The organism is Sphingobium sp. SCG-1 (assembly GCF_002953135.1).
Lineage (GTDB): Bacteria > Pseudomonadota > Alphaproteobacteria > Sphingomonadales > Sphingomonadaceae > Sphingobium.
The window spans coordinates 3456131-3513801 of the sequence record NZ_CP026372.1; the positions used below are offsets into that span (position 1 = coordinate 3456131).

Sequence of the window (57671 nt, forward strand, 5' to 3'; positions counted from 1 at the left end):
CGTCCGCACTGCCACCGGCTTTCGCACCGTCCCGGTCCAGACCGGCGCGGTCAGCGGCGCAGACATATTGATCGTCCGTGGCCTCAAAGGCGGCGAACGCATCGCCGCCGTCGGCAGCTTCACTCTCAAGGCTGAGCTTGGCAAGGGCGAAGCGGAACATGGGCATTGATGATGATTGACGCGATCGTCACATTCTCCGTCGCGCGGCGCTGGCTGGTTCTGCTGCTGACCCTCATCGCCTGCATCATCGGCGGCTGGTCGCTTGGCCGCCTGCCCATCGATGCGGTGCCCGACATCACCAACAATCAGGTGCAGATCAACGTCCGCGCGCCTGCCCTGTCCCCCGAACTGGTCGAAAGCCAAGTCGCGTTTCCCATCGAAACCGCCCTGTCGGGTATCGAGGGGCTGGAATATAGTCGCTCGCTCAGCCGCAACGGATTTGCCCAGATCACGGCGGTCTTCACCGATTCGACCGACATCTATTTCGCCCGGCAACAGGTGAACGAGCGACTGGCCGGGCTGGCCGAAAGCCTGCCCGCCGGCGTATCCCCCGAAATAGGCCCGATCGCCACCGGCCTTGGCGAAGTCTATATGTGGACCGTCCATCTGGCGCATCGCAAGGACGACAGGCACGAGCCGGGCGAACCCGGCCTGCAACCCGATGGCAGCTATATCACGCCCGAAGGGGAACGGCTCACCAGCCAGGCCGATCAGGCGACCTATCTGCGCACCGCGCAGGACTGGATCGTAACGCCCTTGCTCAAAAACACGCCCGGCCTGGCCGGGGTCGATGCCATCGGCGGCTATGTGAAGCAGTTTCAGGTCGTGCCTGATCTCCAACGGCTTGCCGCACTGCGCATCAGCCTGGACGATCTGGCCCGCGCTCTGGAGGATAATAACAGCGCCATTGGCGCAGGGGTTGTCGATCGTAACGGCGAAGGGCTGGCGGTCCGGTCCGATGGCCGGATATCGCGCGCTGCCGATCTGGCGCGCACCGTCATCGCCACCCGTGAAGGCGTGCCGATTTTGCTGGATCAGGTTGCCACGGTCCGTACGGGGCAGGCGATCCGCATGGGGTCCGCATCGGAAAACGGCCGGGAAGTCGTGGTCGGTACGGCAGTGATGCGCGTCGGAGAAAACAGCCGCACTGTCGCGTCCGCCGTCGCGCGACGGTTGGAGGATATCAACGCGTCCCTGCCGACAGACGTCATCGTCCAGCCTGTGCTGGACCGCACGGCGCTGGTCCATTCCACGATCAACACCGTAGCGAAGAACCTGATCGAAGGCGCGCTGCTGGTCATCGTCGTTCTGTTCGCGCTGTTGGGCAATTTCCGTGTTGCGCTGGTCGCCGCGCTAGTCATTCCCATCACCATGTTGATGACCAGTTTCGGCATGGTGCAGGGTGGCGTGTCGGCCAATCTCATGAGCCTTGGGGCGCTCGATTTCGGCCTGATCGTCGATGGCGCGGTCATCATCGTAGAAAACGCATTGCGCCGCATGGCCGATGCGCAGCATCGCGAAGGGCGGCTGCTCACACTGGACGAACGCATGGCGACCATCGCCGGCGCCTCGCGCGAAATGATCCGTCCGTCCGTGTATGGGCAGGCGATCATCATCCTCGTGTACGTCCCGCTGCTCGCTTTGACGGGGGTGGAGGGCAAGACCTTCACGCCCATGGCGCTGACGGTCATTCTGGCGCTCATCTGCGCCTTCATCCTATCGCTGACGTTCGTCCCCGCCATGCTGGCCATCCTGCTTTCTAAGCCGGTGGAGGAAAAGGAAGGGCGCATCATCGGCTGGATCAAGGCGCGCTACGAACCAGGCCTCGTTGGCGCACTGCACCGCCCGAAACGGACAATCGGGGCGGCCGTGGTAGCGTTCGTAGCGGCGATCGGCGTCTTTCTGATGCTGGGGCAGGAGTTTCTGCCACAGCTCGATGAAGGGGACGCGACCGCACAAGTGCTGCGTATTCCCGGCACCTCGGTCGAACAGAGCCAAGCGATGCAGTTCGATGTCGAACGGGCGATCGCCACCCGGCCGCAGGTCCGCTTCGTCTTTTCGAAAACGGGGACGGCCGAACTGGCGTCGGACCCGATGCCGCCAAATATTTCCGACACCTTCATCATCATGAAGCCGCGCGACCAATGGCCCGATCCGTCCCTGCCAAAGGCTGAACTGGTAGCCGCTATCGAAAAGACGCTGGAAAAACTGCCCGGCCATGCATTCGAAATCAGCCAGCCTATCCAGATGCGTTTCAACGAACTGATCGCAGGCGTGCGCGGCGATGTGGCGGTGAAGGTCTTCGGCGACGATGCCGACGCCATGAACCGCGCCGCCAATCAGGTCGCGGCAGTGCTGCGCAAAACAGAAGGGGCTGCGGACGTCCGCGTCGAGCAGACAGAAGGCCTACCGATATTGGACATTCGCCCGCGGCGAGAGGCCTTGGCGCAGTTCGGCCTGTCGATGCGCGCCGTGCAGGATGTCGTGGCTGCCGCGATTGGCGGGCGGGATGCTGGCATGATCTTCGAAGGCGACCGGCGCTTTGCCGTCACCATCAGGCTCGATGACCGGCAAAGGGCGGACATGGCGCAACTAGGTCAGATTCCGGTGCCCACGCCCGGCGGCGCCTATGTGCCGCTGGGCAGCGTGGCGGATATCGGGGTCACTGACGGCCCGAACCAAATCAGCCGCGAAAACGGCAAACGGCGGATCGTGGTGCAGGCCAATATCCGCGGTCGCGACGTCGCAGGCGTGGTTGCGGATGCGCAGGCGGCGATCGCGTCCGATGTCCGCCTGCCCGCAGGCACCTACCTGGAATGGGGCGGGCAGTTCGAGAATCTGGCCTCCGCCCGTGATCGGTTGATGCTGGTGGTGCCAACCTGCTTTGCGGTCATTCTGCTACTCCTCTACGGAGCGCTGGGCAGGGTGCGGGATGCGGTGATCGTGTTCACGGGTGTCCCGCTGGCTCTCATCGGCGGTGTGCTGGCGTTGTTCCTGCGCGGCATGCCATTCTCCGTGTCCGCAGCGGTCGGGTTCATCGCCTTGTCGGGCATCGCCGTGCTCAACGGACTGGTGATGCTCACTTCTATCCAGCAACTGGTGGGCAAGGGTGTGGAGCCGGTCAGAGCCGCATGGGAAGGCGCGATGCAACGCCTGCGACCGGTCGTGATGACGGCTCTGGTGGCCTCGCTCGGCTTCGTACCCATGGCGCTCGCCACGGGATCGGGCGCGGAGGTGCAGAAGCCTTTAGCGACTGTCGTGATCGGCGGGTTGATTTCCGCCACTTTGCTCACCCTGTTCGTCTTGCCTACTCTTTATGCCCGGTTCGGATCATCCAATGGTGCAAAGGTGGGGCGCTATGACCACAATCCTGAGATCGGAAGAACATAATGACCCGGCACATTCTCTGGATCTTGACTGCGATCATCGGCGCGGTGGCGCTTAGCGTCGTCGCAGTGTCCCGTGGTGAAGAGGTCAACGCATTGTGGATCGTGGTCGCCGCAGTCAGCTGCTTCCTCGTCGCCTATCGCTATTACGCCCTATTCATCGCCCGCCATGTGATGCGGCTCGACGCGGCACGGTCCACCCCTGCGATCCGCCGCGCCGACGGCCTCGACTATGTCGCGACCGAAAAGTCCGTCCTGTTCGGCCATCATTTCGCGGCGATCGCAGGCGCCGGGCCGCTGGTCGGGCCAGTGCTGGCGGCGCAGATGGGCTATCTGCCCGGCACGCTGTGGATCATCGTCGGAGTGGTGCTCACGGGGGCAGTGCAGGATTTCATGATCCTGTTCATTTCCATGCGCCGCGACGGCAAGTCGCTGGGCGAACTCATCCGCATGGAAATGGGGCAGGTCGCGGGCACGATCGCGCTGTTCGGCGCGTTCATGATCATGGTCATCATCCTCGCCGTGCTGGCGCTGATCGTCGTCAAGGCGCTGGCCGAAAGCCCGTGGGGCATGTTCACGGTGGCGGCGACGGTGCCGCTCGCCATGGCGATGGGCGCCTATACCCGCTGGATCAGGCCGGGACGGATCGGCGAGGTGTCTCTGCTCGGCCTCATCGGCCTGCTGGCCGCGATCGTCTATGGACAGGCGATCGCGCAAGCGCCCTATTGGGGACCGATCTTCACCTTCAGCCCGCTGACATTGTGCTGGATCTTGATCGGCTATGGCGCGGTCGCTTCCGTCCTGCCGGTTTGGCTGTTGCTCGCGCCACGTGACTATCTGTCGACCTTTCTCAAGATCGGGGCGATTGCCGCACTGGCCATCGGCATCGTCATCATGGCCCCGCCACTCAAAATGCCGGCGCTCACCCAGTTCGCCGACGGCGGCGGACCGGTGTGGTCGGGCGGGCTGTTTCCGTTCCTGTTCATCACCATCGCGTGCGGCGCCGTGTCGGGCTTTCATGCGCTGATCGCCAGCGGCACCACGCCCAAGCTGATCGCCAGCGAAGCCCATGCGACGATGATCGGCTATGGCGCGATGCTGATGGAAGCGATCGTGGCGATCATGGCGCTGGTCGGCGCGTCGATCCTCGACCCCGGCATCTATTTCACGATGAACAGCCCAGCCGCGCTGATAGGCACTGATCCGGCCAGTGCGGCCGCCGCCGTCGCCGCCATGGGCTTTCCCATCTCCCCCGACCTCATCGCCCAGACCGCGAAAGATGTCGGCGAACACAGCATCATCAGCCGCGCGGGCGGCGCACCGACGCTGGCGGTGGCGATGGCCGAAATCTTTAGCCACGTCTTTGGCGGCCCGGCCATGAAGGCCTTCTGGTATCATTTTGCGATCCTGTTCGAAGCGCTATTCATCCTGACCGCCGTCGACGCGGGCACCCGCGCCGGGCGCTTCATGTTGCAGGATCTGATCGCGCTCGCCTTGCCATCCTTCAAGGATACGACCAGCCAGTTACCCGGCTTCATCGCAACCGGTCTGTGCGTCGCGTCTTGGGGCTTCTTCCTCTATCAGGGCGTTACCGACCCGCTGGGCGGGGTCAACACGCTGTGGCCGGTATTCGGTATCTCCAATCAGATGCTTGCCGCCATCGCCCTGATGCTTGCCACCGCCGTCTTGTTCCGCATGAAGCGGGACCGCTATGCCTGGGTGACGGTGCTGCCCACAGTCTGGCTGCTGATCTGCACATTGTCGGCGGGTTGGCTCAAGCTCTTCTCGGCCGACGCCAAAGTCGGGTTCCTCGCCCACGCAGCCAAGTTCAGCGCAGCAGCGGATGCCGATGAAGTGCTCAGCCCCGCAAAGTCGATGGCAGAAATGCAGCGCATCATCTTCAACGACCGAGTCGACGCCGCGCTGGTTGGGCTGTTCCTGGCCGTCGTGCTGGCGCTACTCTTCTTTACGACGAAGACCTCCATCACTGCCCGGCGAGCGGCTCGGCCGACCGCGCGGGAGATCCCAGTTTCGTCATCAAGTGAGGTTGCATTGAGATAGGCGCAGGACTCTGCCTCCGTGCTGATCGCAGTCCAATCAGTCAGGCAAGTTCTACTGCATGTGCCACTATCGAAACGCCAAGGCGTTCGCGCACCGCTCCGAAGATAGCTGCGAGATTGTCCATGCTCGGGTTTCCCTTCTCAGACAACATCCGGTGCAGGCTTTTGCTCGGCCGGTTCGTTTGGGCCGCCAAGGCTTCAAACCCAACCGACGCATTCACCAGATCACGAAGGATCAGGCGTGCAATATGGGGCTCACCGTTAAGGAATGCCGTCGCGGCCTCGTCGAGCATGGCTTTGGCAAAGGCAGGATCGCGCGCGGTGCGCTCCTTCACCGTCTCCTTGAAATCGCGCGTCAGTACCATCTTGCTATCCCTTGGCTTTCTTCGCAGTCGCCTTACGGCTCTTATACTCCGTCAACAGCAGGCTGGCACGATTGATATCGGCCTGCTGTCGCTTCTTCGTTCCACCTACAAACAGGATGATCAGTTCATCTCCATCCTGTCCAAGATAGAGCCGATAGCCCGGCCCCCAATCGATCGGATATTCTCCAACTCCGCCGCCTATCCATTTAACATTCGACAGATTGCCCAACTCCAGTCTGACAATCGCCGTCGCCACCTTTGCCCCCGCTTGGGTGTCGAGATCGTCAAACCATGAACGGAACGGGCTGGAGCCGTCTTCGCGGATATACTCCTGTACGATCAAATCATGGCCCTTCTGGTAACGTATACGTTACCATTTGTCTAGCGTCCTTTGTCGCTCAAGCGACCAGACGGAGGCGGTCCAGCTTCGCAGCCCCCTGAGCGAGCAGCTTGGCAATCTCGTCTGATGTCCGTCGTACGGCCAGCTTGAGGGCTTCATCGACGTGGATTGCCCCTCCTCGCGCCGATAGCCGGTCAGCAGCAATAGCCTAATGACGGCAATACCGGTCGGGCTAACGCCCTGCTGCTCGGCATAGGCAATCGCCTTGCCCAGCGCTTCGATCTCGGCGACGCTGAGGCGTCTTGTCTTTTTATTGCCAGCGAGTTTCTTAGCACCCTTAGTGGGATGCTCGGCAAGCAAGCCCTTGTGCTTCGCGTGGCCCAAGATGGCTTGAAGGGTCGCCAGGCAGCGCGCTGCGACACCGGGACCTCCGGTCGCCTTGCCGCCCCGGCCGTCCGCCCGAGACTTTTTCATCTGTCCGGTCGCCACATCGTTTTGCAAGTGAAGACTCCTTAATCGGCCTGTTTCGTCGACCGAGAATCCTGCCTGCATGAGCTTCCGTCAGATACCAGTTGCACAGTTCGGCAACGTTCATCTCGTTCCTAGCGCGACGAGCGTCATCCGCCGGGTCTTCCCCGGCAGCAACTGTGCCGAGCTTGATCTTTGCAAGATCGCGCGCTGCTCGGCAGTGATCACGCCAAAGCGACCGATATTGACGCGGCGTTTGATGCCCTCGGCTTTCCGGTACTGGATGATGAATGTCTTGAGGCCTGAAGGAAGGACGCGAACGCCGAAACCTCGAATCTCACTGTCCCATAGGACGACCTGCTTTTTCCTCTGGGGGCTTGAGCGCATCCATCGAACGCTTGTTCAGCTTGGCAGTTGGCATCTCCGCCTCCATTTGGAGACAAAGCTTCTAGCGGCAGGCTTTGTCTCCATATTGTCTCCAAAATACGCCGTTTGGTGGCGAATTCCAGGATAGGGCGTAGCAAGCAGAAATCATATCTAATTAAAGTATCTTAGGAAATCGTAATATCGGAAATTGTAGCGTAGCTTTGAAATCAGATTGCCAAGGTTCGGATCGAGGGTTCGAATCCCTTCGCCCGCTCCAGAAATAAGCAATAGATGCAGCAGCTTAAAATTCCCTCAGGGGGCTGCATTGTCTTGCCCCGTTCCGGGATAATGCCCGGGCTTTGGCTGGTTAAGTAAGATCGGCTATACCAGCGCCACAATGCTATGCCGCAAGGTCTTCGAGAAGGGCCTGTATCCGGTCCTCACGCTCCACCTCCGGTATCGCTTCCGTCAGCAAGAGTCGGTCATTTTTTGCCGTCAATTTCTCGGCGGATCGACTCACCGTGAAGTCGGACCGCGGAGTCAAAGCAATGGCTGCTGATCCCGCGTCAATTCTGCTGACGCGCGCAGCCTTCGCAGCATTGCGCAGGCGAGCATGTCTTAGCAACGTCTCGGCCTCTTCCGGCAGAGGACCGAAGCGGTCGACCAGTTCCTCTTCGAACGCATCCAAATCCGCCTGACCGGATATCCTCGCAAGCCGGACGTAAAGCGACAACCGAACGTCCGTTTCGGGTATCCAGCTTTCGGGAAGCGAGCCTTGCGTTCCCAGATTGAGCTCCGGACTCCAGTGTTCGACCGTCTCGCCGCGTGCTTGACGAAGTGCAGCACTCAGGAGGTGCTGGTACAGATCGACACCGATCAACTTCATATGCCCTGCCTGGCTTTCTCCCAGTAAGTCGCCCCCACCCCGCATGTCGAGATCACGCGCGCTAATCTCGAACCCCGCCCCGAGCTGGTCAAATGCCGCCAACGTCCGCAGCCGCTTCAACGTCGCGCTGCCAAGTTCCTTTTCGCTGGCGGTCAGCAGGATGACCTGGCCGCGCCGATTGCCACGCCCTACCCGACCGCGAAGCTGGTGAAGTTGCGCAAGGCCGAAGCGGTCTGCATTCCACACGATCATCATATTGGCGCGGGGCACGTCCAGGCCAGCCTCAATGATGTTGGTCGCCAGCAGTATGTCGCCTTCACCTCGCGCGAAACCCACCATCACCCTGTCAATGTCGGCCGGCGCCATCTTGCCGTGCGCCTCCATTAGAACGAGATCGGGAACCGCCCGACGCAGGCGAGCGGACAGTGCCGCCATGTCTTCGATGCGCGGGACGACGACGAAACTTTGGCCACCCCGTCCCTTTTCCCGCATCAGCGCGGTGCGGATACGGGCATCATCATATTGGTCCAGGCTGGTCCGGATTGGCTGGCGGCGCGCAGGAGGCGTGGCAATCACCGATATTTGTTGAAGCCCGGCAAGCGCCATCTGCAAGGTTCTTGGGATTGGCGTAGCGCTCAGAGAGAGCAGATGATGATCGCCTGCACCTCGCAACTTCTTCTTGTCAGCGGCGCCGAAGCGCTGCTCCTCATCGATTATGACAAGGCCCAGTTTAGCGTAACTGACGCCTTTTGCCATTACAGCGGCGGTGCCGATAACGACCTTGATCGAACCATCAGCGAGTCCTGCCTTGACCTCCTTCTTTTCCGTCGGAGAAGACAGACGCGATAAGCCTGCGACCGCAATCCCGGATGACTCGAAGCGTTTTTGGAAGCCCTCAAGATGCTGGCGGACAAGGACCGTCGTGGGCGCGGCCACTATCACTTGATAGCCCGCCAACGCCGCTAGCGCTGCGGCCCGCAAAGCCACTTCGGTCTTTCCATATCCGACGTCGCCGACGATCAGGCGATCCATAGGTTTGCCGCGTGCAAGGTCATCTCTCACCGCAGCAATTGCACGGAACTGGTCGGCAGTTTCGTTGAACGGGAACCCGCCTGCGAAGCGTTCATAAGCGGCGGGATCAGGTTCGATGATAGGTGCCTGAAGTTGGTCGCGAGCCTCCGCCAGAGCTTGCAGTCCCTTTGCCGTTTCCGCGATCGCGGCCTCTATTGCTCCGCGCCGGTTGGCCCAGGACGATCCTTGGAGAGTATCGAGTTTCACGGCATCTGCATCTGCCCCATAACGCCAGATGCGATTGGCTTCGTCAGTGCCGATCAGCCTGCGTGCGCCACCTGCATATTCAAGCGCGATCATTTCGCCCTTCATTCCATCGGTAACGGGTGCAGGCTCCAGGCCCGTAACTATAGCTACACCATGATCTTCGTGAACGACGACATCGCCAATCCGGATTTCAGGATCGGCAGACCAGGGACTATGCCCCGCGGCAGGCCGTTCTCCGATAAGCGCTCGGGTTCCCAGCAGGTCAGCCGCTGCCACGACCACATGGCGCTCGTCCACAAAGCCCTGATCGGCCGCGACCTCCATGCAGCATCCGGAGCCGGATTCGAGAGTTTCGATCTGGCTCCAATCCGATAGCATCGGCAAATCTCGTGAAAGACGCTTGGAGACCCGGCCACGCAGAAAGCGCAAATCCCTCTGACTTCCCATCAAAATGAAAACGCGTTGCCTTTCCTCCAGAAGCGGCTTAGCGAAGCGCGCCAGACTCGCAAGCGGGGAATGGGATTCAACAAAGCGCGGCAAAGCGTCGCACTTTCCCTCCAGAACGATATTTCGCCATGGGGCAGTAGCAGCGCTCCAGATATTCTCGTTTATCGCGTCTATTCCACCGTTAGGTTTACGCGCAGCATCTGCGGCAAGCTCAAGGAACCGGCGTCTGCGCTTATCGGCTTTCGGGGAAAGGATCAGCGCGCCTGGGCGAAAATGCTCCAGAACGGGAATGGTGCCTTCGGGTAGCGGTTCAGACGCGCGACCGATCTCCAGTCCCTCGAGTTCGTCAACGCTGCGCTGGGAAACAGGATCATACCACCGGATAGCGCTGATTTTTCCGTCCGTAACTTCGATGCGGGCTGGCATTCCCGCGTCAGAGGGAAAGATATCGATCACATCGCCGCGCACCGCCATTTCGCCTGGCTCGTCAACCCGGTCATCGGCAAAGTAGCCGATATCCTCCAGTTCAGCACGAAGCTCCTCAAACACAATGGCGTCACCCACGGCCAGCCGCGGTGGCGCGTCGCCAAAAGCTTCTGGAGGAGGATATCGTCTGGCCGCAGCTTCTCCGCTCATGAAGCAGGCAAAATGCCCGTCATCGATTTGCTGTCGCGTGATATGCAACGCGCGAAGAACCGAGATTCTCGCGCCGACATTGGCTGGCGATGCAGGTGAGCTGTCGCCCGGCAATGCATCACTGGATGGAAGGTAAAACACGGGGTAGCCGGGGCAAAGTCCCCGAACTGCTGATGCTAAAGCTTCGGCCTGTTGATCGTCATCAGCGAGATAGACGACGTCCTGCTCATCCAGCAGCGCAGCAATCCGGGTTGCGGTCCACATCAACATCACGCGAACGGCCCTGCGGCGATGACTTTGAGCGTGAGCAAAGTAAGCCCACGACGGACGGGCGACAAACGCAAGCGATCAATCATTGCCGATTTCGCCCTGGTCAGCCGCCTGCTGTTCGGCGCATTGTGCCGCCGAAATCAAACTCTGGCCGGTGAGCCTGGCCGCGTTAGGAGTCATCGTAACTGCCACGCCGTCAGGACCGTCGAGAACAACGAGACCGTTTTCCGCGCTGGCAGTTCCAGCATCGGCGCGGGGTTGAGGCACGGCGGAAACGTCAGTCATGATTGGGCCTCTGATCGGGGGCGGGAAGATTAGCGATGTAAAGGTAGGCAGGATCGAACTGGCCCCGCGCAGCGAGGCGCTCGGCATCCAGGATTTCGACAAGCGAGGCTCGAAACAGGCATAGCCCCTCTTCGCGCAGGTGGCGCAGCACTCTGTTGATGTGGATGCTGGTCAATCCGCATATTTCAGCAAGATCGGTCTGCGTAACGTCGAGAGAGAAGCGATGTCCGTCGCTCAGTCCGGCCGAAACCAGTCTTGCGTTGGTTTCGCACAGGAAATGCGCGACGCGCCCGACTGCGTCGAGACGGCCAAGGCGGAAAAGCCACCCGCGATGAATGGCAGCGTCGATCAGCGTCGCGAACCAGAGCTTACGGGCGAGCATCGGCCGTGTTTCGGTGATCGCGTCCAGCTTCTTGTGCGGCACGATGGCCACGGTGACTGTCGTCATCGTCGCTACATCGTGATCGAGCACCTTAAGTGGATAGGCATGCAGATCGACAAAATCACCGGGTACATGGACAGCGACGAGCTGACGCAAACCGTTCCGATCGTCGATGTACCGCGACATGAAGCCTTCGACCAGCAAAGTGCTGTGATTTACACGGTCTCCTGCCCATACAAGCGTCGCGCGTGGGCCGAACGTCCGAACCTCACTTATGGCACTTTCCAGCAAATCGCGCTCTTCGGCGTCAAGCGCTGCCCCGCGCTTGTCTTTTAGAAAACGTTCTGTGAGCAACGCAGAAATCTCCGGGGCGCGCGGATGGGATGACGATAACCCTCCCGGTGCCTCCACAACGGACGAAGCCTCGACCCGTTGCCACTGCATCGATAAAATCGTCTTGCCTCAGATTAATCTGTCAGTCTGGCCCGCCCGACGCGAAGTTCGTTCGCGACCCGCCCCGCGTGACCCCAAAGGTTTGCGCGGGCATGGAGTTCATCGATGTGCTGGCTCAAGGACCGTGCGAAAGCCCAGATGCGAAGCCCCCAGCGTCTCGTCCTGCCCATGGCGGGCCGAGGGCCGATAGCGTGCGCAATAATTAGGCGCACACAGGAACGATCCACCCTTTATGACGCGTGCGCGGGCGTCGGGTTGCCGTGGATCGAAGCTGGGGTTCTGCGCAATCTTATCGGTGGCGGTGACAGCGCCATGATCCGGACGATACCAGCTTCCTGTCCACTCCCAAACGTTGCCGATCATGTCGTTAAGGCCGTAAGCGTTCGCCGTTTAGCAGCCGACCGGAGCGAGACGCGTGTAACCGTCCTTGCCATCATTGCTGACAGGGAAGTCACCCTGCCAGCTATTAGCGATGTCGGGTGCCGGCTGATCGAGGCTTTCAGCCTGGCCGGCTCGGGCTGCATATTCGAATTGCTCTTCGCTCGGCAAGGTCCGCCCGGCCCAGCGCGCATAAGCCTGTGCATCGGCATGAGCGATGTGGACGACCGGCAGTCGATTGCGCCCGATCAGGTTACTTTGCGGACCTTCGGGGTGCCGCCAGTCCGCTCCCTTAACGTAATGCCACCACTGATCCGGCGCTACCGGACGTTCGTCGGCACCGGGTGGGTCGAACACGAATGACCTCCCTTCCGTCTCGGCACGCGTCACATGACCTGTGGCACGGACGAAAGCGGCATATTGTATGTTGGTGACTTCGTGCCGGTCGATCCAGAAACCCTTTATCGTTGCGGTGTACTTAGGGCCTTCCTCCGCATAGGCGACGTTGCTCCCAAACTGGCCCTGACCTCCCGGAACCCATATCTGGTCATCGGCTATGGCAGGGCACCCTTGCCTGGGCGCCTGCGCCTTGACCGACCAACCGAGTGAGGCAGGCCCTGCTGCCAGCAGCAAAGCCACGGCAAGAACCCGCCGGATCATGGTTTATAAACTCGCTCGTCCGGCATAACCACGCCCACGCCTTGCGCATAGATGTCCCATTGCGCCACCAGTTGCGCCAGCCGTTCGGGCTGCTCCTTGCTAAGGTCGTGAGTTTCGCCCGGATCTTCCGCGATGTTGAACAGGCGCCATTGGCGATCGCCGATGTCCGTGATCTTCCAATCCCCTTGCCGGATCGCGCGCGATCCGAACAATTCGGTTCCTACGGCATCAGTTGGGAAATAGACGCGATCCGACTTGCCCGACAGATAAGCTGCCCAACTCTTGCCCCGGATTTGTTCCACAGATCGCCCTGAGAACTGGCCCTTGGGGTCGGCTATGCCGGCGAGGTCTAGAAATGTGGGCGTTACATCCATCACCGATCCGAAAATCGGCGCAATTGCCGCCTTCCGCTTGGCTCCGGCATAATGGATGAACGCGGCAGCCCGCGTTCCGCCCTCCGTCGCATAGGCTTTGTAAAGCCATGAGGGTGCGGTCGCTGCCTGTGCCCAATTGGGGCCATATGCCACATAGGACGTAGCGTTGCCGCGGTTGGGCAGGCTGTTGTCGGAGGAAGCAATTCGCTCCTTCATCCCTTTGATCTGTGTGGTTTCAAGGTCCAAACCTTCCGCACCATTGTCCGCCGTAAACAGGACTATCGTGTTTTCATAAACGCCCTGGCGCTTTAATTCGGCAATTACGCGGCCGACATTCTGGTCCAGCCGGTCCACCATGGCGGCATAGATTTCCATGTTGCGCGCCGCGCCTTGCTTCTGTTCTGCAGTCAGGCTGGACCATTTCGCCTGATTGACTGGTTCATGCGCTGGACGAGTAGGATCAATCAACCCCAGTTCCGCCTGCCGCTTCAGCCTGGCTGCACGGAGAACTTCAAAACCGGCATCGTATCTACCCTTGTATTTGGCGATGTCCTCCTTAGGCGCTTGCAATGGCCAATGCGGCGCGGTGAAGGTCAGATAAGCGAAGAAAGGCTTCTTGCCTTCGGCACCTTTGCTCGTGTTACGTAGCTGTTCGATCAGCTTGCCTGCGAACGTATCGGAGGAATAGAAGTTGGCTGGCAAGGCATTCTGGGTCTTGCCGTCTGCGCGATACGTCGCGCCGGGCTTCGCGGGATCGGTTGTCAGGTCTGCACCGAAATGATTGTGAGCGCCCTGTAGCATGACGAAACTGTGCTGAAAGCCGCGCGCGGTCGGATCTTGTGCGGGCGTCAGGCCAAGGTGCCACTTGCCCGACTGCAATGTGCGATAACCGTTCGCTGAGAGCAATTCCGCCAGCGAGGCGACATTGGGGCTTAGATATCCTTCATGCCCTGGCTTGCCCTTCTGATTGGGCGCGATCAGTTCGGCCATCGTGCCGAGCCCGGCACGATGATTGTCCGTGCCGGACAGCAGCATGGAGCGTGTCGGTGAACACGTCGGCGCCGTGTGCCAACCGGTAAGGCGAAGACCCGCCAACGCAAGTGCGTCCAGATTGGGCGTCGCGATCTCGCCGCCAAACGCGCCAAGGTCGGAAAAACCCAGGTCATCGGCCACGATCACCAGGAAGTTGGGTCGTTTGTCCGGTGCTGCCTGCGCAGGCAGAGCCACAATGCTGGCGGCCAGTGAAACGCCGAGCGCCAGCAGGCGCGTAAAGGTCGGCATCAGCAAAATCCTTCAGATAGAGGGAGCCGCGCCGCATGTGACGGCGCGGCTCAGTGTTAGCCGGGATGGGTTCGGGGGAGCCCCAGCTGTTACTCGGCAGGTTCCAGAACAGGCTGGACTTCCTGCTTGATCGTCCGGCTGCGACGGCCATCAATTGCCACAGGCACTTCGCCCGCAATGGTCGCCCGACGCAATGTCCGGCGCTGCAACCCGAAATCGGCGACAGCGCGATGCTGCGTGGCGCGGTTGTCCCAGATCGCCACGTCGCCCGCGCGCCAGCGCCAACGAACCGTGTTCTCCGGCAGCGTAATGTGATCCTGCAATATCCCGAACAACCGCTGCGAATCCGCCGAGTTGAGGCCAACGAAGTTCTTAACGAAATGGCCGACCAGCAACGACCGCTCACCGGTTTCAGGGTGAATGCGCACGACTGGATGTTCGGTTTCGTAAACGGTGGAGGCAAAGATCTTGCTATATTCCTCCGCACGCTTGGCATCTTTCGTTCCAAGTGCTGCCGCATAATCATATTTGTTGCTGTGAACCGCCCACAGGCCATCGACGAGCGTCTTGAGAGCCTCCGGCAATCCTTCATAGGCACTGGCGCCATTCGCCCAAAGCGTGTCGCCGCCTGCCGCCGGGATGGTGATCGCGCGCAGGATCGACGCCTCTGGATAGGCATCGACGAAAGTGACATCCGTGTGCCAGCTCGACGCCGCATAGCCTTCCTTCGAGTCCAGTTCGAGCAAGTAACGCGACCCATCGGCTACCGGCACCGTTGGATGCGCCACCGGCTTCCCGAGCAATCCCGCAAAAGCTTCGTGGTGTGCGTCATCCAGTTCGGTCTGATCGCGGAAGAACAGCACCTTGTGACGAGCAAGCGCCGTGCGGATGGCGGCAATGGTGTTGCTGTCCAGTTCGCCTGACAGGGCCACGCCACGTACCTCCGCGCCGATCCGTCCGGCTACGGGCGCTATGTCGAGGGGGCTGGATGGATCGGCGGCATTGATGAACGTTTCAATAGCAGTCATGTGTAATCTCCTTAAGTTATCAGTCGTCTTTAGCGTGGAGGCGTCGCGGCGGATCGGTCTGATGAGCCATTTGCGAGCGGCTTATTCGGCTGGAGCAAGCGCGGAATCGCGCGCTGCCAGAGTTTGTCGGACCTTCTCGTGGCTCGCCTGGTCGAGTGGGAAGCCATAGACCAATGCGGCAGAGACGGCGTGCGCCAGCGCCGGCCCCAGGGCAAAGACCAGCAGCAGGCCATGCAACGCTTCCGGGCTGTTTGCTGTCTTCGGATCAAAGCCGAGCCATGCCACCAGCGGCAACGCTACACCCACCGCAATTGCCATTCCCGCCTTTATCGACAGGCTGAAGGCAGAGAAGAACAATGCGGTGCGGTCATGCCCCGTCTCAAGCCTGTGCCGGTCGGCAACGTCCGCGACCATCGAACGCAGCATCAGATTGCCCGAACCCTGTGCAAAACCCTGTGCGATAGTGAGGGCCAGCAGGAGCGGGAGATTACCGGGAACCACCAGCAGCAGGCCCAGATTGATCGCAACCTGGATCACTTCCCCGGTGAACGCAGCGCGATGCTTGCCGATACGATAGCCGATTTGCGCCCAGATCGGGCCGGCGGCGATGCCGAATACGAATTGCAGCAGGAACAAGCCGCTGGCCCACTGCGGTAGCCCCATATAGAAAGTGACGAAGAATACGATGAGGGCGCTGCGAATCCCCTGCCCGGTCGTCACAGCCAAGTCCGACGCCAGCACCCGGAGCAGTAACTTGTCGTTGAACACCAGGGCGACGGCGCGGGGCGTAGACAGTCGAACAACGGGTTGATCGGGCGCCGACGCTTTGGGAAAGGCACTCAAGGCAATCGGCAATGCCACGATGAGGCTGACGAGCACGACCGAACCCATTGCGGCAAGCTTGAGCGCACCATCTTGAGGCCGGACCTGATCGATGATGGTCGGGAGCACCAGAACCAGCAGCAGAGCGGCGGACCCGGCGACAGTCTGATAGGTAACGATCCGCGTACGTTCGTGGTATCTGCCCGATATTTCCCCCGACCAGGCGAGGTACGGGATCTGGAGCATCGACCAACCAAGGTACATCGCGAACAGGGATGCCGCGAGGTAGAGCGGCGTGACGCCCAGCATCGGAAAGAACAGCGCCGTAGCCGCTAGTCCGAAAACGATGCCCCCGGCAACGATCCATGGTCGTCGCCTTCCGAAACGGCTGCGCGTACGGTCGCTGAAGGTGCCGATAAGCGGATCTGCTACAGCCCCCCAGACACGCTCGGCTAAGAATATCGCCCCGATCGTTGCAAGGGAAAGTCCAAAATGCTGCGCGTAGATGGCGGGCAAATAGACCGCTAACGGCATCTGCGCGGCGTAGATCGGCACCGCCAAAGAAGCGAAGCCTGCGAGCCGCCATCCGTTCAGCCCCTGCGGTTTGTCTTTTCGTACGGCAACGCGCGAGTGGATCGGTTGCAGCAGAATATGTCGGGGGTAATGCGTTGCCATGTCCAGAACCTCACAATTGGGTGCGAAGAGTGACGCCGATCGTGCGCGGATCGCCGATCTGCCCGGTGATTAGGCCGGTGTTGGCGGGACTGAGGGTGACGAAATAGTTTTCATCCGTCAGGTTGCGCGCCCAAACCGACACGTCCCAAAGACGGTCCTCAGACCGCAGGCCGATCCGGGCATTCAACAGACCATATCCGGGTGCGAGCGAGTAACGGCTGTTGCTGACAGCCGTGTAGATCGAGGAGCGATGCGAGAAATCCGCATGCGCATAGACTTCGATTCCGCGACTATCCCATTGGCCCAATGGCTGTGCAACGTCGGCGCCGAGCGTCCATGTGAATTTCGGCACGCCGGAAAGCCGCTCCCCACTCAGGTCCTGAAGCGACCCGAGGTTTAGGTTCTCGACACCCTGTTGTGCGTTGCGGTAGTCGCGGTAAGTCGCGTCGACATACGCGCCGGACGCGGAGAAGCTGATGAGTTCCGTCGGCGCATAAGAGAGATCCGCTTCAACACCACGGGAACGCACTTTCCCGGCATTGGCGATATACTGGCGATACGAAACGGTGTTGGCGACCTGCTCTGTAATGGCAGTCTGGTAATCGGTAACCTCGGTCCAATAGCCTGCGACGTTGAACGTCGCCTTCTTGTCCAGGAACTGGGTTTTCGCACCCAATTCGAAGTGGTTGACCGTCTCGGGCTTTACGTTGGGATTGACGCCGACCGGTATGACCGAAAGATTGAGCCCGCCTGATTTCCCGCCACGCGAGTATGTCGCATAGACCAGCGCATCGGGCGTCACCTTGTAGGAAAGGTTGATCAGCCCCGACACATTTGCGTCGTCGAACGCGGTGGTGAATGAGGTCACGGGGCCAAACTGGTTTCGCAGTGCCTGCGCCGTGGCCTGTTCGGCAGGCGAAAGCGTCGACAGATCCGCGCCGGACGCGACGTGTTGTTCGAACACGCCCTTTTTCTTTTCATAGGTATAGCGCAGGCCCGCAGTTACTTTCAGCGCATCGCTGGCATTCCACGTCAGTTGGCCGAAGGCGGCGTAACTTTTCGTTGTCGGCTCCGAATAGCTTTCGACGCCATAGCCCGCGATCGCGGCATTGCGGACGTTTGCTGCCACGGCGGGCACGTTGTACAGCGGCGCATCCGCCCCGAACTCTGTCGCGCCATATCCGCGTATCGTCTGCCAGAAATAATAAAGCCCCGCGACATAGTCGATCGCCCGCTCGCCTGTAGAGGCGACACGCAGTTCCTGGCTGAACTGACGCTGGCGATTAGCCTGCTGCGCCTTGGTGAGGACAGAAAGCCCCAGGGCATCGCTGTCGTTCGCCGGATCCCAATCCCACCAGCGATAAGCCGTGATAGAGGTAAGCGCGGCACTGCCCAGATCCCAGTCGACTTGCCCGGACGCGCCATAACCGCGCATGTTCGCCTGATAGTGAGAGTTGGCGTCCGTCTTGCGCGCGAATGAATCGAACGGCAGCGGCGTGTAACCTGCGCGCGCAACCCGCTGTTCGAACGTGTTCGGCAAGGCCGCCCCATTGTCATACTGGCTGTAGCTGCCGACCAGCAAATTCACGCAGCAATTGAGTGTTTGTTTGGAAAAATCGCCGATCAGCTTGACGGATAACGTGTCGGTCGGCTTCGCCAGAAGCTGGCCTCTGACACTGAAGTTGTCATAATCGGACGCTTTTTTCCCCGTCCTAACATTGTCGATGAAGCCGTCGCGGTGCGTGTCCGCTATGCTGATCCGGGCAGCAAGCTTGTCGGCGATGATAGGCCCCGAGAGTGACCCTCGCACTTGATGATAGCCGTAATCGCCAACAGACGCCTCGCCCGAAAATTCGGTTTCGAAGCTGGGCGCGCGGCTGGTTATATTGATGGCGCCAGCGGTCGTGTTCTTGCCGAACAACGTGCCCTGCGGCCCTCGCAATATTTCGATCTGCTGAAGATCGACGAGATCGAACTGCGACTGTCCAACCCGACCGTAATGGACATTGTCGACATAGACGCCGACGCCATTCTCCAGACCGTCATTGGTCAAGGAGACATTGCTGCCCAGTCCGCGGATGTTGATATTGGTGTTGCGCGGATTGTAGCTGAATATTTGTAGGCTCGGCACAAGCTGCTGCGTCTGACCAAGCGAGAAATTTCCGGTCGCCGCGAGTTGCTCCGCCCCGACGACGCTCAATGCGATCGGCACGTCCTGCGCGCTTTCGTCGCGACGGCGCGCCGTTACGATGATTTCCGCACCCGCATCATCGGCCGCTATTTCGGCTGAAGCGTCTACTGGTGCGAGAGGTTGCGCAAGCGTTGTTTGAGGAAAGTTAATTGCTGTCAAAGCTACGCCCGCCAGCAGTGCACGACGCACCCCAAAATGCTGGAGGCGGCTGGAATTGAAGATCATATTTTGTCCCTGTTATGTAGGATTATTGTGGTGAGCCGCGCGGTGGCAAAGGCGGCGACGGCGACCGAAACCGGCGGTCGTTATTGATGATGGCGCTGCCGAAAATGGCGGCGGCTGCCTGAAGCGTAGAGGCAGACGGCGTGCGATTTGACACAGTTGGCCGACGAAATTGGGCGGGCATGGGATATCCTTTCCCGCGCAATGAAGCGCGGTGGCACGGACACGACATCATCCTCATCAGCGCATGGGCGAGGAGAACGGCCGCTATGTTGGAAGTGCTATGCGTCGCGTCCGGGCGTCAGCCGCAGGGCGTCGCAATCCCGCAACGATCAGGATGAAGAGTGGTAAGAGCGCATCGTTTCAACCCCATAACTTAGAGGGGGGAACACGATCCCTGGCGTGGACGCCCTGGCACCGTGCGCTTTAGCCGTTGGTAACGCGGAGCAAGCTGCATCCCGATCAAAAGCCGCGGGTCTGATGCCGACGGTAACGTCGAAGGGAACGACCAATCCCTTCAGAAGGCATTCTCTATTTAGTGAATAGAGATATCAGTGTCACACAAGCTTTGCTTGTATCGTGACAATCTGAACTGTTGCTCCCTGACGCCGGATGGAATGTACCTGATGAACAGCAGATCCTTTTGAGCGGGATAGACCGCGTTCTATCCCGTCACCCTTAGCGCCAGCCATTTGCTCGCGCCGCATTTTCACCTGTTGCGTTCATAGGCTCTCCCGCCATGAGCGCCTCGACAGTTTCCGACAAGCGAGCGTCAGCGGAAGAAGCCTGACGATAGGGAGTGGTTTGCGAAGCTCCAGGTATCGCTTGCTCTATCCGCCAATCCTCGTCCGCACGACAGGCGACACCAGATACCGCCGCACTATCGAAACTGCGGCACCAGCTGCCGTCTTTGGCGCGAAAAGTAAGGCCGATCCGCACGACCGCAGTTGCATCCTGGGCGGAAGCAAGCTGGGTGTCGAGAGCATGGGCGAGACCGCCCCGCGCTACCATCATATCCTTCTTGATCGCCAGAGGACCAGCCTCATCCGCCCATTGTCGCCCGGCCATCAGCCCCAGCAGCAAGCCGGCTGCAACTGCCGCAATGCTCGTCCAGCTCCGCCATACCGGGCGTCGCTCCTTCACTTCCCGCGCTTGCGCAATGTCGCTGACGCCGCTCTGCAATAGGATGGCGAAGCGATCCGGAACAATCTCATTTGCGAGAGGGGCGTAATGCGCCGCCAACGTTGTCCGCAGCTTCTGGTGGGCCGCAAGTTGCTTCGCCAGCGCGGGATCTTCGGCCAGCGCGCGCTCGACCCGGCGGCGGTTGATGTCGTCCAGTTCGCCATCGGCATAGGCGACCAGCATTTCCTCGGTGACACCCGTCATGCCGCTTCCTCCATCATGCCGATCAATGCGCTGCGCCCCCGTACCAACCGTGACGTCAATGTACCTATCGGAACGTCCAGAGCCTCCGCTGCTTCCTTGTAGGAAAGCCCCTCGACCAGCACCAGCGACACGGCTTCGCGCTGTTCTGGCGGAAGCTGATCCATCGCACGCGCAACGTCAGACAGTTCAACGGCCACCTCAATGTCCCGGTCGCCCGCATGGCCGATCTGCGCGCCCGCTTCTTCAGGCGCAAAGGTCTTGGCCGCACGCTGGCGTGAACGGGCTTCGTCTATCCACAGGTTTCGCATGATCCGATACATCCAGCTATCTAGCCTCGTCCCATCCTGCCATTGGCCGCGCGAACGCAGCGCGCGCTCTATTGCTGCCTGGCACAGATCGTCGCCATCCGCCGCATTACGCGACAGGCTGGCAGCGAAGCGGCGTAAGCGCGGCACCAGAGCCAGCAATTCGCTTTCAAACGCCATCGGGAACTCCGGCTATTGTTGTCGTGGATGAAACGGTCGAGCGCGTACGTTTAATCCCTGAACTCCTGAAATTTGCTATGCCTGATGATCGGCGCTCAAGGATACATGCAATATGCCCCGTCTTCTTCTCACCATGTTTGCCGTAGCGGGGCTGATTCCGGCATATGCCGCAGCGCAAATTCTTTCGGGCGGCGGGCTGCCCGACGTCATCGGCGGGGTAGCTGGTCCTTTGGCAATCGATCGGCTGGAGCAGCTTTCGCCTGCACGCCTCGCCGATCAGTTGCTTACCTTGCGGGCGGAGAGGCTGACGGGGCTGGTGCAAAACAGCGGCGGGCGCGTAGCTCTGGATGACCGGGGTCAGCCCGCAGTAAGCGACGTGGTGCTGGTCACAGGCGCGAATGCTGCGACGCAAGCAGCGCTAAAGGCCGCCGGATTTGAATGGGAGAGCGAGACGGTCGAGGGGCTGGACCTGTTGCTGTTGCGCATCACCGTGCCGGAAGGCCGTGGCCTCGCATCGACACTTCGGCGGGTCCGCAAGATTGCGCCGGAGGCGGACGTCAGCGCCGATACGCTCTATACCGCAAGTGGAGCCTTGGAGAGCGGCGCAGCAACCCCGCGCGCATCGGGCGTCGTCCCGGGCCGGGCCGTCGGCATGATTGACGGCGGCGTGGCCGTGCATCCGACCTTGACCGGACGTATTGAGCAGCGCGGGTTTGCGCGGGGAGCGCCCCTCGGGAGTGCGCATGGAACTGCCGTGGCTTCGTTGATTGCGGGAACGGGGCGGATCAAAGGTGCGGCTCCAGGGGCGTCGCTATTGGCTGCCGATGTGTATGGGCGCGACCCGGCAGGCGGCGGGGCGTTGTCGATCGCGCGAGCGCTCGGCTGGATGGCGTCGCGCGGCGTCGGCATCGTCACGATCAGTCTCGTCGGGCCGGACAATCCATTGCTGGGAAGCGCCGTCCGCCTTGCCCAGAAGCGCGGGATAGTCATCGTGGCAGCCGTAGGAAATGACGGACCCGCCGCGCCGCCCGCCTTTCCCGCGTCCTATCCGGGCGTGCTGGCAGTCACCGGAGTGGACGGGCGCGACCGCGCGCTGATCGAGGCAGGGCGGGCCAAGCATCTGGACTTCGCCGCACCCGGCGCGGACATGCTCGCTGCGAGTACCAACGGCGGCGTCACGAAGGTGCGGGGCACCTCCTTTGCCACGCCGCTGGTCGCCGGACGACTGCTTGCGGTTCAAGGCCTGGCAGCGCTGGCGGCCGAGGCGGTGGACCTTGGCAAGAAGGGGCCGGACGCAGTCTACGGGCGGGGACTCATTTGCCGCGCTTGCAGAAATAAGAGCTAAATCGCAGTACCTTATAAGAAAATCTGATCAGTTTGGGATTAAACCGCTGCCGACTCCCGTTTCCCTTGCATCACATCGCAAGGAGACGGAAAATGAACCGCAAGTCACTTACTATCGCGACGTTCCTGTTTACCATCGCAGCCACGCCTGCTTCCGCGCAACTGCTGGGCGGTGGCGGTGGTGGCCTGATGGGAGGCGGCGGCTTGGGCGGCGCGCTGGGCGGTGTGACCGGATCAGCGACTGGGACGCTGGACGGTCGTGGCGACCTTGGCATTGATCGCAGCGTAGACGCCCGCGAAGGCCGTGCGAGTGGCAGAGCTTCAGGTTCCGGCAGCGCCACTGGTGCGCTGTCCGGATCGGCTAATCGCGGCGGCCGCAACACCAGTGGATCGGCGGGCGGCAGCGCTTCAGGCTCGGGCAGCGTGGGCGGCGCTCTGGACACGGTCGGCACCAATGACGTGCACAATGCGGTGGGATCGGCCCGTGACGCCACGACCGGCATGGTAGGAACGGCAGGCAATCGTGTCGGCACTGCCGTGGGCAACACCCGCGATCGGGCCGCGAGCGCCGTCGGCACCGCCGCCAATGGCGCAGCCAGCGGCTCTGGCAATCTTGGCGGCATGGCGTCGGGCGGCGCGAGACAGCTTGCCCTTGCCGGATCGGGCGCCGCCAATGGCGCGGGCATGTTCGCGGTCAGTCCTGGCATGGTCGTACAAGATGCGCATGGCCGGGCCATCGGCACCGTCCGAGCGGTCCGCACTCGCGCCAACGGCATCGTCGACACGGTATTGGTCGAGAGCGGCAACCGCGTGGCCGCTCTGCCTGCCACCAACTTCAGTGGATCAGGCGAAGTCCTGACCTCCGCCATGACGAAGGGCGAAGTGAAGAAGCAGGCGGCGTCCGAGACCAAGCAGCCGTCTGCGGAATAGGCGGTCGTCTCGTCCACGGATCGATGTGCTGACGTAATTAATCAGCAATCACAGGATCGGATCGACAAGTTAAGACCATGCAAGTCCGCTTCCGGCCCTCGCCGGAAGCGGACTTAGGTTACGGAAACTTCAAGGCGTCATAGCCGTCCCGGCCAAGACGCAGAGCTTCTCGTCATACCAGGAGAAAATCTGCCGCCGAAAAGCTGTGCGCATTCAGCGTCGCAGTCGGGTCAGCAACTTCGATCATGAACTTGCTGCCGGAAGATGTGACTACATCGAGAGCCACGTTGCCGTTGGCCAGATCATGCGCGAAGATCGTGCCCAATGCACCGCTGGAACTGTAGCTGCTGACGCCCAGCTTCTCGATGATGATCCGGTCGCTGCCGTCCTGAAAATCCTCGATCACGTCGCCGCCATCCAGAGCGCCCGCACCTTTGAAGCAGAACCAGTCCGCTCCAGCGCCGCCCCAAAGATGATCGCTGCCCAATTCGCCGATCAGCTTGTCGAAGCCGCTATCACCACGAATTTGGTCATTGCCGCCGCCGCCGAGCAGCAGGTCGTCGCCGCTTCCTCCGCTCATGCTATCATCGCCGTCTTCACCGTTCATGGAGTCTGCGTCGTTGCCGCCCGAAAGGCTGTCATTCCCCGCACCGGCCTGAAGGTTGTCGTTGCCATCGCCGCCGATGAGAATGTCGACGCCATATTCCGAGGAGAGCACGTCATTCCCCGTGCCGCCGTCGAGATAATTGTTGCCGTCGCCACCGTCCACGAAGTCGTTGCCAATGCCCCCATAGACATGATCGTCACCTGACTGGCCCTTCAGCCGGTCGTTGCCGCCCTCGCCGTAGATGGTGTCGTTGCCCGCGCCGCCGCCCACGGCCTGCGTGGTCAGCTTGCCCGTCGCGGGATTGATCTCATTGTAGAAGCCGTCGTCGCCATCCCCCGCGTAGATGAGATCGTCGCCATAGCCGCCGTCCAGATAATCCCGGCCTGCGCCTGCGGTGATGGTGTCGTTCCCCGCATCGCCAAGGATCTGGTCATGACCATCCCCGCCATCGATCCGATCGCTGCCGTCGCCACCCGAGAAGATGTCGTTGCCGATTCCCCCGATCAGCCGGTCGTCGCCAATGCCTCCGTCAAGCTTGTCGTTGCCATCCCCACCTTCCAGGACATCCGCGCCAGCGCCCCCCTTCAGGAAGTCATTTCCCAGTTCGCCGTACAGGGTGTCATTGCCATCCCCGCCCTCAACATAGTCGTCGCCCGCACCCGCGCGGACAATATCATCGCCGCCCAGGCTCCTGATGTCGTCGACCACCGATGTGCCGACAAGCGTTTCCGCCCAAATATTTCCGACGAATTTCGCCATGTGATTTTCTCCCGCAGAATCCCCGTGCTGATGGCCACTGCCGCGCTCCGGCCGGCAGTTCCCTCATGCACAGTTCGGCATGGCACAGCTTTCAAAGTGCAAAAGCCCCGTGAGGCAACATGCCTCTATGGCAAGATTGGCTGTGCACGATGGTTCGTTCACCCTCGGCAATGGAGCATTCACCGTACGATACGATTAGCGAAACGATATTAACAATTGCTCCTTCCGTAATAAAGCATATGTTGAAGGCATGGAGCCAATCATCCCGGCACGTGCTGCCCGCCCATCCGTCGCTCTGCGCCACTCCATTGGACTGCTCGGCGCAGCACTTTTCCTCGGTGCGGCCGCTCCGCCGCTAAAGTCGCCGAGCTTCGCGCCCTGGATCGACGGAACAACGACAAGCGAACCGGAGATGCAGGTCCAAGCGATCGATGCCGACACATTCGTGATCCGCCAATCCGTCCGCACCAATTTCGAAGCGCCCTTCCTCTACTTGCTGTTCGGCAGGGAACGCGCCCTGTTGATCGACAGCGGGGCGGGAGGATTGAAGATACGGCCGACCATTGATCGGCTCGTAAGCGAATGGCGCGCAAAGCACGGTGGCCGTCCGATGCACTTGGTAGTCGCGCATTCGCACGGCCATGGCGACCATCATGCCGGCGATGATGAATTTCGTGATCGGCCGGATACCAATGTGGTGGGTCTCGCCCCCGACGACGTATCGGCGTTCTTTCACATTCGGGATTGGCCCCGCAATATCGGCCGCTTCGATCTTGGCGGGCGCATTCTTAACATCATCCCGACGCCCGGCCATCAGCCGGCGCACATCATGGTCTACGATGCGCGCACGCGACTGCTGTTTTCCGGCGACATGCTCTATCCCGGAAGGCTCTACTTCCCGCTGGACAAGTTCGGCGATTTCCGTGCGAGTGCCGACCGGCTTGCCGCCTTCGCAAAGACGCATCCGATCCGCGCGCTGCTCGGTGCGCATATCGAGATGACCACCACGCCGGCCCAGGACTATCCTGTGGAGGCCGCCACGCATCCATCGGAACATCCGCTGCCGCTCGCGCCTGCCGTCATCGAAGAACTTCAGCAGGCGGTGACAAAAGCAGGCTCCACGCCAACGATCGACGCGCACCCTGATTTTATCCTCCACCCGGTGCCTCCCAGACCCGCGTCCTAGCGTCAGCCTACGACTATCCCCTGCTCTTCCAGCCAATTACGTACCGGCGTCAGCGCGACGGCATACGCCTTCCATCGTGCCACGGCGTCGGCATTGAGCGGACGGCGCACCTGCGCAGCGCTGGGGGTCGCGACAGCCGCCTTGTTCTCGTGGAAGGACAGGCAGGCGTCCTGCCAATCAAGGCCGCAATAACTCAACAACCGCCGCGTCTCCCGTTCCTGATCCGCCACCAGGGCCTCATAGGATAGCTGTAGCACCCGGCCGGGGAATACTCGCTCCCACAGTGCCATCAACCGGTCGAAACGCGCATAATATTGCGCGGTATCCATTAGGTCGTAGGAATAGGCGTAATAGGCCGACTGGCTGGCAAACAGGTTCTTGTAATTGCTCCAGATCGTATCCATCGGATTGCGGCGCAGGCAGACAATGCGCGCCTGCGGCAACGAACGGAGGATGTGACCGACATAGAGGAAATTGGCGGGAAGCTTATCGATAAAGCGCGCCTTGGCGTGCGGACGGTGATGTTGCGCGCGTGCGAGGTACGCGTCGCCTATCGCAGTCGCATCGACATATGCGCTCGCCGCTATCGTCTCGGAATCTATGACGAGGCGCGAACGCGTGCCGCTCAACTGTTTGACCGCCAGCGGCATCGCCTGAAGCTCGCCGGCCGATCCTACATCGGAATGTGAAGAAAGGATGCGGTCTACAAGGGTCGTACCCGTGCGCGGCATACCGACGACGAAGATGGGCGTAGGATCGGGATTGCCGTTGCCCTGCAGAATGCCGTCGTGCCGCCCGAACAGTTGCTCGATCGCATCGAAGATCGCGGCATCCTGCGCGAAGTCATAGCCGATGACCTGCTTGTGCGCGCGATTGGCGTCCGAGAGATAGCGGAACGTCTCGTCGGCATGGCCAAGATCCTCATGCTCCTTGGCCAGGGCATAACGGATGCGCAATGCGTCGGCCGGATCACAGGCCTTGGAAAGGGCCACTTCAAGCCGTGGAATATGGTTCACTCCGGCGGTCTGGCGCGTAAGAATGGCGAGCGCATAGTGGACACGCGCGTTGCCCGGATCAGCGGCGAGGATTGCCTCGTAATGCCTGTGCGCTTCTGCGATCCGACCGGTGAAGCCGCAGGCGGCGGCGAGATTATAGCGATAGTCGAGATTGTCGGGCTGAGCGGCGACGGCAGCTTCGAATGGCGCCACGGAGGTTTCATGATCCCCAAGCCGCGCCAGCACGCAGCCTACGGTGTCAAGCGTCAACGCATCCGTGACACCCAGGGTCAGCGCTCGCCGAGCCGCCTCCCCTGCCTCGCCGTCACGGCGCACGAGGATGAGAAGCTTCGCGTGTTGCGCAAGATGTTCCGGCTCCGGTCCGCGCGCTACGGCGGCTTCCAGCATCGGCAGTGCCTTGGCAATCTGCCCCGCTTCTGCGGCCGCCATAGCTAGCAGGAAATAACCGGCAGGTTGATCCGGCTCCGCATGCACCAGTGCCTGTGCCGCCTGCGCGGCCAAAGCAAGATCGCCCCGGCTAAGCGCAGCCCGCGCCTGCGCCTCAAGGTTCATGCCGCCAAACTGGGCACGATCGGCCGTCTTCATACCAAGGAGATCAACATATGTGGGCCAGTTCAGCATAACGGCTGGGTGGTTCACCGCCGACCAACCGCCTTTGTTTATTCGCCGTAAAGCCGACTGCCATCTGCCTGTTCCCCTTTCGCGCGATCGACAGTCACTCAGCCCATTTCGCCTGTCCAGCATGAATCGACATTAATCTCCCCGATGACAATTATATGTCGGGAGTGAAACGACATCTCGACTTTTTAAAGCATTCACAGCGTGTTTGTATCGTCCTACAGCCAACAGCCGCACTAACGCGACCACCTGCCCAAGCAGAGTTCCGACCTGCGGCATCTGACGGATCGTTACGCATCGGCACCAAAATATTGATCGAAGTTGAACCAAAGTACGATCTTGACGTTTTAATTCGGCTTCTCAACTTATCTGAGTAGCTCATTCTGAAAGACTGCCATGGCCCCTAATAACGACGATCCGTTCAAGCTCTTGATACACAAGCTTGAACGGCTGGCTAAACTTGACGAAAAAGATGAAGCGGCCATTCGCACATTGCCCTTTCGTATTGTAAGGTACACCGCAGGACAACATCTGGTGCATGAGGGCGATCGTCCGACCGACTGTTGTCTTCTGCTTGAAGGCTTTGCCTGCCGTTATAAGCTTACCAATTCTGGCGCTCGTCAGATCGTCTCCTTCCACATGGCGGGAGACATCCTGGATTTGCAGCATCTCATGCTTGCGCGCGCCGACCATAGTGTTTCGACTATTACCGACGCCGTGGTCGCTTGGCTGCCGGCCGCGAACATTCGTGAGATGCTGACCCGTCATCCAGTCATCAACGAAGCATTGTGGCGCGACTCGTTGATCGACGCGTCGATCTTCCGCGAATGGGTGCTCAATGTCGGGCGCCGGGACGCGAAGGCCCGCGTCGCCCATATGCTGTGCGAATTTGCCGCGCGTCGCGAGGCCGCTGGCCTGGGCAGTGCCGAACGGTTCGAACTGCCGATGACTCAGGAACAGATAGCGGACGCCACCGGCATGACTCCCATCCACGTCAATCGTATGCTGCATGCGCTGGCCGAAGACGGCGTGATCGCGCGCGACAAACGGTCCGTCCAAATTCTCGATTGGGAAGGAATGCAACGCGCCGGTGATTTCCGTCCAGCCTATCTTCATGCGGCAGCCTAGTACATGACGATGACCATTGAATTTAAAGCAGTAACTTTGGACAGCGGCGCGCATGACAACAAGGGTATGCTCGTGTTCCGTGATGGACGCCTGATGGCCGTGCTCTCCTGCCTCAGCGATATTCATGGGGCCAAGGAAGGGCAGTGGTTCGTGGAGATGACCTTCACAACCGAATGTGAGCTGACAGGCCGGACCTTCGATACCCTTGGCGAGGCGGAGGTGTGGGCGAGTAGTTGAATGGTGGGCTTCCCGGCGTGCTCTACCGGGACGGGAACGCCGCGAAGGCCACAGTGCCCCTTGAAAAGCAAAGGCCACCGGTCCATTTCACCGCCGTTTCAACCTTAGCCTTTGAGAAGCGGACGATGACAGACACTGCCGTAGCGCCCGAGACCCACGCCTTCGAAGCGGACGTCTCGAAACTCCTGCACATGATGGTGCATTCGGTCTATTCGGACAAAGACGTCTTCCTGCGCGAGTTGATCTCCAATGCGGCCGATGCGTGCGAGAAGCTGCGATACGAGGCGATCAGCCATCCCGAAATCCTGAGCGAAGACAGCGCGCCGCGCATCACGATCACGCTCGACCCGGACAACCGCCGCCTCACGCTGGAGGACAATGGCATTGGCATGACCGCCGCCGACATGGGCGAGACGCTCGGCACCATTGCCCGATCCGGTACGAAGGCGTTCATGGACCGGATCGCAGCCGACAAGGGCGGCGAAGGATCGCAATTGATCGGCCAGTTCGGCGTCGGTTTCTATTCGGCGTTCATGGTGGCCGATCGCGTCGAAGTCATCTCCCGTCGGGCAGGATCGGACGAAGCGGCACGCTGGTCGTCCGATGGTCAGGGCACTTACACGATCGAGCCGGTCGCCCCCGAGGAAGCCCCGCAGCGCGGCACTCGCGTGGTCTTGCATCTGCTGGAGGATGCCAAATCCTATGCCGAGCAGTTCACTGTCGAGCGGATCGTAAAGGCGCAGTCGGGCCACGTGCCCGTGCCGATCTTCCTGCTGGAAAAGCCCGATGCCGAAGCGAAGGAAATCACAGATGGCGCGGCGCTGTGGACCAAATCCAGGTCCGACATCAGCGAAGAGGATTATGCCGACTTCTATCGCAGCGTCGCGGGGCAGTTCGACCAGCCTGCGCTGACCATCCACTATCGCGCGGAAGGGCGTACCGAATATTCGGTGCTTACCTTCATTCCGGAGAGCAAGCCGTTCGACCTGTTCGATCCCGACCGCAAGGGCCGGATCAAGCTGTACGTCCGCCGCGTCTTCATCACCGACGAGGCGGAGATCCTGCCGCGCTACCTGCGCTTCGTGCGGGGCCTTGTGGATTCGGCCGACCTGCCGCTTAATATGTCGCGCGAGATGATCCAGGACAGTCCTATCCTCTCCGCGATCCAGAAGGGCGTGACGGGGCGCGTGCTGTCCGAACTGGAGAAGCTCTCGAACAACGATGCCGAGGCGTATGGCAAGGTCTGGGACAATTTCGGCGCGGTGCTGAAAGAAGGGCTGTACGAGGATTTCGAGCGGCGCGAGGCGCTGCTCAATCTCGCGCGGTTCAAGACGACGTCTTCCATGGAGAACTGGCGGTCGCTCAAGGATTATGTCGCCGACATCAAGGAGAACCAGACGGCGATCTACTATGCGGTCGGCAACGATCTCGCCCGTCTCGCCACGTCGCCGCAGATCGAGGGCTTCCGCGCACGCGGCATCGAAGTCCTGCTGCTCCCCGATCAGGTCGACAGCTTCTGGACCACCATCGGCGTCGATTATGAAGGCAAGCCCTTCAAGTCGGTGACGCAGGGTGCGGCGGACCTCAGCCTTATCCCGCCCGCCGACACGGGGGACGCTCCGAAGGCCGAAGGGGGCGAGACCATCGACGCGCTCGTCGCATTCGCCAAGCAGACGTTGGAGGATGTGGTGTCCGATGTCCGCATATCGGATCGCCTCACCACCAGCGCAGTGTGCCTGGTCGCGCCGGAGAGCGGGATGGATCGCCAGCTTGAGAAACTGCTTGCCAGCGCCGGGCAACTGCCCGCTGCCGCCAAGCCTGTGCTGGAGATCAATGCGGGGCATGGCCTGATCGCCAAGCTCGCGAACGCCGCCGACGGGAGCGACGACATGAAAGCGGATATCGCCCATCTGCTGCTGGATGAAGCACGGATTGCCGATGGCGAACCCCCTGCCGATCCGCGCGCTTTTGCGGAGCGGCTGGAACGGTTGATGACAAGGGCCTTAGGTTAAGCGACCCTCCGAAGGCCACGTCTGGGATAGGCGTGGCCCCATGCCGACTTTAGATTGGCAGGTCGCTATCGGCATAGTATCGGCAACCGTAGCGCAACGGTATCGGAACCCTCCATGGCCCAGGACAACGAAGCAATCTCCACTCAGATGCGGGCGGGGCTGCGTCGCTTGGCCAAGGCCGTGGTGGTCATCACGACCAAGAAGGATGGGCAGCGTCACGCGATGGCGGCGACCGCCGTCAGCGAACTGAGCATGGACCCGCCGAGCATGTTGATCTGCGTCAACAAGACGGCGTCAATGCACCCGGTGCTGGCCTCCGGCGCGGATTTCTGCATCAACATCCTCGACGCGGACCATATGCATATCTCCGCAGCGTGCAGCGGCAAGGTGAAAGGCGAGGCGCGTTTCGAGATTGGAAGCTGGGCGGACACGTCGATCGACATTCCCCGCCTCGACGATGCGCAGGCGAGCTTCGTGTGCCGTCAGACGCAGCAGATCACATACGGATCGCATTCGATCTTCATCGGCGATGTCGTGGAGGCATTCAGCAGCCCGGTTGTCGATCCGCTGGTTTATGTCGACGGGCGCTATACGCGAGTCGGCCCGGACATCGTAGCAGACGCAGCCTAAAGCTCTCGCAACGCTCGCGCAGGCCGTGCGGCCAGCGCGGGCAGCGATCCGAGAAGCCCCAGCGCGAGCGTGAGCAACGCGCCTGCCGCCAATGTGCCCAGCACCACCGCCCAATCCGGCGTCCATTGCAGGCCAAGCGTCTTCGTCGCGAGATACCACCCTGCCCCGGCCGAGACGGCAAAGGCGATGCCCGACACCAGCAGCGCCAGCAGTGCATATTCCATCGCCTGCACCGCCAGCACTTGCCGGCGGGTTGCGCCCAACAGCTTGAGCAGCACCGCGTCATAGGTGCGGGTACGGCGCGCCGCGGCTATTGCGCCGACCAGCACGGCGATGCCTGCGGCTATCGCAATCGAGGCGGCAACCCGCACGGCGGCGGAGAGTTGCCCCAAGAGGTTGCCCAGCGATGTGATGACTTCCTTCACCCGGATCAGCGAGGCGGACGGAAAGGCGCGGATGATGTCGCGGTTGATCGCCTTTTCCTGCGCGGCCCCTGCCCCACCGGGCAAGGCTATCGTCGCAAGATAGCTATGCGGCGCGTCCTTCAGGGCATTGGGCGAAAAGATCATCCCGAAGTTGAGGCCCATCGTATCCCAGTCGATCTCGCGGAAGTTGGCGATGCGCGCGGGCACTTCGACCCCGAGGACCGACACCGTCAGCATGTCGCCCACTTTCAGGTTCAGCGCCTTCGCTGCGCGGATATCGACCGAGACAAGCGGTTCGCCACTGTAGTTCCTAGGCCACCATTTGCCATCGACGACCGTATTGCCAGTCGGGAGCATCTCTAAATAGGTAAGTCCGCGGTCGCCTCGCAGTATCCACGCGTCCTCGGGGATCTCCTTCATATCGGCGACGCGTTGATTGCGCACTGCTACTACCGGGCCACGCAACGAAGGCACCGTCACCACATCTGCACCCGGCGACTGGCGCGCAATGATGGTACGGAACTGATCGACGCCTTCGGACGGGATATCGAGGGCAAAGAAGCTGGGCGACTTGGCCGGGATGCTGCTCGCCATTTGGCCTGAGAGGTTGGTCTCCACGACCGCCAGCGTCGTGAACAGCGACAGGCCAAGGCCCAGCGCGACAATCAGCCTTCCGGTCTGCGCACCCGGACGGTGAAGATTGGCGAGCGCAAGGCGGGCCAAAGGGTGGCGTGGGCGCGGCAACCGCGCGGCTACACGTTGGATCAGGACGCCGAAAAGCGAAAGCACCACCAGCAAGGCCAGCGCCGCAGCGAGGAATATCGCGGCAAGCCCCGGCTCGCGCGCGGTCGATATGGCGAGCGCCGCAATCAGCGCTGCAATGAAGATGACGGCAAACCAGACGCCTGATCCGCTTTTTCCGCTCTCCCCAAGTCCGCCTCTAAACAGCGCCGCCGCCGCGACATGGCGGGCGCGCACGAGTGGCACCAGCGCGAACAGCAGTGCGGTCAACAGGCCGTAGGCCGCGCTGATCGCGAGCGCAGAGGGATAGACGCCAAGGCTCGGCGGGACCGGCAGCATGTCGCCCGCGAATAGGGTGACGAGCCATGGCAGCAACCCGCCGACTATCAGTCCGAGCGCTATGCCAACGGCGGATACGATGATGATTTGAAGTAGATATGTCAGGAATATCGTGCGGCTGGATGCCCCAAGAGCCTTGAGAGTCGCAATGCCGGGGCGCTTACCGTCGAGGTAGCTGGCCACACCATTGCCGACGCCGATGCCCGCCACGACCAATGCGGTCAGGCCAACCAGAGACAGAAATTGACCCATGCGATCGATGAAGCGCCGCGTGCTGGGCGAGCCATTCGTGCGGTCGCGCGTCTCCCAGCCTGCGCCGGGTGTCGCGGCGCTGACGGCGGCAATGGCGGCGGTGGGGTCGACATTGGCGGGCGTGCGCACGCGATATTGCGTTTCGTAGATGCTGCCGGGCTGCAGCAGGCCCGTCGCATCAAGGCTCTCCGCCGCAACGATGGCGGTCGGGCCGAAGGTGAAGCCGGAGCCGACGCGATCGGGCTCCTGCGCGATGATGCCGGAAATGCGGAACAGCTTGTCGCCGATGCGCACCTGCTCGCCTGCCTTGACGCCGAGGCGGTCGGCAAGCGCATCGGCGATGGCGACTTCGCCGAACCCGGGGCGGTCGCCGCCGCGCGCCAGCGTGAAGCTGCCATAGAGCGGCCAAGCGGCATCCACGGATTTCAATTCGCTGAGTACAGCGTCCGCGCCATCGGGCCGGGCGATCATCGCGCGCAGGCGCGTGACTTGCGAGACGCGACCCTGCTTCTCCATCGCGGCCCATTCGTCAGGGGTGGCGATGCGCTGGTTGAGGTCGAATGCTAAATCGCCGCCGAGGATCGTCTGGCCCTGTTCGGAGAGCGCGGCGTTGATCGAGGCAGTGAGACTGCCGATGCCCGCCAGCGATGCGACGCCCAGGAACAGGCAGATGACGAGCAGCCGCAGGCCAGTCAGGCCACCGCGCAAGTCCCGCAATGCGAACCGCAGCGCAAGGCTCATACAGCGTCATCCACGATGCGGCCGTCGCGCATGGTGATGATCCGGTCGCACCGGCGGCTGAGCGCCACGTCATGCGTGATCATCACCAGCGTCGCGCCGGTCTCCTTCTGGCGCGCGAATAGGAGGTCCATGATCGCCTCGCCCGTGGCGGCGTCCAGATTGCCGGTCGGCTCGTCGGCGAAGAGCAGTGCAGGACGCGGCGCAATGGCGCGGGCTATGGCAACGCGCTGCTGCTCCCCGCCCGACATTTGCGCTGGATAGTGCGTGACGCGATGACCGAGACCTACTGACGCAAGCTCCGCCTGCGCCCGGGAAAATGCCTCAGGTTCACCTTCCAGTTCGAGGGGGACGGCGACATTCTCCTGCGCCGTCATCGTCGGCAGCAAGTGAAACGCCTGCAACACGATGCCGATGCGGCCACGCCGGGCGAGCGCCAGGCCGTCCTCGTCCAGTGCGCCGAAATCCGCGCCCGCGACATGGATCGCGCCGCTGGTTGCACGCTCAAGTCCGGAGAGCACTGCCATCAGCGAGGACTTGCCCGATCCGGACGGCCCCAGCAACGCGACGCTCTCGCCCGCCGCCACCGAAAGGCTGACGCCGCGTAATATATCCACCCGCGCGGCATCCTTGCCCAGCGAAAGGGTGACATCGCGGGCGTCGATCACGATATGGGATGCTGTCATGGGCGATGGAGACTTTCAGATGCAGGCGAACGCGCGCGGAAGCGACGTGAAAAAGCTATATGGTGCGGCGCGGCATCTTGTCCAACTCGCGGCGGCAATTGGATTGCTGACGGCCATTCCGGCGCAGGCGGCGGAGAAGCTGATCCTTGCGTTCGGGGACAGCCTGACGGCGGGATATGGCCTCAAACCCAATGAGAGTTTCCCGGCGCAGTTGCAGGCGGCACTTCGCAAGGACGGGTTGCAGGTGCGGGTTCATAACGCGGGCGTGTCGGGCGACACGACGGCGCAGGGCAAGGCGCGGCTGAATTGGGTGCTGCGGTCCTTCCCGCGCGCGCCGGACCTTGCGATCGTGGAGTTGGGCGGGAACGATATGCTGCGTGGCATAGATCCGGCGCAGACGCGGGCGAATCTCAACGCGATATTGGCGGAGTTCAAGCGGCGGAAGATCAAGGTGCTGCTGGCGGGTATGCTCGCCGCGCCGAATATGGGCAGCGCCTATCGGGCGAAGTTCGATCCCATCTATCCGATGCTGGCAAAGCACTATGGCGTGCCGCTCTATCCGTTCTTCATGAAGGGCGTGACGGGGAACCGGAGCCTGCTGTTGCAGGATAACATGCATCCAACAGGGCAAGGTGTCGGCATCGTTGTGCGGAACATCAAGCCTCTGGTGAAACCGCTGCTCAACTAACCGGCGCGCGCCTGCGGTAGCTGAGCGCTTCGGCGATATGGACGCGGGTTAGGCCTTCGCTGGCGGAGAGGTCTGCGATCGTTCGCGCGACGCGCAGGACGCGCGTGTACCCTCGTGCGGACATGCGCATCGAGGAGGCCGCCTGCGCAAGGAGTTGGCGGCCCGGCTCGTCGGGCGTCGCAACCTCCTCCAGCAAGTCGCCATCCACTTCGGCATTGGTGCGGATCGCGTGATCGGCATAGCGCGCCGTCTGGATCGCGCGTGCGGCGGCGACACGGGCGGCGACCTGCTCGGACCCTTCGGCTGGCGGCGGCAGGACAAGATCGGCGGCGGTGACGGCATTGACGTCGATGTGCAAATCGATGCGGTCGAGAAGCGGGCCGGAAACCTTCGCCTGATAATCCGAAGCGCAACGCGGCGCGCGGGCGCAGGCGAGCGCGGGATCGCCCAGATGCCCGCAACGGCACGGGTTCATAGCCGCGATCAACTGCACGCGCGCCGGGAAGGTGACGTGGGCATTGGCGCGGGCGACGCTGACCGTGCCGGTTTCGAGTGGCTGGCGGAGGGAGTCGAGGACGGCGCGCTGAAACTCGGGGAGTTCGTCGAGGAACAGGACGCCGAGATGCGCGAGGCTGACTTCGCCGGGTTTGACCCTCAGGCCCCCACCCACCAGCGCCGCCATCGACGCGCTGTGATGCGGCGCGCGGAACGGGCGTGCGCGGCTGAGGCGGCCATTCTCCAATGTGCCCGCGACGCTCGCCACCATGGAGACTTCCAGCGCCTCGGCAGGGCTGAGTTCGGGGAGGATGCCGGGAAGGCAACTTGCCATCAGCGACTTGCCGGCACCGGGTGGACCAGCCATCAGCATGTTGTGACCGCCTGCCGCCGCGATCTCCAGCGCGCGCTTGGCGGTTTCCTGCCCTTTCACTTGCCGCAGGTCGGCGGTGCGGACAGGTGTCTCGACTTCGCCCGGTTGTGGGGCGGAGAGCATTGCGGTGCCCTTGAAGTGATTGAGCAACGGCAGCAGTCCCGGCGCGGCGACGACTTCGACATGACCCGCCCATGCGGCTTCGCTTCCTTGCGCAGCGGGACAGATGAGGCCCAGCCCCTGTTCCCCGGCATGGAGCGCCGCCAGTAGCACGCCAGGCGAAGGCGCGACGCGGCCATCCAGCCCGAGTTCTCCGACGACGACATAACCACTCAGCGTCTCGGCATCGATGACTCCCATTGCGCAGAGCAACGCCATCGCTATGGGAAGATCGTAATGCGACCCTTCCTTCGGCAAATCGGCGGGCGAGAGGTTCACGGTGATCCGCTTGGGCGGCAGCGACAAGCCGATGGCGGCGATCGCGTTGCGCACGCGCTCCTTGCTCTCGGTGACGGCCTTGTCGCCCAATCCCACGACGATGAAGTTGGGAAGACCGGGCACAAGCTGGCACTGCACTTCCACACGGCGCGCCTCCAGCCCGAGGTAGGCGACCGTCGATACTGTTGCGACCAAGCCGAACCCCCAAAGTTGTGCCGCTTTTGTTCGCGCCCTTCTGGAGGGGAGTTGCCCAAGAGTCGAGCGGTTTTAGTCCGAAATGGATGGACGTAGATCAGGGACGACCGACGGTAACGGAAAGAGGGTCAGGAATTTGTCCGCCAAAGCGCGATCGCCGGTAACCTGAAGCCGGTCCGCTAAAGCATCGAGAGGCACGCCGCCGTAGAGGCTCTCGATCAACGCGTTCTGATCTCCATCGAAGAGGACAGCGACATCGGCAACATCGCCCCGGCCTGCGGAAATCTCTCCCTTGTTGATGTCGGCGCGGAATGTTTCCGGACCGAAGCGAAAGCCGATGGCCGCCTTCATGGCCCCTGCTCGTTCGGGTGAGAACATCGTGCGCATCGACATGATGAGCGAAACCGGACTCATCGGACCCGGCTCCTTATAAGGCGAGCGCGCCGCCCAGCGGCCCAGCACCTTGAAAAGTTCTTCCGATTCCAGCCCCCACTGCGTCAACTCATACACCTGCACCGAGGCTGGCGGCGGCAGCTTGCGGCGCTGCACGATGCTGACGGCCTCCAGCTCCTCCAGCCGCTGCGTCAGCACATTGGCGCTAAGGCCCGGCAGCGCGGCGCGGATGTCCGAAAAGCGGCGTGGACCCAGCAGCATTTCGCGCATTACCGGCATCGCCCAGCGATCTCCGATAAGATCGAGCGCGTGCGCCGCCGCACAGCCATCGGAATAAGCTCTTTTCCTCAACATTGCGTCCTTGGTTACTTTTTATAACTTTGTAGTTGTATTAGATAATCATTGAAGGCAGGCTGTGCAACAGGACGACTCGCAGGCTGGAGCACAATATGAGCAAGATGATCTTCGTGAATCTTCCCGTCACCGATCTGGCGCGATCAATCACCTTCTACGAAGCGGCAGGTGCTGTTCGCGACGACCGTTTCGCTGACGAAACGGCGCAATGCATGACCTTCTCCGACAGCATCCATGTCATGCTGCTGACGCATGAGAAGTTCAGTACGTTCACCAATCGATCGATCGTCGACGCCAGAACGTCCGCCGAAGTGCTGCTGGCGTTGTCGCAGGATAGCCGTGCCGCCGTGAACGCGATGGTGGATGCGGCGCTTGCAGCTGGCGGCAGCGAAGTGCACGAACCGCAGGACCACGGTTTCATGTTCGAGCGCGCGGTCGCCGATCCGGATGGCCACGGATGGGGCGTGATGTGGATGGACATGGCGGCGTTCGAGAAGATGAACGCAGGCCAAAAAGCAGAAGCAGACGCCTGACGGCGCGAAAAGGAGAGAGACGATGCCAATCGATCCACAATCCGAAATCGAAGTGACGGGCTTTTCCTGGGTGCCGCCCTTTGCGCAGGGGCATGTGCGCGACCTGCGCGTCAGGTGGGCGTTGGAGGAAGCCGGGATGTCCTATCGCACCCGCCTATTTCACGCCATGGAGCAACGTCCGGATTATTACTTCACTGAACAGCCGTTCGGTCAGGTGCCGGCTTACGATGACGGCACAGTGCAACTGTTCGAAAGCGGCGCGATCGTGCTGCATATCGGGCGAGATTGCGAAACCCTGCTGCCCACCGATACCGCATCAAGAGCGCGCGCCACTGCATGGCTGATAGCTGCGCTCAACAGCGTTGAGCCGATGATAGGCGAACTGAACACGATCGACATCTTCGCCTCGGGGGAAGAGTGGGCGCGGCTGCGTCGCCCAAGCCTGGAAGAGCGAGTGCGCGGCAGGCTCACGCGTCTGTCCGACTGGCTTGGAGAGAAGGATTATCTCGAAGGCCAATTCACCGCGGGCGACCTGATGATGGCCAGCGTCCTGCGCGGCTTGGAGAGGAGCGGCTTGATGAACGAACAGCCTCGGGTAGCGCAATATTACGAACGCTGCCTCGCGCGGCCCGCTTTTAGCAGGGCGCTGGCGGCTCAGATGGCGGACTTCACGCAGGATGCAAAGGAAGGAGTGGCAGCATGAGCTACATTGATGGGTTCGTGATTCCGGTGCCGACCGGCAACAAGGAAGCATATCGTGCCATGGCGGCCAAAGCTGCGCCGGTGCTGCTGGAACATGGCGCGTTGCGCGTTGTGGAGGCTTGGGGAGACGATATCCAGCCGGGCAAGACCAACGACTTCCGTACTGCGGTCATCGCAGAAGACGGCGAAAGCGTGGCGTTCTCCTGGATTGAGTGGCCGTCCAAAGAGGTACGTGATGCAGGTATGGCGAAGGTTATGGATGATGAGCGGATGAAGCCCGACGGCGACCTTCCGTTCAGCGGCGCGCGCATGATCTATGGCGGCTTCGCACCCCTGATCGACGAAAAAGCCTGAAGGGAGAAGTGGTTATGACAGGAACATCATACCCCGCAGGAAATCCGTTCGTCTGGTACGAATTGATGACCAGCGACGTGACCGCCGCCAAGCAGTTCTACGGCACGCTCATGGGCTGGTCGATGTCCGAGGTGGAGGCGGGCGGTGAGCCTTATACGATCCTGTCCGCTGACGGTCAGGGCATTGGCGGCATCATGCGCATCCCGGCCGTAGCGGCAGGGTCCGCCAGGCCCGGCTGGTTCGGCTATGTCGGCGTACCCGATGCAAGCGCGGCCGTGGAGGCGATGGCAGCGGATGGCGCGAGCGTGCACATGCCGGTGACTCATATTCCCGAAGTAGGGCACATCGCCATGCTTGCCGATCCGCAGGGCGCGACCTTCTACGTCATCCAGCCGGAAGGCGAAGGTCCGGCCACGTCTTTTTCCGCCATGCCGAGCGCGGGCAAATTCGGCTGGAACGAACTGCACGCGGGAGAGCTGGCAGGTGCCCTCGCCTTCTACACACGTCACATGGGCTGGAAGGCGTTCGACGGCATGGATATGGGTCCGATGGGCACCTATCAATTCTACGGCCTCGAAGGCACGACGCTCGGCGGAATGATGACGAAAACGCCCGACACGCCCCGGCCCGAGTGGAAGCATTACGCTTGGGTCGACGACATCGACGCCGCCGCCAGCCGCGTTACCGAGGGGGGAGGGCAGATCGTGCATGGCCCCTCCCCCGTCCCCGGCGACCTGTTCATGGTCCAGATCACCGACCCGCAAGGCGCGGCATTCGCCATGGTGGGGCATCGCAAGAACTGAAGCCGGGAGAGATCGCATGAATGACGACACGCGCGAACTGAAGGTGGAAAAGCACATTGCCGCGCCGACCGCCAAGGTATGGGAAATTATGACGGAGCGTCTCACCGAATGGTGGTGCCCCAAGCCGTGGACGACCGAGATCGTCGAGATGGACCGGCGTCCTGGCGGGCGGGCCGCAATGGTGATGCACGGCCCCAATGGCGAAGCACATCCAAGCGACGGCATCTATCTTGCCTACGAACCGGGCGTGCGGTTCGCCTTCACCGATGCACTCAATGCCGATCTGACACCACAAACGCCCTTCATGATCGGCATATTCTCGATCGCGGCGGATGGCGATGGCACACTGTACACCGCTTGCGCGCGCCACTGGACCGACGAGGCCATGCAGCAGCACAAGGACATGGGTTTCGAGCAAGGCTGGGGCGCGGTCGCCGATCAGCTCAAGGCGCTTTGCGAAGCCGACTAGGGCCGATTGCAGCGCATCCCCGGTTGACTTGGCGGCGGGTCTTCTCTATCGGACCCGCTCGACATGCGGCTGCCGGTTTTGGCGGCCCTTTTTTGTCTTGCCGATTTTTAGAACTAGTACCTGAGGAATGAGCGATGAAGCGCACCTTTCAACCGAGCAATCTCGTCCGCAAGCGTCGTCACGGCTTCCGTGCGCGCATGGCGACGGTGGGCGGCCGCAACATCCTGCGCGCCCGTCGCAGCCGCGGCCGGAAGAGCCTGAGCGCCTGATCGAAGCGTCCGGGAACGACGGCGCCATCGCGATCCTCGCGAAGCGCGCCGACTTTCTGGCGGCGAATCGGGGACGCAGGCAGCCGATGCCCGGATTCGTCCTGTTGGTCCGCGACCGGCAGGATGGTGATCCGACCAAGCGAATCGGCTTTACCGTTACCAAGAAGATTGGCGGCGCTGTCGTCCGGAACCGGATGAAGCGCCGTTTTCGCGTTCTGGCGCGAGAGCTTCTCCCGACCCTGGGCATTGCGGGCGCGGATCATGTGCTGATCGGGCGCGAGGGCGGAGTCGAACGGGACTTCGCGCTGTTGCGGGGCGAGATGGAAAAGGCGCTGCGCAAGCTAGCGAGTGGCGGCGGTCAGGCCCCTCGCCCGCCGCGCGCAAAACCCGGTAAGCAACGGGGATGATCGCCCGCCTCCTTCAGGCGATTGCCCGCGGATGGCAGCTTGGCCCGTCGCGCATATTGCCTCCCTCCTGCCGCTACGCCCCCAGCTGTTCCGAATACGCCATAGAGGCGCTCGGCAAATATGGTGCGATCAAGGGTAGCTGGCTGGCGACGAAGCGGCTAATGCGATGCCACCCATGGGGTGGGTCGGGGTACGATCCGGTTCCCTGACATTCGGGTAGCGGCCTTTCAACACAGACTTTATCGGCGGGAGCCAATCTGACGTGGACGACAAGCGGAACATCATTCTCGCGGTAGTGCTGAGCGCACTGATCCTGTTCGGATGGCCTTACATCGCGCAGCGGTTCTTCCCCGCCGCAAATCCCCCTGCCACCCAGATACAGGGCGGCAAGACAACGCCGGTGGCGAGCCCCAATGCCGACCCGGCAGCGGACAGCCCTACCGCGATCCGCGACCGGGGCGCCGTGCTGAAAGGCAGCCCGCGCGTCGCCATCGAAACCCCGAAGTTGCAGGGTTCGATCAACCTGAAAGGCGCGCGGATAGATGATATCGTGCTGCCGACCTATCGCGAAACCATCGCCAAGACCTCCCCTGCGATCCGGCTCTATTCGCCGGGCGGCACGCGCGATGCTTATTTCGCGGGGTTTGGCTGGTCAGGCGCGGGGCTGAAAGGGCCGGATGCGAACACCGTCTGGACTGCCTCGGGCAGCAAGCTGACGCCGACGACGCCTGTCACGCTGTCGTGGAATAACGGTGCGGGACAGTTGTTCGAGATCGGCCTCTCGGTGGACAAGGACTTCATGTTCACCGTGAATCAGAAGGTCATTAACAGCAGCAGCGGACCCGTGGCCGTGCAGCCCTATGGCTACATCAGCCGCGACGGGCATTCGAAAGACCCGAGCAGCTGGACGATCCACACCGGGCCGATTGGCGTCTTCAACAACAAAGCCAATTATGACGTCAACTTCCAGGATCTGGATGAGGATGGCAATCAGTCGTTCCCGAGCACCGGTGGCTGGATCGGCTTTACCGACAAATACTGGTTGTCGGCTCTCGTTCCCGATCAGAAAACGGCATTCACCGGCCAGTTCCGTAAAGGCGCGGGGTCGCAATATCAGGCGGATTACAGCCTGACGCCCGTCCTCCTCGGCGCCGGCAAGGCAGTGTCGCAGACGTCTCGCCTGTTCGTGGGCGCGAAGGAAGTGCGCACGCTCGAAGCCTATCAGGATGCCCCCGCACCGCTCGGCATATCGCTGTTCGACCGCGCGATCGACTGGGGCTGGTTCTACTGGTTCGAAAAGCCGATCTTCTCGCTGCTGCACTGGCTGTTCACGCAGATCGGCAATTTCGGCGTGGCGATCATCTGCCTGACGCTAATCGTGCGCGGCATAATGTTCCCGGTCGCCCAGCGCCAGTTCGCCAGCATGGCGGCGATGCGCGCCGTGCAGCCCAAGCTGAAGGCGCTGCAGGAGAAATATAAGGACGACAAGCCCAAGCTCCAGCAGGAGATGATGGAGCTATACAAGCGCGAGAAGGTCAATCCGCTCGCGGGTTGCCTGCCGATCTTCCTCCAAATTCCCATCTTCTTCGCACTTTACAAAGTGCTACAGCTAACAATTGAGATGCGACATCAGCCGTTCGTGCTGTGGATAAAGGACTTGTCCGCACCCGATCCGCTGCATGTCCTCAATCTGTTTGGGCTGCTCGACTTCCAGCCGCCCGCCTTCCTCGCCATCGGCGTGTTGGCGATCCTGCTTGGAATATCCATGTGGCTCCAGTTCAAGCTGAACCCGGCACAGATGGACCCGATGCAACAGCAGATCTTCTCCCTGATGCCGTGGATGATGATGTTCGTGATGGCGCCTTTCGCCGCCGGTCTGCTGGTCTACTGGATCACCAACAACCTGCTGTCGATGGCGCAGCAATGGTGGCTGTATAAGCGGCACCCCGTGCTAAGCACGCCGGCGACCGCGAAGTGACGCCTGAAGACGCACAGGCCGAGGAGGAACGGCAGGCGCTGATCGAAACCGCGCGCAAGATCTTTGCGGGGCCGATCGCGTTCCTGAAATCCGCGCCGGACCTTAAATTCCTGCCCGATGCGTCGGTCAACGAAGTGGCCTTTGCCGGACGGTCAAATGTGGGCAAGTCGTCGCTCTTGAATGCGCTGACGAACCGCAACGGCCTTGCCCGTACATCGAACACGCCGGGACGGACGCAGGAGCTGAACTTCTTCGATGTAGGCACACCCCCGGCGTTCCGGCTCGTCGACATGCCCGGCTATGGCTATGCGAAGGCGCCCAAGGATGTCGTGCGGAAATGGCGGTTTCTGGTGAACGACTATCTGCGTGGGCGGCCGGTGCTGAAGCGGACGCTGGTGCTGATCGACAGCCGCCATGGCATCAAGGATGTCGACCGCGACATCATGAAGATGCTGGACGATGCCGCCGTCAGCTATCGCATCGTGATGACCAAGGCGGACAAGGTGAAGGCGACCGAACTGGACGCCGTAACCGCCCGGACAGCCGAGGAAATCAGGAAGCGACCGGCGGCGCATCCCGACATCATCGCGACGTCCAGCGAAGGTGGAATGGGCATTGCGGAATTGCGCGGGGCGGTGCTGGAAGCCATTGGCTGAGCAATCCGCGACCAATAGGAGAAAGCCCATGTTGAAGCTTATCATCGGCAACAAGGCCTATTCGAGCTGGTCGCTGCGGGGATGGCTTGCCGCCAAGCAATCGGGATTGCCGTTCGAGGAAGTCGTGGTCCCGCTCTATGACGAGGCCTGGACTGCCCGGAAGGCGGAGAACGACCTGCTTCCCTCCGCCGGTAAAGTGCCGACGCTCTGGAATGGCGATGCGGTCGTTTGGGACAGCCTGGCGATCATCGATTACCTCAATGACCTGACCGGAGGCACCCGCTTCTGGCCGCAGGATTTGGCGGCGCGAGGGCTGGCGCGCTCGATCGCGGCGGAGATGCATGCAGGCTTCGTGCCGCTGCGGCAGGCCTGTCCGATGAATACGCGGCGGCTGTTCGATCCCGTCGCGCCGAGCGAAGCCGTGGCCGCCGATCTCGCGCGTATCCAGACGTTATGGGCGCAGGCACGCGCCTGCCATGGCGGCAGCGGAGACTATCTGTTTGGAGCCTTTGGCGCGGCGGACATCATGTATGCACCGGTGGTAAGCCGCATCGTCAGCTATCAGTTGCCAATCGCACCCTTCGCGCGCGCCTATGCCGACGCCGTGATAGCGCACCCGTGGATGCAGGACTGGATCGCGGCAGCCCAAGAGGAAGACTGGGTGCTTGACCAATATGAGCAACAGCCGACTGGAAAGTCCTGATCGCTACTCTGGAATCATGCCTCTACTTCAGCGGCAAGATAGACGCGATTACGGCCATGTTCCTTCGCTAGGTACAAGGCGCGGTCGGCCGCTTTGAGCGCGGCGCGCGGGTCATCATAGGCAAGGACATTGGCGACGCCCGCCGAGAAGGTGATGCGGTCCATGCGCTCGCCGGTCGCACGATTGACAAGGCTGCGCTGCGACAAATCGGCGCGCGCGGCATCCACCATCTCGCACGCTTCCGCCGCTGTCTTTCCGCGAAAGAGCATGACGAATTCCTCGCCGCCATGTCTTGCCACATGGCACTTGTCGCCGGAGATTTTGGCAAGCAATCCACTGACGAATTTTAGAACACGGTCGCCTGTCTCATGGCCGTGGCTATCGTTGACCAGCTTGAAGTGATCGATGTCGCAGAACGCGACGCTTAAGGGTTCACGGCAGTTCTGCGCCTTTAGCGTCTCCGCCGTCAGCGTCGCTTCGAAAGCGCGCCGATTAGGCAATCCCGTCAGATGATCCTGCTCAGCGGCGCGGCGCGCACTTTCCAGGCTCTGCTGGAGCGCCTTCGTCTGCTTCGCGCTTTCCCGCATCTGGCTTTCTACCTGGCGGGTCTTTTCCACCATGTTGCGCGTAAGGGTTATCAACCGGCCCAGCACCGGCTCTGCCTTCGCCTCATCGGAAAGGTCACGCACCTGCTCCTGTAGGGCAGCGCCATAATCTTTCGCTGAGTTACGAGAGTCGTCGACCAACCCAGTGAATTGGTTGAGGTTGTCCTCAACCTTGCTCAACATGTCATGCAACGTGTCGGCCGTTACATCCTTGTTCGGCGCGCTGGCGACAACAGACTCGACCCAGCTATTGGTGATCTTGCCACGTTCCGAAAGCACCGCAGCCACGGCTTTTTCGATGCCATGGTCGTTGCCCGTCAAATAGTCGTGCGCCACACCGAAGTTGAGCGGCGTAAGATCAAGGTCATGCGCGAACAGGAATGCGCCGATATCCTGATAAAGCTGCCGCCGGCGGTCGACTTCCCGATTAAAGGTTTTGCCCGGAGGCGTGCGGGCGGACACAGATTCCTCGGCAGCTTCATCAGCCTTCCCGCCGAAGCGCGTGGCCCACCGGGCAAGCCGCTCGGTAAGGCCTGAATGCGAATCGTTCGCCTGTGACTGTGTAGCTGCATTCCTCATGAGCGCCATAACGACACTATTGCAGTGAAGTTTAGGTTAAGGACCGCAAAAGATCAGATATCTACGCCGATCAGCCAGTCGTGAAAAATGCGCACGGCCCGGTTCTGAAGTGCTCGCGGACGGCAAACGAAGAAATAACGGTAAGGGCTTTCAACATGTTGGTTGAAGAGGCGCATCAGCCGGGGGTCACGTGCGTCATTATAATGGCTGGCATGCATGACTGCGACACCGAGCCCTTGTGCAGCAGCTTCCAGCATGAGCGGCCCCGAATCATAATTGTCGATCGCAGCGGGCTGGATGTTGGGCAGCCCGATCGCTTCCTTCCAGGCATCGAAGCTTGCCGACATTTCGCGATGGAGCAAAACGGTGTGCTGCGATAACTGCTGCGGATCGGTAATGGCCTTCGGACCCTCGACCAGCCCTCGGCTAGCGATCAGATACACCTCGTCGCGGTCAAGCTCATGCGCGTACAAAGAAGGGTCGATATCTTTCGCCAGTACAATGGCGGCATCAAGCCCCTCGCCCAACCGCGCAACCGCATGCGGTGTCGTTTCGACATCCAGATGCAGCGTAGGATGCAGCGTCCGCAGTTCGCCAAGCCGGGGGAACAGCCGCTGGCTGGCGAACAGTGGCAGAACCGCTAGACGGAAACGCAATTGATTACCGCCGCTTTGAATGTTCTCCATCGCCGTGGACATAGCGTCGAGCGCGGGAGCAATATCGTCCAGCAATCGCTGCCCCAGTCCATTGATCTCCATGGACTGATGCTTTCGGTCGAATAGCGATTTGCCGATGAACCGCTCCAGCGCCTGCACGCGTCGGCTAAGGGCCGGTGTCGAAAGAGCCAACTCCTCAGCAGCGGCTTTCACGGACCCCAAACGCGCAACCTGCACGAAAGCCTCGAGGGCTGTGAGGGGCGGCAAACGGCGCATCAGCTTTTATCTGTACCGATATTTTTGCGCTGCACCATAATCATTTCTCCACTTTCATGCCCGACGTTCTGGGGGATGGCCTTGGAAAGAAGCAACGGTCAGGGATATGCGCAAGATGCAGAATTTGCAACCGTGGTAACATTCTTCGCAGTTGCGGAATTTTTGGAGTCGCTGCAAAAGGGCTGTGCCTTTCAGGCATCCTCTCCTAAAACTCGGCGGGCTGGTCTTCGGACCGGCCCCTTTTTTTGTATCTTAGGTTCATCACCCCCCGTTGAACCAGCTTCACTTACAGGCGTTGTTCCGATCGACAGCGTAGCGACTTGCCAAATTGCTACAATTTTGCGACGCGCTGTTGATAAGAATAACGGCAGGATTTGAATGGCGACCGTACACCTCAAGAAACTTCGCAAGGCCCACGGCCCGGTGGCCCGGTTGCTGAACAAGACACGGCCCTTGGCCACGTTCTTCGGCCAATTTGTGAAGCATCCCGCGATGATCGGGTCGATCATCCCCTCCTCGCCTTCCCTCGTCGCTTCGATGTTGAAAACCGTTGACTGGTCCAGCACCAGACTGTTTGTCGAATATGGTCCTGGCGTCGGCACCTTCACTCGCACGATACTGGAGAAGATGCGCTCCGATGCGCTTCTGATAGCGATCGACATCAACACTGATTTCGTCCGGTATCTAAGCGCTGACATCGCGGATCACCGTTTCCGAGCCGTCCATGGATCAGCCGTCGACGTGCGCCGGATCATTTCTGAGCATGGGTTTTCCGAAGCCGATTACATCTTGTCTGGCCTGCCATTTTCCACTCTCCCCGCTGGCGTCGGAGACGCCATTACGACGGAGACTCATGCAGCGTTGCGACCCGGTGGGTCATTTTTGGTCTATCAATATTCAGGGTTCGTGCAGAGGTTTCTTGTGCCCAATTTCGCGGACGTCGAAACGGACGTGGAATGGTTCAACATTCCCCCTTGTCGGTTGTTCCGGGCAAAAAAGGCGGAGTCTCTCGCGCAAGCAGCATGAGTTGCTCCAGGTAATTTGAATTTTAGTAGATAAAGTATTTGGCGCGAACGGCGGCGGGGCCATGCATCGCAGCCTAAATCAATATAGTATCATTTGACACCATTGTTGGGCTGAAGGATAAGCAGGAAACATTTCTGCCGGAGAGCCCCATCGATGACTGATGCGCATGACAATCCCTTGGGACTGGATGGCTTCGAATTTGTGGAATTCACAAGCCCTGAGCCGCAGGCATTAGCCGACCTGTTCGTCGCCATGGGTTTTACGCATCTTGCCAATCACCGGTCGAAAAATGTTCGTCGCTATGCGCAAGGTGACATCAACTTCATACTCAACATGGAAACTGTGGGTCAGGCGGCGGAGTTCCGCAACGCCCATGGACCATCCGCCAACGCAATGGCGTTCCGCGTACACGATGCCCGCGCCGCCTTTGAGGAGGCGGTCAAGCGCGGCGCAACGCCGGTCACGGGACCGGTGGGACCAATGGAACTCAACATCCCGGCTATAGAAGGCATCGGCGGGTCCAATCTCTATCTGGTGGATCGCTACGGCGCGCAGGAAATCTATGATGTCGATTTCGTCCTGCTGCCGGGCGCTGAGCGCAACGGGCATGACGCCGGGCTACACACGCTGGATCACCTCACGCACAACGTCAACCGCGGCCGCATGAACCACTGGGCGCAATTTTACGAACGGATCTTCAGCTTCCGCGAGATTCGGTATTTCGACATCGAAGGACAAGCCACGGCTCTCCTCAGCCGCGCTATGACAGCCCCGGATGACAAAATCCGCATTCCGCTCAACGAAAGCCAGGATGAGCATAGCCAGATCGAAGAATTTTTGCGCGAGTATAAAGGCGAAGGCATTCAGCATCTCGCTCTCGCTACGGACGATATCTTCGCGACGGTGGACAAACTGCGCGCTAAGGGCGTGCGGTTTCAGGACAGTCCCGACAGTTATTTCGACATGATCGACGCACGCCTGCCGGGGCACGGACATGACATCGAAGAAATGCGCAGGCGCCGTATCTTGATTGATGGCGCGCCGGAAACCGGGGGCGGACTGCTGTTGCAGATATTCACCGAGAATATGGTGGGGCCGATCTTCTTCGAGATTATTCAGCGCAAGGGCAATGATGGCTTTGGCGAAGGCAACTTCAAGGCTCTGTTCGAATCCATCGAGTTGGACCAGATTCGCCGCGGAGTAGTCAACGTTGGAGCGTAAGGGGGTGCGCATCGGGATCGACGAGACTCACGATCCTGCAAGAACAAGTTGGGTCGTCAGCGCGAACGGCCACGGCGACTTCCCGATCCAGAACCTGCCCCTTGGCGTATTCAGCCCAGACGAAGGGGAACCCCGGATCGGCGCAGCAATTGGAGACGACATCCTGGACTTGCGCGCGCTTGCCGATGAGGGGTTAATGCCGGAAGCCACGAAGAAAGCGCTATACAGCCGGACGCTGAATGCACTTTTCGCCTTGCCGGGGGACGCGCGTAATGATCTTCGGAAGCAACTGAGCGCATTGTTGTCCGACGAAGCCCACCGCCGTGCTGTAACGCCGATGCTTTATCGTGCTGAGGCATGCGTGATGTACCTGCCTGCCGTTATCGGTGACTACACTGATTTCTACGTCGGCATCCATCATGCGAACAATGTGGGCAGGCTATTCCGCCCGGACAATCCATTACTGCCTAATTACAAGCATGTGCCTATTGGCTATCATGGACGCGCATCGTCGGTTCGCCCTTCTGGCGTGCCGGTGATAAGGCCGAGGGGGCAGCGCAAACCTCCGGACGCAGAGAACCCCGTCTATGCCGCCACAGAACGCCTGGATTATGAGCTGGAACTCGGCATCTGGATTGGCGCGGGGAACGAGCTGGGTGATCCCATCGCAATATCGGAAGCGGGTCGCCACATCGCTGGTTTCTGTTTGCTCAACGATTGGTCGGCACGTGATTTTCAAGCATGGGAATATCAGCCGCTTGGGCCGTTTCTCGCCAAGAATTTTCACTCCACCGTTTCGCCTTGGGTGATTACAGCAGAAGCTCTGGCGCCTTTCCGGACTGCACAACCTCAGCGAACGAACGGTGATCCTGTGCCACTGCCTTATCTTTGGAATGACAAAGATCAGGCGTCGGGGGGGCTGGGAATCGAGTTGTCGGTCTCGCTATCTTCAGCCGCGATGCGCAAAGCCGACCTGCCCGCCTTCCTTCTGGGGAAAGGGCCAGCCTCCAATATGTACTGGACTGCGGCGCAGATTGTAACTCATCACGCGTCCAACGGATGCAATCTCCAGCCCGGTGACCTATTAGGCACGGGAACCATCTCTACACCTGATGATAGCGGCTTGGGCAGTCTTTTGGAGCTTAGCCGCGGTGGTAGCCAGCCAGTCGAGCTGCCCAATGGAGAGACACGAACATTCCTGGTGGACGGCGACCATGTAATCATGAAAGCCAACGCCAAGGCTGAGGGGTTTGTCTCCATCGGCTTCGGCTCATGCCATGCAGAGGTCTTGCCCGCGCACACGTGAGTGCCGGGAGGCCCTTACTTACTATGAGGGTGTCCTGCCTAAAGCGGCTTCAGGCCCAGCGCGTCTGTCGTGATCTTCACGATATGATCGAAGATGGCGGGATGCAGGGGGCGCTCGAAATTGCACCCCGCTTCATGGTCACGCACCCACATGACTTCGGCACGGCGGCCTTCGAAACCCGGCAACATGATCCAGATGTCCATGCCGGGCTTCAACTTGACAAAGGTCTGCACGCGAAACCCCGTCGCCGACAGATCAGAAATGCGGCTCGAAAACCAGCTTTCTCCGGGTCGGCGCAACTTGACGCCAATCTGCACATGGTGACGGGTGTCCGTCCGCTCATATCCCGACTTGATGTTTTGCCTGGCGCTCATGGTCCGTCACGTGATGCACTGGAATGATGAACAACGGCTACACAGGAAGGATGACCAGCCCGTTAATTGCGCTTCTCAATCAATAAAAAAGGGCCGCCGCAGCAGCCCTTTTTCATGAACATCGATGTTATTTCAGACGCTTGGGTCAGAACGATCCGTATTGTTCGTTACCGACAAAACCGAGCTTCGTCACGTTCGCGCGCTTGATCTCGGCCAGAACCTGATCGACCACGACATAGCGGGTCTGTGCGTCCGGCTGAAACTGCAACTCAGGCTCTACCGGCAAAGCTAGCGACTGCTTGAGGTAGAGGCGCAGGGTCAGCAGATCGATCGGTGCACCGTTCCAGGTGATCGTTCCGGCGGCATCGATAGCCACCTTGTTCTTGACCGGGTCAACGACGCTGTCCGTCGGCGGCGCGTTCTGCGGCAGATCGATCTTCACCGCGTGGGTTTGGATCGGGATGGTGATGATGAACATGATGAGGAGCACGAGCATGACGTCGATCAACGGCGTCGTGTTCATCTCCATCATCGGCTCGCCATCTTCAGAGGCAGCAGCCATTGCCATTGTCTAAACTCCTGTCTGGTCTCGATCAGAGACGCTGGATGTTGAGCGAAGCCGGATCGGGTTCGGAGATGAAGCCGACCTTCGGAAAGCCAGCACGCTGCATGGTGTAGATCGTGCCGCCGATGCACCGGTAAGGCGTATTGATGTCGCCGCGGATATGCACTTCGGGCAAATCCTCTGGCGTCATGTTCTCGATGCCGCCAACCTTTTTGATATCGGCTTCAAGCTTCGCAACTGCGCGATTCAGCAGGTCCGTCGAATCAACCTTGGTCATGTTCCAGTACACTTCGCATGCCCCGTCGGCAGCGGTCGTGATGGACAGCGACACATTCTCCGGCTTCGTCGTCGTCGGCTCGAACGCCACCTTGGGCAGTTCAAGATCGACGGTCTGAATGACGACAGGAACGGCGATCAAGAAGATGATGAGCAGCACGAGCATGACGTCAACGAGCGGCGTCGTGTTGATCGTGTTAATCGGCTGGTCTTCGCCGCCGGGTCCAACACTCATTGCCATTTATCAGTATCCTAACATGTCTGTCTTTTTTGACTCCGGCCTGGAAGGCGGGGCCAGGGCCCGGACGCGGCGCAGCCCGCCGCTCCGGGTCACCTTGTGCAATCAGGCCTTGGTGGGCGTTGCAGCAACCGGCTTCGTAACCGGAGCAGCGGCACCAGTCGTAACCACCGGCTTCACGGCGCCGTTCGACACCATGTAGCCGAGCAGGTCGGTCGAGAAGGAGCTGAGATCCTCCGCGATCGCCTTGTTACGGCGCTGCAGGAAGTTGTATGCAAGCACGGCGGGAACCGCGACGACCAGACCAAGGGCGGTCATGATGAGCGCTTCACCGACTGGACCGGCAACGGCGTCGATCGATGCCTGACCCGAAGCACCGATCTTGATCAGAGCGCGGTAGATACCAATAACCGTACCGAACAGACCGACGAACGGCGAGGTCGAACCAACGGTCGCGAGGAACGCAAGGCCGCTGCCCAGCTTCCAGTTGATGGCGTTTTCCGAACGGGCGAGCGAACCGTGCAGCCAGTCATGCGCTTCGACCGGATCGGTCAGTTTGCCATGCTGTTCCTGAGCGGCAATGCCGTCGTCGACGAGCTGCTTGTAAGCCGAGTTCTTCTCCAGCTTGGCGGAGCCTTCACGCAGGTTGGCCGAACGCCAGAACACCTGACGGACCTTCTTGTACTGGTTGATCACCTTCTGCTGTTCGATCAGCTTGGTGAACAGGATGAAGAACGTGCCGACAGACATGCCGACCAGAATGATGAAAACGGTCCAGGCGATGACACCGCCCTGCTCGAGCGCTTCCATCAGGCCATATGGGTTTGCCGCCTTGGGGGCTGCGGCGGCTGCGATAGACATCAACATGTTCGTGACTTCCCTCTCATTGGGTTCAGTAAGAGTGGCGGCCCCGCGCTAAGGGGGCCGGACCGCCACAGAATATTCAGATCACCGACTTCACTGCGGCAGTTTCCACACGATGCGGCTGCTGAAGCTGTCCGCCATCGGCTGACCATCCGCACCGACCGCAGGCTTGAAGCGTGCGCGGCGAGGCAAAAGACGGCACGTTTCCGCGTCGAGATCGGGGCTACCGCTCGATGAGGTCACCGTGCAGTTGGTCACCCGGCCATCGGGGCCGATGTCCAGCTTGAACCCGGTCGTACCCGAACGCTCTTCGCGCTGTGCACGGCTGGGATAGTCAGCGTCGGTGACCCAGCTGCCCGGAGATCCGCGTGGCGCGGCCCGACTTGCCGCTACCTTTGGAGCTGGCGGCGGAGGCGGCGGAGGCGCCGCAACCGGAACGGGATTGAACACCGGCGGAGGCGTGCGAACCGTCTGGATCGGCGGCGCAGGCGCAGGCGTTTGGACGATCGGCGGCGGCGAGACTACCGGCGGCGGCTCGATCGGCTGATCTGGCGGCGGTGGCGGCGGTTCCTCATCTGGTGGCGGTGGCTCTTCCTTGACGTCTATGACGTTCAGCTGCTCCGCCGCCTTTTTGACATATTGCATGCCAAGACCAGAGACGAATGCATAACCGAGAACAGCATGAATCAGGGCAACGATGACGATCGATATCGTGCGACTCGAACCCTCTGAGTGGTCAGCATAAGCCATTCAGCAACGACACTCCTTAACTCGGCTTCTTGAAAAATGACGACCTATGGACAACATGGACCATAAGATGATCGGTGATGCCCCGCCCATCTTTATGGCCCTAGTCCGCTTTTTTGCTATCACTGCAACTCCTATCGCGGCCAAACGCGTGACGCAAACGCTTTATCAAAGGCACCTCTTGCTTTCGCAAGTTATTAACGAAATTACTTGCCTGTGGCGTGGATGCCACGGGTTCAGCAAGGTCGAACGAATATGAAGATGATATCCTCCATTGCCATCACCCGAACCTGCGCTGTAGCTTGCCTTGTTTTAGCCGCAAATGCCGGTTTTTCAAAGTTTTCCGCACCCGCCACCGCGCAAGCAATAAACAATAAGGCAGTTAACTCAAAGATAGTTTTGCCTCCGTCCTCCTATGCTGATCTTGCTGATCTTAGCGCAGTTGCGCCGGTTGTGCTCATTGGTGAAATTTCATCAGTGATTCCCCTTAAGCCCGTACAGGCACCAGGTGTAGCGGCAGGGTATCGAAGGGCTTTTATCACCACTAAAGCAGCCGGATTGATTCGCGGCGAAGGCGGAGTGGCCCCAACTTTGTCGTATTTATACGACATTCCTCTCGATGCGCGGGGCAAGCTCCCCAAGCTTAAGAAACGGCGTGTCCTGCTGTTTGCTCGGCCCGGAGCTAGACCGGGTGAAATCCAGCTTGTAGCTCCCGATGCACAAATTGACTGGTCGCCGGAGCGGGAAGCGACCGTAAGAAGCATCGTTTCCGAACTGCTTTCGGCAAAGGCTCCACCCAAGATCATAGGGTTGGGAGATGCCTTTCACGTTGCAGGGACGGTCCAGGGTGAAGGCGAGACGCAGATGTTCCTGCGGACCGACAGCGGCGAGCCGGTGTCGCTTTCAATTGTCAGGCGGCCGGGAGAAGAACCGAAATGGGCAGTCGCCTTGGGCGAAATCGTGGATGAGGCAGCGGCGACCCCTAAGCCAGGGACGCTGCTGTGGTATCGGCTGGCCTGCGGCTTGCCCTCTGCCCTGCCTCCCGCTGCAGTGAGGACATTAGCGGTCCCTGACGCGGAAGCCGCACGCGCGGATTACCAGCTGGTGGTGGATGGCCTCGGCCCCTGTGGACGGACGCGGATGCCCCGGTGATTCGGCTGCCCTTCCGACGCGTGGATTGGGCTTGGAAATCGCTGCCCCCCCGGCTATCAGCGCCCCTCTTCGGAACATAGCGTACGCGGGGCAGTAGGATGAACACAGCGGATCAGCGGCCGGATCAGAAGCCCCTGCGGGTCGCCGTCGTGGGTCTTGGAACGGTGGGCGGCGGCGTGCTTCGCCTGCTAGAGACTAATGGCGCACTAATTGCACGGCGCTCAGGACGCCCGATCCAGATCGTAGCCATTTCCGCGCGCGACCGCTCGAAAGATCGCGGCATCGACCTTTCGGCTTATGAATGGGTCGATGATATGACGAGCCTTGCCCAGCGTGATGACGTCGACGCAGTGGTGGAGTTGATCGGCGGTTCCGATGGCCCAGCCTTGACATTAGCCCGCCAGTGCCTTGCGGCGGGCAAACCATTCGTGACAGCTAACAAAGCGATGATTGCACATCACGGTCTTGCCCTCGCAAGCGCGGCAGAGGCTGCGGGCGTTGCGCTCAAGTACGAGGCCGCAGTTGCTGGCGGCATTCCGGTCATCAAGGGGCTGCGCGAAGGCGCCGCGGCCAATGAAATCGGGCGCGTCTATGGCATATTGAACGGCACCTGCAATTACATCCTCACAACCATGGAGAAGGCGCAGGAGGCGGGACACCCGCGCGACTTCTCCGAAGTCCTCAAAGATGCCCAGTCCCTTGGCTACGCAGAAGCCGATCCCAGCTTTGACATCGACGGCGTAGATGCGGCGCATAAGCTTTCGATCCTTTCGAGCCTGGCGTTCGGTACAAGGCTGAACTTCGAAGATGTGGACATCACTGGTATCCGCCACGTCATCGCGGCCGACATCGCCGAAGCGGCAGTGCTGGGCTATCGTATCCGCCTCGTCGGCATGGCGGAGAACAGTGTAGACGGCCTGTTCCAGCGCGTTCATCCGATGCTGGTGCCGCTCAATCATCCCCTCGCACATGTTGACGGTTCGCTTAATGCTGTGGTGGCCGAAGGCAATTTCGTTGGACGGCTGTTCTTTCAGGGTGCGGGCGCAGGAGACGGACCTACGGCTTCTGCCGTGGTGGCGGACCTCATCGACGTGGCGCGCGATGAATATGGCGATGCCTTCGCCATGCCCGTCGCATCGCTTGTGGCGCAGAGCAAAGCCGACACCGGGGCGCGTATCGGACGCAGTTATTTGCGGTTCCAGGTAGCTGACCGTCCCGGCGTTCTCGCTGAAATCGCCGCAGCGACGCGCGACGCGGGCGTATCGATTGAGAGTATGATCCAGCGGGGAACGGCCTCCTCTAACGCATCGAGCAAGGACGGCGTGCTGGTAGCCATCGTGACGCATGAGGGCGCGGAACGCTGCGTCGCTGACACCTTGGCCCGCCTCGCCGGATCGGACAGCTTGCTCGATCAGCCGATGGTCATGCACATTCTAGACTAACCCTAGGGATTAGCTGGATCGAATTAGTCCTTTTCCCGTGACATCTTATCGTTACGCTTCTCGACAAGCCCACATCCACCGCCTATCGCACTGTGCACGCGCAGCAATGACATTCACAGGACAAAGGGGTTTTCGATTATGCAGGCGAGTTCGATCCTGGATCGCGTATTGGTGCTTGAAATGGTGCGTGTCACCGAAGCTGCGGCTATCGCCGCGTCCAAGCTGATCGGCCGTGGCGACGAGAAAGCCGCAGACGCCGCCGCCGTCGAAGCCATGCGAATCGCTTTCAACGACCTCTACATGGACGGCACCGTCGTCATCGGCGAAGGCGAGCGCGACGAAGCGCCGATGCTCTACATTGGCGAGAAGGTCGGCAACGCCATTGGCACCGGGCCGAAGATCGACATCGCGCTCGATCCGCTGGAAGGCACGACGATCACGGCGAAGGCTGGCCCCAATGCGTTGGCGGTGCTGGCGATCTCCGAAGAAGGCGGCCTGCTTAACGCGCCGGACGTCTACATGGAGAAGCTGGCGGTTGGCCCCGGTTATCCTGAGAACATCATCGACCTCAACAAGTCGGTGAAGGAAAATGTCGAAGCGGTAGCGGCGCACAAGGGCGTGGCACCGGGCGATATCATCGTGTGCGTCCTGGATCGCCCGCGTCATGAAAAGCTGATCGGCGAGTTGCGCACCATCGGTTGCGGCATCATGTTGATCCCAGACGGCGACGTGGCTGGCGTGATCGCGACGACGAACCCCGAAACGACGATTGACATGTATATGGGATCTGGCGGCGCTCCCGAGGGCGTGCTGGCTTGTGCAGCCCTCCGCTGTGTGGGCGGCCAATTCAAGGGCCGCTTGCTGTTCCGTAACGAGGACGAAAAGCAGCGCGCTTACAAATGGGGCATCACCGATCTCGACAAGGTCTATGATCTCAAGGAACTGGCGATCGGCGACTGCATCTTTGCAGCGACCGGCGTGACCGATGGGTCACTGCTTGCGGGCGTGAAGCGCCTGCCCGGCGGCAAGATGACGACCGAGAGCGTCGTGATGCGCGCCAGCTCCGGCACGGTCCGCTGGGTGAAGGGTGAGCATCGCTCAGCCTGACGTTCTCAAATATCGTACTTACAGCGGCGCTTTCCCACCGGGGGGGGTGCCGTTATTTTTTAAGTCGATAGCCCGTGCTGAACATCCAGCTTATGATACCTAGGCACAGCAGCAGCATCGCTGCTATGATTGTGGCGCTCCAGCCGATGCTCACGTCACCCTTGTCGAAGAACGTCCAGCGGAACCCGCTGATGAGATAGACGATTGGGTTGAACAGCGTGATCGTCCGCCACGGCTCAGGCAGCATGTGGATCGAATAGAATGCGCCGCCCAGGAACGTCATAGGCGTGACGACCAGCAGCGGGATCACCTGCAACTGCTCGAAACTCTGCGCCCATATGCCCAGGATGAAGCCGAACAGGCAGAAGGTAACGGCGATCAGGGCCATGAAGCCGAACATCCAGATGGGATGGGCGATGGGTAGATCCACGAAGAGATGCGCCGTGGCGAATATGATGAGGCCAAGGATCAACGACTTGGTGGCAGCGGCTCCGACATAGGCAATGACTGTTTCCAGCGCGGACACAGGCGCGGACAGCAGTTCGTAGATCGTCCCGGTGAACTTCGGCATGTAGATGCCGAAGCTCGCGTTGAAGATGCTTTCAGTGAACATCGAGAGCATGATGAGGCCCGGCACGATGAACGCGCCGTAGGC

Annotated in this window: 53 protein-coding genes and 2 pseudogenes (2 of these 55 running past the window's edge); 28 read left to right on the forward strand and 27 right to left on the reverse strand. The window is 60.9% G+C overall.

Features of this window, described 5'->3' with window-relative positions; translation table 11 throughout:
* The 3 genes in view from C1T17_RS15980 to C1T17_RS15990 are tightly spaced (at most 2 nt apart) and all read left to right on the forward strand, a layout consistent with a single transcriptional unit that may run on beyond the window.
* Positions 1 to 169 carry the 3' end of an efflux RND transporter periplasmic adaptor subunit gene (locus C1T17_RS15980; protein WP_104954292.1) on the forward strand. Its footprint begins 1019 nt before the window's first position, so 169 of the gene's 1188 nt are visible here — the last part of the coding sequence; its start codon lies off the left edge, out of view; its stop codon occupies positions 167 to 169.
* A 2-nt stretch (positions 170 to 171) separates the two neighbouring features.
* On the forward strand, positions 172 to 3390 hold the full coding sequence (locus C1T17_RS15985) for an efflux RND transporter permease subunit (protein ID WP_104955288.1): 3219 nt from the start codon (positions 172 to 174) through the stop codon (positions 3388 to 3390).
* The gene (locus C1T17_RS15990) at positions 3390 to 5447 is read left to right on the forward strand and encodes a carbon starvation CstA family protein (protein WP_104954293.1); all 2058 of its coding nucleotides are present in this window, start codon (positions 3390 to 3392) and stop codon (positions 5445 to 5447) included. The genes C1T17_RS15985 and C1T17_RS15990 overlap by 1 nt, the downstream gene beginning before the upstream one ends.
* Positions 5448 to 5487: 40 nt before the next feature.
* Here the strand turns inward: C1T17_RS15990 and C1T17_RS15995 are convergent, their stop codons facing one another.
* The 13 genes and pseudogenes from C1T17_RS15995 to C1T17_RS16055 form a co-directional block, all read right to left on the reverse strand.
* Positions 5488 to 5811, reverse strand: a complete 324-nt coding sequence (locus tag C1T17_RS15995; RefSeq protein WP_104954294.1) for a DNA-binding protein — start codon at positions 5809 to 5811, stop codon at positions 5488 to 5490.
* Positions 5812 to 5815: 4 nt separating this feature from the next.
* Positions 5816 to 6154 carry a type II toxin-antitoxin system RelE/ParE family toxin gene (locus C1T17_RS16000; RefSeq protein ID WP_104954295.1) on the reverse strand — a complete coding sequence of 113 codons (339 nt, stop codon included), beginning with the start codon at positions 6152 to 6154 and terminating at the stop codon, positions 5816 to 5818.
* Between the two features lie 162 nt (positions 6155 to 6316).
* Positions 6317 to 7040, reverse strand: a pseudogene (locus tag C1T17_RS22155) (integrase arm-type DNA-binding domain-containing protein); the annotation flags it as partial.
* Between the two features lie 345 nt (positions 7041 to 7385).
* Positions 7386 to 10502, reverse strand: coding sequence for a TRCF domain-containing protein (locus C1T17_RS16010; RefSeq protein ID WP_223262649.1), 3117 nt, complete (start codon positions 10500 to 10502; stop codon positions 7386 to 7388).
* A 78-nt stretch (positions 10503 to 10580) separates the two neighbouring features.
* Entirely contained in the window at positions 10581 to 10787 is a 207-nt protein-coding gene (locus C1T17_RS16015; RefSeq protein ID WP_104954297.1) for a hypothetical protein, read from the reverse strand.
* Complete coding sequence (locus tag C1T17_RS16020; RefSeq protein WP_189338377.1) at positions 10780 to 11523, reverse strand: Crp/Fnr family transcriptional regulator; 744 nt, start codon at positions 11521 to 11523, stop codon at positions 10780 to 10782. The genes C1T17_RS16015 and C1T17_RS16020 overlap by 8 nt, the downstream gene beginning before the upstream one ends.
* Positions 11524 to 11721: 198 nt before the next feature.
* A pseudogene (locus C1T17_RS16025) lies at positions 11722 to 12660 on the reverse strand (formylglycine-generating enzyme family protein).
* Positions 12657 to 14315 (reverse strand): arylsulfatase, encoded by a 1659-nt coding sequence (locus tag C1T17_RS16030; protein WP_104954299.1) that lies wholly within the window; start codon positions 14313 to 14315, stop codon positions 12657 to 12659. Before C1T17_RS16030 ends, C1T17_RS16025 begins: the two are co-directional and overlap by 4 nt.
* An 89-nt stretch (positions 14316 to 14404) precedes the next feature.
* Positions 14405 to 15343 (reverse strand): TauD/TfdA dioxygenase family protein, encoded by a 939-nt coding sequence (locus tag C1T17_RS16035; protein WP_104954300.1) that lies wholly within the window; start codon positions 15341 to 15343, stop codon positions 14405 to 14407.
* An 81-nt stretch (positions 15344 to 15424) separates the two neighbouring features.
* Complete coding sequence (locus C1T17_RS16040) at positions 15425 to 16840, reverse strand: MFS transporter (RefSeq protein ID WP_104954301.1); 1416 nt, start codon at positions 16838 to 16840, stop codon at positions 15425 to 15427.
* 10 nt (positions 16841 to 16850) lie between these two features.
* The gene (locus C1T17_RS16045) at positions 16851 to 19256 is read right to left on the reverse strand and encodes a TonB-dependent receptor (protein ID WP_104954302.1); all 2406 of its coding nucleotides are present in this window, start codon (positions 19254 to 19256) and stop codon (positions 16851 to 16853) included.
* Between the two features lie 675 nt (positions 19257 to 19931).
* Complete coding sequence (locus C1T17_RS16050; protein WP_104954303.1) at positions 19932 to 20639, reverse strand: anti-sigma factor family protein; 708 nt, start codon at positions 20637 to 20639, stop codon at positions 19932 to 19934.
* Entirely contained in the window at positions 20636 to 21124 is a 489-nt protein-coding gene (locus C1T17_RS16055) for an RNA polymerase sigma factor (protein ID WP_104954304.1), read from the reverse strand. The genes C1T17_RS16050 and C1T17_RS16055 overlap by 4 nt, the downstream gene beginning before the upstream one ends.
* A 112-nt stretch (positions 21125 to 21236) precedes the next feature.
* On the opposite strand from C1T17_RS16055, the gene C1T17_RS16060 reads away from it, so the two are divergent.
* Both C1T17_RS16060 and C1T17_RS16065 read left to right on the forward strand, forming a co-directional pair.
* Entirely contained in the window at positions 21237 to 22469 is a 1233-nt protein-coding gene (locus C1T17_RS16060; RefSeq protein WP_104954305.1) for a S8 family serine peptidase, read from the forward strand.
* 92 nt (positions 22470 to 22561) lie between these two features.
* Positions 22562 to 23398, forward strand: coding sequence for a hypothetical protein (locus tag C1T17_RS16065; protein WP_104954306.1), 837 nt, complete (start codon positions 22562 to 22564; stop codon positions 23396 to 23398).
* 172 nt (positions 23399 to 23570) lie between these two features.
* Here the strand turns inward: C1T17_RS16065 and C1T17_RS16070 are convergent, their stop codons facing one another.
* On the reverse strand, positions 23571 to 24764 hold the full coding sequence (locus C1T17_RS16070) for a calcium-binding protein (RefSeq protein WP_104954307.1): 1194 nt from the start codon (positions 24762 to 24764) through the stop codon (positions 23571 to 23573).
* 250 nt (positions 24765 to 25014) lie between these two features.
* Between C1T17_RS16070 and C1T17_RS16075 the strand changes: the two genes are divergently transcribed.
* A complete protein-coding gene (locus C1T17_RS16075) occupies positions 25015 to 25950 on the forward strand; it encodes an MBL fold metallo-hydrolase (protein ID WP_104954308.1) in 936 nt (311 codons plus the stop codon).
* Positions 25951 to 25952: 2 nt separating this feature from the next.
* Here C1T17_RS16075 and C1T17_RS16080 read toward each other — a convergent pair whose 3' ends face one another.
* Entirely contained in the window at positions 25953 to 27518 is a 1566-nt protein-coding gene (locus tag C1T17_RS16080) for a tetratricopeptide repeat-containing sulfotransferase family protein (protein ID WP_104955289.1), read from the reverse strand.
* Positions 27519 to 27980: 462 nt separating this feature from the next.
* Between C1T17_RS16080 and C1T17_RS16085 the strand changes: the two genes are divergently transcribed.
* The 4 genes from C1T17_RS16085 (at position 27981) to C1T17_RS16100 (ending at position 31591) form a co-directional block, all read left to right on the forward strand.
* Positions 27981 to 28712, forward strand: coding sequence for a Crp/Fnr family transcriptional regulator (locus C1T17_RS16085; RefSeq protein ID WP_104954309.1), 732 nt, complete (start codon positions 27981 to 27983; stop codon positions 28710 to 28712).
* A 3-nt stretch (positions 28713 to 28715) separates the two neighbouring features.
* Entirely contained in the window at positions 28716 to 28949 is a 234-nt protein-coding gene (locus tag C1T17_RS16090; RefSeq protein WP_104954310.1) for a hypothetical protein, read from the forward strand.
* Positions 28950 to 29074: 125 nt separating this feature from the next.
* On the forward strand, positions 29075 to 30961 hold the full coding sequence (gene htpG, locus C1T17_RS16095) for a molecular chaperone HtpG (protein WP_104954311.1): 1887 nt from the start codon (positions 29075 to 29077) through the stop codon (positions 30959 to 30961).
* Between the two features lie 114 nt (positions 30962 to 31075).
* On the forward strand, positions 31076 to 31591 hold the full coding sequence (locus C1T17_RS16100; RefSeq protein WP_104954312.1) for a flavin reductase family protein: 516 nt from the start codon (positions 31076 to 31078) through the stop codon (positions 31589 to 31591).
* Here C1T17_RS16100 and C1T17_RS16105 read toward each other — a convergent pair.
* Complete coding sequence (locus C1T17_RS16105) at positions 31588 to 34089, reverse strand: ABC transporter permease (RefSeq protein WP_104954313.1); 2502 nt, start codon at positions 34087 to 34089, stop codon at positions 31588 to 31590. The genes C1T17_RS16100 and C1T17_RS16105 overlap by 4 nt on opposite strands.
* The gene (locus C1T17_RS16110) at positions 34086 to 34772 is read right to left on the reverse strand and encodes an ABC transporter ATP-binding protein (RefSeq protein ID WP_104954314.1); all 687 of its coding nucleotides are present in this window, start codon (positions 34770 to 34772) and stop codon (positions 34086 to 34088) included. Before C1T17_RS16110 ends, C1T17_RS16105 begins: the two co-directional genes overlap by 4 nt.
* Here C1T17_RS16110 and C1T17_RS16115 point away from each other — a divergent pair.
* Entirely contained in the window at positions 34771 to 35460 is a 690-nt protein-coding gene (locus C1T17_RS16115; protein WP_223262650.1) for an arylesterase, read from the forward strand. The genes C1T17_RS16110 and C1T17_RS16115 overlap by 2 nt on opposite strands.
* Here C1T17_RS16115 and C1T17_RS16120 read toward each other — a convergent pair.
* Together C1T17_RS16120 and C1T17_RS16125 are read right to left on the reverse strand one after the other, a co-directional pair.
* On the reverse strand, positions 35453 to 36961 hold the full coding sequence (locus tag C1T17_RS16120) for a YifB family Mg chelatase-like AAA ATPase (RefSeq protein WP_104954315.1): 1509 nt from the start codon (positions 36959 to 36961) through the stop codon (positions 35453 to 35455). The two genes, C1T17_RS16115 and C1T17_RS16120, sit on opposite strands and share 8 nt — an antisense overlap.
* Before the next feature lie 72 nt (positions 36962 to 37033).
* Complete coding sequence (locus C1T17_RS16125; protein WP_104954316.1) at positions 37034 to 37708, reverse strand: winged helix-turn-helix transcriptional regulator; 675 nt, start codon at positions 37706 to 37708, stop codon at positions 37034 to 37036.
* Positions 37709 to 37803: 95 nt separating this feature from the next.
* On the opposite strand from C1T17_RS16125, the gene C1T17_RS16130 reads away from it, so the two are divergent.
* The 11 genes from C1T17_RS16130 (at position 37804) to C1T17_RS16180 (ending at position 44582) form a co-directional block, all read left to right on the forward strand.
* Positions 37804 to 38241, forward strand: a complete 438-nt coding sequence (locus C1T17_RS16130) for a VOC family protein (protein ID WP_104954317.1) — start codon at positions 37804 to 37806, stop codon at positions 38239 to 38241.
* A gap of 22 nt (positions 38242 to 38263) precedes the next feature.
* Positions 38264 to 38944, forward strand: coding sequence for a glutathione S-transferase family protein (locus C1T17_RS16135; RefSeq protein ID WP_104954318.1), 681 nt, complete (start codon positions 38264 to 38266; stop codon positions 38942 to 38944).
* Complete coding sequence (locus C1T17_RS16140; protein ID WP_104954319.1) at positions 38941 to 39297, forward strand: DUF1428 domain-containing protein; 357 nt, start codon at positions 38941 to 38943, stop codon at positions 39295 to 39297. The genes C1T17_RS16135 and C1T17_RS16140 overlap by 4 nt, the downstream gene beginning before the upstream one ends.
* 14 nt (positions 39298 to 39311) lie before the next feature.
* A complete protein-coding gene (locus C1T17_RS16145; protein ID WP_104954320.1) occupies positions 39312 to 40100 on the forward strand; it encodes a VOC family protein in 789 nt (262 codons plus the stop codon).
* Positions 40101 to 40116: 16 nt separating this feature from the next.
* Positions 40117 to 40569: an SRPBCC domain-containing protein gene (locus C1T17_RS16150; RefSeq protein WP_104954321.1), complete on the forward strand. Its 453-nt coding sequence runs from the start codon at positions 40117 to 40119 to the stop codon at positions 40567 to 40569.
* 134 nt (positions 40570 to 40703) lie between these two features.
* The gene (gene rpmH / locus C1T17_RS16155) at positions 40704 to 40838 is read left to right on the forward strand and encodes a 50S ribosomal protein L34 (RefSeq protein ID WP_104955291.1); all 135 of its coding nucleotides are present in this window, start codon (positions 40704 to 40706) and stop codon (positions 40836 to 40838) included.
* A 32-nt stretch (positions 40839 to 40870) separates the two neighbouring features.
* Positions 40871 to 41245, forward strand: coding sequence for a ribonuclease P protein component (rnpA, locus tag C1T17_RS16160; protein ID WP_104955292.1), 375 nt, complete (start codon positions 40871 to 40873; stop codon positions 41243 to 41245).
* Entirely contained in the window at positions 41242 to 41454 is a 213-nt protein-coding gene (gene yidD, locus C1T17_RS16165) for a membrane protein insertion efficiency factor YidD (protein WP_104954322.1), read from the forward strand. Before rnpA ends, yidD begins: the two co-directional genes overlap by 4 nt.
* 53 nt (positions 41455 to 41507) lie before the next feature.
* Positions 41508 to 43223: a membrane protein insertase YidC gene (yidC, locus tag C1T17_RS16170; RefSeq protein ID WP_104954323.1), complete on the forward strand. Its 1716-nt coding sequence runs from the start codon at positions 41508 to 41510 to the stop codon at positions 43221 to 43223.
* On the forward strand, positions 43220 to 43879 hold the full coding sequence (gene yihA / locus C1T17_RS16175; protein WP_104954324.1) for a ribosome biogenesis GTP-binding protein YihA/YsxC: 660 nt from the start codon (positions 43220 to 43222) through the stop codon (positions 43877 to 43879). Before yidC ends, yihA begins: the two co-directional genes overlap by 4 nt.
* 28 nt (positions 43880 to 43907) lie before the next feature.
* Positions 43908 to 44582 carry a glutathione S-transferase family protein gene (locus tag C1T17_RS16180; RefSeq protein ID WP_104954325.1) on the forward strand — a complete coding sequence of 225 codons (675 nt, stop codon included), beginning with the start codon at positions 43908 to 43910 and terminating at the stop codon, positions 44580 to 44582.
* A gap of 14 nt (positions 44583 to 44596) precedes the next feature.
* On the opposite strand, the gene C1T17_RS16185 is transcribed toward C1T17_RS16180, so the two are convergent.
* The gene (locus tag C1T17_RS16185; RefSeq protein WP_104955293.1) at positions 44597 to 45766 is read right to left on the reverse strand and encodes a GGDEF domain-containing protein; all 1170 of its coding nucleotides are present in this window, start codon (positions 45764 to 45766) and stop codon (positions 44597 to 44599) included.
* A gap of 53 nt (positions 45767 to 45819) precedes the next feature.
* Positions 45820 to 46698, reverse strand: coding sequence for a LysR substrate-binding domain-containing protein (locus tag C1T17_RS16190; protein ID WP_104954326.1), 879 nt, complete (start codon positions 46696 to 46698; stop codon positions 45820 to 45822).
* A gap of 378 nt (positions 46699 to 47076) precedes the next feature.
* Between C1T17_RS16190 and C1T17_RS16195 the strand changes: the two genes are divergently transcribed.
* From C1T17_RS16195 to fahA, 3 genes are all read left to right on the forward strand, one after another.
* Entirely contained in the window at positions 47077 to 47724 is a 648-nt protein-coding gene (locus tag C1T17_RS16195; protein WP_104954327.1) for a class I SAM-dependent methyltransferase, read from the forward strand.
* A gap of 153 nt (positions 47725 to 47877) precedes the next feature.
* The gene (gene hppD, locus C1T17_RS16200) at positions 47878 to 48945 is read left to right on the forward strand and encodes a 4-hydroxyphenylpyruvate dioxygenase (RefSeq protein ID WP_104954328.1); all 1068 of its coding nucleotides are present in this window, start codon (positions 47878 to 47880) and stop codon (positions 48943 to 48945) included.
* 4 nt (positions 48946 to 48949) lie between these two features.
* Positions 48950 to 50251, forward strand: coding sequence for a fumarylacetoacetase (gene fahA, locus C1T17_RS16205; protein WP_104954329.1), 1302 nt, complete (start codon positions 48950 to 48952; stop codon positions 50249 to 50251).
* 38 nt (positions 50252 to 50289) lie between these two features.
* On the opposite strand, the gene C1T17_RS16210 is transcribed toward fahA, so the two are convergent.
* From C1T17_RS16210 to C1T17_RS16230, 5 genes are all read right to left on the reverse strand, one after another.
* Entirely contained in the window at positions 50290 to 50625 is a 336-nt protein-coding gene (locus C1T17_RS16210) for a PilZ domain-containing protein (RefSeq protein WP_104954330.1), read from the reverse strand.
* Positions 50626 to 50770: 145 nt separating this feature from the next.
* The gene (locus C1T17_RS16215) at positions 50771 to 51193 is read right to left on the reverse strand and encodes an ExbD/TolR family protein (RefSeq protein ID WP_104954331.1); all 423 of its coding nucleotides are present in this window, start codon (positions 51191 to 51193) and stop codon (positions 50771 to 50773) included.
* Positions 51194 to 51218: 25 nt separating this feature from the next.
* On the reverse strand, positions 51219 to 51707 hold the full coding sequence (locus tag C1T17_RS16220) for an ExbD/TolR family protein (RefSeq protein ID WP_104954332.1): 489 nt from the start codon (positions 51705 to 51707) through the stop codon (positions 51219 to 51221).
* A 102-nt stretch (positions 51708 to 51809) separates the two neighbouring features.
* The gene (locus C1T17_RS16225; RefSeq protein ID WP_104954333.1) at positions 51810 to 52571 is read right to left on the reverse strand and encodes a MotA/TolQ/ExbB proton channel family protein; all 762 of its coding nucleotides are present in this window, start codon (positions 52569 to 52571) and stop codon (positions 51810 to 51812) included.
* 90 nt (positions 52572 to 52661) lie between these two features.
* Positions 52662 to 53318: an energy transducer TonB gene (locus tag C1T17_RS16230; RefSeq protein WP_104954334.1), complete on the reverse strand. Its 657-nt coding sequence runs from the start codon at positions 53316 to 53318 to the stop codon at positions 52662 to 52664.
* A 252-nt stretch (positions 53319 to 53570) separates the two neighbouring features.
* Between C1T17_RS16230 and C1T17_RS16240 the strand changes: the two genes are divergently transcribed.
* The 3 genes from C1T17_RS16240 to glpX all read left to right on the forward strand — a co-directional run bounded on the left by C1T17_RS16240 (position 53571) and on the right by glpX (position 57016).
* Complete coding sequence (locus tag C1T17_RS16240; protein ID WP_189338599.1) at positions 53571 to 54467, forward strand: hypothetical protein; 897 nt, start codon at positions 53571 to 53573, stop codon at positions 54465 to 54467.
* Positions 54468 to 54565: 98 nt separating this feature from the next.
* Positions 54566 to 55909, forward strand: a complete 1344-nt coding sequence (locus tag C1T17_RS16245; protein ID WP_104954336.1) for a homoserine dehydrogenase — start codon at positions 54566 to 54568, stop codon at positions 55907 to 55909.
* A gap of 135 nt (positions 55910 to 56044) precedes the next feature.
* On the forward strand, positions 56045 to 57016 hold the full coding sequence (gene glpX / locus C1T17_RS16250) for a class II fructose-bisphosphatase (protein ID WP_104954337.1): 972 nt from the start codon (positions 56045 to 56047) through the stop codon (positions 57014 to 57016).
* Between the two features lie 52 nt (positions 57017 to 57068).
* Here the strand turns inward: glpX and C1T17_RS16255 are convergent, their stop codons facing one another.
* A protein-coding gene (locus C1T17_RS16255; RefSeq protein ID WP_104954338.1) for an ABC transporter permease crosses the window boundary here: on the reverse strand, positions 57069 to 57671 show its 3' portion. It continues 168 nt past the right edge of the window; the window shows 603 of its 771 coding nt (coding positions 169–771); its start codon lies beyond the right edge, outside the window; the stop codon is at positions 57069 to 57071.

Bases quoted from the DNA above. Each gene is read 5' to 3' on its own strand.
- C1T17_RS16185 (WP_104955293.1), bottom strand. From the start codon at position 45,766: ATGAGGAATGCAGCTACACAGTCACAGGCGAACGATTCGCATTCAGGC.
- C1T17_RS16040 (WP_104954301.1), bottom strand. From the start codon at position 16,840: ATGGCAACGCATTACCCCCGACATATTCTGCTGCAACCGATCCACTCG.
- C1T17_RS16215 (WP_104954331.1), bottom strand. From the start codon at position 51,193: ATGGCAATGGCTGCTGCCTCTGAAGATGGCGAGCCGATGATGGAGATG.
- C1T17_RS15995 (WP_104954294.1), bottom strand. From the start codon at position 5,811: ATGGTACTGACGCGCGATTTCAAGGAGACGGTGAAGGAGCGCACCGCG.
- C1T17_RS16045 (WP_104954302.1), bottom strand. From the start codon at position 19,256: ATGATCTTCAATTCCAGCCGCCTCCAGCATTTTGGGGTGCGTCGTGCA.
- C1T17_RS16080 (WP_104955289.1), bottom strand. From the start codon at position 27,518: ATGAACCTTGAGGCGCAGGCGCGGGCTGCGCTTAGCCGGGGCGATCTT.
- C1T17_RS16135 (WP_104954318.1), top strand. From the start codon at position 38,264: ATGCCAATCGATCCACAATCCGAAATCGAAGTGACGGGCTTTTCCTGG.
- C1T17_RS16230 (WP_104954334.1), bottom strand. From the start codon at position 53,318: ATGGCTTATGCTGACCACTCAGAGGGTTCGAGTCGCACGATATCGATC.
- C1T17_RS16100 (WP_104954312.1), top strand. From the start codon at position 31,076: ATGGCCCAGGACAACGAAGCAATCTCCACTCAGATGCGGGCGGGGCTG.
- C1T17_RS16225 (WP_104954333.1), bottom strand. From the start codon at position 52,571: ATGTTGATGTCTATCGCAGCCGCCGCAGCCCCCAAGGCGGCAAACCCA.
- C1T17_RS16070 (WP_104954307.1), bottom strand. From the start codon at position 24,764: ATGGCGAAATTCGTCGGAAATATTTGGGCGGAAACGCTTGTCGGCACA.
- C1T17_RS16060 (WP_104954305.1), top strand. From the start codon at position 21,237: ATGCCCCGTCTTCTTCTCACCATGTTTGCCGTAGCGGGGCTGATTCCG.
- C1T17_RS15990 (WP_104954293.1), top strand. From the start codon at position 3,390: ATGACCCGGCACATTCTCTGGATCTTGACTGCGATCATCGGCGCGGTG.
- C1T17_RS16010 (WP_223262649.1), bottom strand. From the start codon at position 10,502: ATGTTGATGTGGACCGCAACCCGGATTGCTGCGCTGCTGGATGAGCAG.
- rpmH (WP_104955291.1), top strand. From the start codon at position 40,704: ATGAAGCGCACCTTTCAACCGAGCAATCTCGTCCGCAAGCGTCGTCAC.
- C1T17_RS16030 (WP_104954299.1), bottom strand. From the start codon at position 14,315: ATGCCGACCTTTACGCGCCTGCTGGCGCTCGGCGTTTCACTGGCCGCC.
- C1T17_RS16055 (WP_104954304.1), bottom strand. From the start codon at position 21,124: ATGGCGTTTGAAAGCGAATTGCTGGCTCTGGTGCCGCGCTTACGCCGC.
- hppD (WP_104954328.1), top strand. From the start codon at position 47,878: ATGACTGATGCGCATGACAATCCCTTGGGACTGGATGGCTTCGAATTT.
- C1T17_RS16065 (WP_104954306.1), top strand. From the start codon at position 22,562: ATGAACCGCAAGTCACTTACTATCGCGACGTTCCTGTTTACCATCGCA.
- C1T17_RS16150 (WP_104954321.1), top strand. From the start codon at position 40,117: ATGAATGACGACACGCGCGAACTGAAGGTGGAAAAGCACATTGCCGCG.
- htpG (WP_104954311.1), top strand. From the start codon at position 29,075: ATGACAGACACTGCCGTAGCGCCCGAGACCCACGCCTTCGAAGCGGAC.
- C1T17_RS16190 (WP_104954326.1), bottom strand. From the start codon at position 46,698: ATGCGCCGTTTGCCGCCCCTCACAGCCCTCGAGGCTTTCGTGCAGGTT.
- C1T17_RS16125 (WP_104954316.1), bottom strand. From the start codon at position 37,708: ATGTTGAGGAAAAGAGCTTATTCCGATGGCTGTGCGGCGGCGCACGCG.
- C1T17_RS16240 (WP_189338599.1), top strand. From the start codon at position 53,571: ATGAAGATGATATCCTCCATTGCCATCACCCGAACCTGCGCTGTAGCT.
- C1T17_RS16110 (WP_104954314.1), bottom strand. From the start codon at position 34,772: ATGACAGCATCCCATATCGTGATCGACGCCCGCGATGTCACCCTTTCG.
- C1T17_RS16140 (WP_104954319.1), top strand. From the start codon at position 38,941: ATGAGCTACATTGATGGGTTCGTGATTCCGGTGCCGACCGGCAACAAG.
- C1T17_RS16015 (WP_104954297.1), bottom strand. From the start codon at position 10,787: ATGACTGACGTTTCCGCCGTGCCTCAACCCCGCGCCGATGCTGGAACT.
- C1T17_RS16180 (WP_104954325.1), top strand. From the start codon at position 43,908: ATGTTGAAGCTTATCATCGGCAACAAGGCCTATTCGAGCTGGTCGCTG.
- C1T17_RS16245 (WP_104954336.1), top strand. From the start codon at position 54,566: ATGAACACAGCGGATCAGCGGCCGGATCAGAAGCCCCTGCGGGTCGCC.
- C1T17_RS16195 (WP_104954327.1), top strand. From the start codon at position 47,077: ATGGCGACCGTACACCTCAAGAAACTTCGCAAGGCCCACGGCCCGGTG.
- C1T17_RS16145 (WP_104954320.1), top strand. From the start codon at position 39,312: ATGACAGGAACATCATACCCCGCAGGAAATCCGTTCGTCTGGTACGAA.
- C1T17_RS16085 (WP_104954309.1), top strand. From the start codon at position 27,981: ATGGCCCCTAATAACGACGATCCGTTCAAGCTCTTGATACACAAGCTT.
- C1T17_RS16090 (WP_104954310.1), top strand. From the start codon at position 28,716: ATGACGATGACCATTGAATTTAAAGCAGTAACTTTGGACAGCGGCGCG.
- C1T17_RS16105 (WP_104954313.1), bottom strand. From the start codon at position 34,089: ATGAGCCTTGCGCTGCGGTTCGCATTGCGGGACTTGCGCGGTGGCCTG.
- C1T17_RS16220 (WP_104954332.1), bottom strand. From the start codon at position 51,707: ATGGCAATGAGTGTTGGACCCGGCGGCGAAGACCAGCCGATTAACACG.
- C1T17_RS16210 (WP_104954330.1), bottom strand. From the start codon at position 50,625: ATGAGCGCCAGGCAAAACATCAAGTCGGGATATGAGCGGACGGACACC.
- C1T17_RS16035 (WP_104954300.1), bottom strand. From the start codon at position 15,343: ATGACTGCTATTGAAACGTTCATCAATGCCGCCGATCCATCCAGCCCC.
- C1T17_RS15985 (WP_104955288.1), top strand. From the start codon at position 172: ATGATTGACGCGATCGTCACATTCTCCGTCGCGCGGCGCTGGCTGGTT.
- C1T17_RS16130 (WP_104954317.1), top strand. From the start codon at position 37,804: ATGAGCAAGATGATCTTCGTGAATCTTCCCGTCACCGATCTGGCGCGA.
- C1T17_RS16115 (WP_223262650.1), top strand. From the start codon at position 34,771: ATGGGCGATGGAGACTTTCAGATGCAGGCGAACGCGCGCGGAAGCGAC.
- C1T17_RS16075 (WP_104954308.1), top strand. From the start codon at position 25,015: ATGGAGCCAATCATCCCGGCACGTGCTGCCCGCCCATCCGTCGCTCTG.
- yidD (WP_104954322.1), top strand. From the start codon at position 41,242: ATGATCGCCCGCCTCCTTCAGGCGATTGCCCGCGGATGGCAGCTTGGC.
- C1T17_RS16050 (WP_104954303.1), bottom strand. From the start codon at position 20,639: ATGACGGGTGTCACCGAGGAAATGCTGGTCGCCTATGCCGATGGCGAA.